This is a genomic window from Enterococcus bulliens (genome assembly GCF_053761865.1).
The window spans coordinates 1-57,671 of the sequence record NZ_JBSMXK010000013.1; the positions used below are offsets into that span (position 1 = coordinate 1).

58 protein-coding genes and 1 riboswitch (1 of these 59 running past the window's edge) are annotated in these 57,671 nt (G+C 38.8%); of the genes, 9 read left to right on the plus strand and 49 right to left on the minus strand.

The genetic code is table 11. From position 1 onward, the window contains the following. Positions 1–161: 161 nt before the first annotated feature. A complete protein-coding gene (locus tag ACWOEC_RS07625; RefSeq protein ID WP_455307148.1) occupies positions 162–665 on the minus strand; it encodes an HDIG domain-containing metalloprotein in 504 nt (167 codons plus the stop codon). Between the two features lie 165 nt (positions 666–830). Further along, the gene (locus ACWOEC_RS07630; protein WP_455307150.1) at positions 831–1,592 is read right to left on the minus strand and encodes a TrmH family RNA methyltransferase; all 762 of its coding nucleotides are present in this window, start codon (positions 1,590–1,592) and stop codon (positions 831–833) included. Positions 1,593–1,668: 76 nt separating this feature from the next. On the opposite strand from ACWOEC_RS07630, the gene ACWOEC_RS07635 reads away from it, so the two are divergent. Together ACWOEC_RS07635 and yidC are read left to right on the plus strand one after the other, a co-directional pair. Continuing rightward, the gene (locus tag ACWOEC_RS07635) at positions 1,669–1,944 is read left to right on the plus strand and encodes an acylphosphatase (protein ID WP_455307152.1); all 276 of its coding nucleotides are present in this window, start codon (positions 1,669–1,671) and stop codon (positions 1,942–1,944) included. A 109-nt stretch (positions 1,945–2,053) separates the two neighbouring features. Continuing rightward, positions 2,054–2,995, plus strand: a complete 942-nt coding sequence (yidC, locus tag ACWOEC_RS07640) for a membrane protein insertase YidC (protein ID WP_455307154.1) — start codon at positions 2,054–2,056, stop codon at positions 2,993–2,995. 35 nt (positions 2,996–3,030) lie between these two features. On the opposite strand, the gene glyS is transcribed toward yidC, so the two are convergent. From glyS to ACWOEC_RS07695, 11 genes are all read right to left on the minus strand, one after another. Further along, positions 3,031–5,100: a glycine--tRNA ligase subunit beta gene (glyS, locus tag ACWOEC_RS07645; RefSeq protein ID WP_455307156.1), complete on the minus strand. Its 2,070-nt coding sequence runs from the start codon at positions 5,098–5,100 to the stop codon at positions 3,031–3,033. Next, on the minus strand, positions 5,100–6,017 hold the full coding sequence (gene glyQ, locus ACWOEC_RS07650; RefSeq protein ID WP_297075324.1) for a glycine--tRNA ligase subunit alpha: 918 nt from the start codon (positions 6,015–6,017) through the stop codon (positions 5,100–5,102). Before glyQ ends, glyS begins: the two co-directional genes overlap by 1 nt. A 291-nt stretch (positions 6,018–6,308) precedes the next feature. Further along, entirely contained in the window at positions 6,309–7,082 is a 774-nt protein-coding gene (gene recO, locus ACWOEC_RS07655; protein ID WP_455307158.1) for a DNA repair protein RecO, read from the minus strand. Positions 7,083–7,139: 57 nt separating this feature from the next. Further along, positions 7,140–8,039, minus strand: coding sequence for a GTPase Era (gene era, locus ACWOEC_RS07660; protein ID WP_455307160.1), 900 nt, complete (start codon positions 8,037–8,039; stop codon positions 7,140–7,142). 13 nt (positions 8,040–8,052) lie between these two features. Beyond that, on the minus strand, positions 8,053–8,457 hold the full coding sequence (locus ACWOEC_RS07665) for a diacylglycerol kinase family protein (protein WP_297075317.1): 405 nt from the start codon (positions 8,455–8,457) through the stop codon (positions 8,053–8,055). After that, on the minus strand, positions 8,435–8,914 hold the full coding sequence (ybeY, locus tag ACWOEC_RS07670) for an rRNA maturation RNase YbeY (RefSeq protein ID WP_455307163.1): 480 nt from the start codon (positions 8,912–8,914) through the stop codon (positions 8,435–8,437). Before ybeY ends, ACWOEC_RS07665 begins: the two co-directional genes overlap by 23 nt. 4 nt (positions 8,915–8,918) lie before the next feature. After that, positions 8,919–11,117, minus strand: coding sequence for an HD family phosphohydrolase (locus tag ACWOEC_RS07675; RefSeq protein WP_455307165.1), 2,199 nt, complete (start codon positions 11,115–11,117; stop codon positions 8,919–8,921). Positions 11,118–11,131: 14 nt separating this feature from the next. Further along, positions 11,132–12,139 (minus strand): PhoH family protein, encoded by a 1,008-nt coding sequence (locus tag ACWOEC_RS07680; protein WP_455307167.1) that lies wholly within the window; start codon positions 12,137–12,139, stop codon positions 11,132–11,134. A 97-nt stretch (positions 12,140–12,236) separates the two neighbouring features. Further along, complete coding sequence (locus ACWOEC_RS07685) at positions 12,237–12,680, minus strand: GatB/YqeY domain-containing protein (protein WP_455307169.1); 444 nt, start codon at positions 12,678–12,680, stop codon at positions 12,237–12,239. Between the two features lie 29 nt (positions 12,681–12,709). Further along, positions 12,710–12,886: a 30S ribosomal protein S21 gene (rpsU, locus tag ACWOEC_RS07690; RefSeq protein ID WP_002356740.1), complete on the minus strand. Its 177-nt coding sequence runs from the start codon at positions 12,884–12,886 to the stop codon at positions 12,710–12,712. Positions 12,887–13,033: 147 nt separating this feature from the next. Continuing rightward, a complete protein-coding gene (locus ACWOEC_RS07695; RefSeq protein ID WP_297074661.1) occupies positions 13,034–13,486 on the minus strand; it encodes a Fur family transcriptional regulator in 453 nt (150 codons plus the stop codon). Positions 13,487–13,578: 92 nt separating this feature from the next. On the opposite strand from ACWOEC_RS07695, the gene ACWOEC_RS07700 reads away from it, so the two are divergent. Further along, positions 13,579–14,439, plus strand: a complete 861-nt coding sequence (locus ACWOEC_RS07700) for a pyruvate, water dikinase regulatory protein (protein WP_455307171.1) — start codon at positions 13,579–13,581, stop codon at positions 14,437–14,439. Between the two features lie 136 nt (positions 14,440–14,575). On the opposite strand, the gene thrB is transcribed toward ACWOEC_RS07700, so the two are convergent. The 5 genes from thrB to trxB all read right to left on the minus strand — a co-directional run bounded on the left by thrB (position 14,576) and on the right by trxB (position 19,918). Further along, entirely contained in the window at positions 14,576–15,460 is an 885-nt protein-coding gene (thrB, locus tag ACWOEC_RS07705) for a homoserine kinase (protein ID WP_455307173.1), read from the minus strand. Beyond that, entirely contained in the window at positions 15,457–16,725 is a 1,269-nt protein-coding gene (locus ACWOEC_RS07710; RefSeq protein ID WP_455307175.1) for a homoserine dehydrogenase, read from the minus strand. Before ACWOEC_RS07710 ends, thrB begins: the two co-directional genes overlap by 4 nt. 101 nt (positions 16,726–16,826) lie before the next feature. Next, a complete protein-coding gene (locus ACWOEC_RS07715; protein WP_297074656.1) occupies positions 16,827–17,129 on the minus strand; it encodes an ArsR/SmtB family transcription factor in 303 nt (100 codons plus the stop codon). A gap of 61 nt (positions 17,130–17,190) precedes the next feature. Next, on the minus strand, positions 17,191–18,915 hold the full coding sequence (locus tag ACWOEC_RS07720) for a phospho-sugar mutase (RefSeq protein ID WP_455307178.1): 1,725 nt from the start codon (positions 18,913–18,915) through the stop codon (positions 17,191–17,193). Positions 18,916–19,006: 91 nt separating this feature from the next. Beyond that, positions 19,007–19,918 (minus strand): thioredoxin-disulfide reductase, encoded by a 912-nt coding sequence (gene trxB / locus ACWOEC_RS07725; protein WP_297074653.1) that lies wholly within the window; start codon positions 19,916–19,918, stop codon positions 19,007–19,009. Positions 19,919–20,114: 196 nt separating this feature from the next. Here trxB and ACWOEC_RS07730 point away from each other — a divergent pair, with 196 nt between their 5' ends. Both ACWOEC_RS07730 and ACWOEC_RS07735 read left to right on the plus strand, forming a co-directional pair. Next, positions 20,115–21,488, plus strand: a complete 1,374-nt coding sequence (locus ACWOEC_RS07730) for an MATE family efflux transporter (protein ID WP_455307180.1) — start codon at positions 20,115–20,117, stop codon at positions 21,486–21,488. Positions 21,489–21,555: 67 nt separating this feature from the next. Further along, positions 21,556–22,029, plus strand: a complete 474-nt coding sequence (locus ACWOEC_RS07735) for a glutathione peroxidase (protein WP_455307182.1) — start codon at positions 21,556–21,558, stop codon at positions 22,027–22,029. A 111-nt stretch (positions 22,030–22,140) separates the two neighbouring features. Here the strand turns inward: ACWOEC_RS07735 and ACWOEC_RS07740 are convergent, their stop codons facing one another. The 5 genes from ACWOEC_RS07740 to tyrS all read right to left on the minus strand — a co-directional run bounded on the left by ACWOEC_RS07740 (position 22,141) and on the right by tyrS (position 28,241). After that, positions 22,141–23,919 carry an ABC transporter ATP-binding protein gene (locus ACWOEC_RS07740; RefSeq protein ID WP_455307184.1) on the minus strand — a complete coding sequence of 593 codons (1,779 nt, stop codon included), beginning with the start codon at positions 23,917–23,919 and terminating at the stop codon, positions 22,141–22,143. Further along, positions 23,919–25,670 carry an ABC transporter ATP-binding protein gene (locus ACWOEC_RS07745; RefSeq protein ID WP_455307186.1) on the minus strand — a complete coding sequence of 584 codons (1,752 nt, stop codon included), beginning with the start codon at positions 25,668–25,670 and terminating at the stop codon, positions 23,919–23,921. The genes ACWOEC_RS07740 and ACWOEC_RS07745 overlap by 1 nt, the downstream gene beginning before the upstream one ends. A gap of 64 nt (positions 25,671–25,734) precedes the next feature. Next, complete coding sequence (locus ACWOEC_RS07750) at positions 25,735–25,941, minus strand: YneF family protein (protein WP_297074647.1); 207 nt, start codon at positions 25,939–25,941, stop codon at positions 25,735–25,737. 83 nt (positions 25,942–26,024) lie between these two features. Continuing rightward, entirely contained in the window at positions 26,025–26,927 is a 903-nt protein-coding gene (locus tag ACWOEC_RS07755) for a deoxyribonuclease IV (protein ID WP_455307188.1), read from the minus strand. A gap of 51 nt (positions 26,928–26,978) precedes the next feature. Next, positions 26,979–28,241, minus strand: a complete 1,263-nt coding sequence (gene tyrS, locus ACWOEC_RS07760) for a tyrosine--tRNA ligase (RefSeq protein ID WP_455307190.1) — start codon at positions 28,239–28,241, stop codon at positions 26,979–26,981. A gap of 158 nt (positions 28,242–28,399) precedes the next feature. Here tyrS and ACWOEC_RS07765 point away from each other — a divergent pair, with 158 nt between their 5' ends. After that, positions 28,400–30,742: a transglycosylase domain-containing protein gene (locus tag ACWOEC_RS07765; protein WP_455307250.1), complete on the plus strand. Its 2,343-nt coding sequence runs from the start codon at positions 28,400–28,402 to the stop codon at positions 30,740–30,742. 163 nt (positions 30,743–30,905) lie between these two features. On the opposite strand, the gene ccpA is transcribed toward ACWOEC_RS07765, so the two are convergent. Further along, a complete protein-coding gene (ccpA, locus tag ACWOEC_RS07770) occupies positions 30,906–31,907 on the minus strand; it encodes a catabolite control protein A (RefSeq protein WP_297074642.1) in 1,002 nt (333 codons plus the stop codon). Between the two features lie 180 nt (positions 31,908–32,087). Between ccpA and ACWOEC_RS07775 the strand changes: the two genes are divergently transcribed. Beyond that, positions 32,088–33,191, plus strand: a complete 1,104-nt coding sequence (locus tag ACWOEC_RS07775; protein ID WP_455307192.1) for a M24 family metallopeptidase — start codon at positions 32,088–32,090, stop codon at positions 33,189–33,191. A 35-nt stretch (positions 33,192–33,226) separates the two neighbouring features. Here the strand turns inward: ACWOEC_RS07775 and ACWOEC_RS07780 are convergent, their stop codons facing one another. From ACWOEC_RS07780 to ACWOEC_RS07840, 13 genes are all read right to left on the minus strand, one after another. Further along, positions 33,227–33,784, minus strand: a complete 558-nt coding sequence (locus tag ACWOEC_RS07780; RefSeq protein WP_455307194.1) for a YtxH domain-containing protein — start codon at positions 33,782–33,784, stop codon at positions 33,227–33,229. 14 nt (positions 33,785–33,798) lie between these two features. Continuing rightward, positions 33,799–34,227 carry a DUF948 domain-containing protein gene (locus tag ACWOEC_RS07785; RefSeq protein WP_297074639.1) on the minus strand — a complete coding sequence of 143 codons (429 nt, stop codon included), beginning with the start codon at positions 34,225–34,227 and terminating at the stop codon, positions 33,799–33,801. 69 nt (positions 34,228–34,296) lie between these two features. Then, a complete protein-coding gene (galU, locus tag ACWOEC_RS07790; protein WP_297074638.1) occupies positions 34,297–35,220 on the minus strand; it encodes a UTP--glucose-1-phosphate uridylyltransferase GalU in 924 nt (307 codons plus the stop codon). 12 nt (positions 35,221–35,232) lie between these two features. Beyond that, positions 35,233–36,258: an NAD(P)H-dependent glycerol-3-phosphate dehydrogenase gene (locus ACWOEC_RS07795; protein ID WP_455307197.1), complete on the minus strand. Its 1,026-nt coding sequence runs from the start codon at positions 36,256–36,258 to the stop codon at positions 35,233–35,235. A gap of 14 nt (positions 36,259–36,272) precedes the next feature. Then, entirely contained in the window at positions 36,273–37,106 is an 834-nt protein-coding gene (gene lgt / locus ACWOEC_RS07800) for a prolipoprotein diacylglyceryl transferase (protein WP_455307199.1), read from the minus strand. Positions 37,107–37,119: 13 nt separating this feature from the next. Beyond that, a complete protein-coding gene (gene hprK / locus ACWOEC_RS07805) occupies positions 37,120–38,055 on the minus strand; it encodes an HPr(Ser) kinase/phosphatase (RefSeq protein WP_455307201.1) in 936 nt (311 codons plus the stop codon). A 132-nt stretch (positions 38,056–38,187) separates the two neighbouring features. Then, a complete protein-coding gene (locus ACWOEC_RS07810) occupies positions 38,188–38,544 on the minus strand; it encodes a phage holin family protein (protein ID WP_297074634.1) in 357 nt (118 codons plus the stop codon). Then, entirely contained in the window at positions 38,544–38,855 is a 312-nt protein-coding gene (locus tag ACWOEC_RS07815; protein ID WP_455307203.1) for a PspC domain-containing protein, read from the minus strand. The genes ACWOEC_RS07810 and ACWOEC_RS07815 overlap by 1 nt, the downstream gene beginning before the upstream one ends. Before the next feature lie 31 nt (positions 38,856–38,886). Then, positions 38,887–40,407 (minus strand): daptomycin-sensing surface protein LiaX, encoded by a 1,521-nt coding sequence (gene liaX, locus ACWOEC_RS07820; RefSeq protein WP_455307205.1) that lies wholly within the window; start codon positions 40,405–40,407, stop codon positions 38,887–38,889. Positions 40,408–40,529: 122 nt separating this feature from the next. Further along, positions 40,530–41,198 carry a (d)CMP kinase gene (gene cmk, locus ACWOEC_RS07825; protein ID WP_455307207.1) on the minus strand — a complete coding sequence of 223 codons (669 nt, stop codon included), beginning with the start codon at positions 41,196–41,198 and terminating at the stop codon, positions 40,530–40,532. A gap of 61 nt (positions 41,199–41,259) precedes the next feature. Continuing rightward, positions 41,260–41,865, minus strand: coding sequence for an SAG1386/EF1546 family surface-associated protein (locus ACWOEC_RS07830; RefSeq protein WP_297074629.1), 606 nt, complete (start codon positions 41,863–41,865; stop codon positions 41,260–41,262). A 43-nt stretch (positions 41,866–41,908) separates the two neighbouring features. Beyond that, entirely contained in the window at positions 41,909–43,312 is a 1,404-nt protein-coding gene (locus ACWOEC_RS07835) for a RecQ family ATP-dependent DNA helicase (RefSeq protein WP_455307210.1), read from the minus strand. After that, on the minus strand, positions 43,275–44,291 hold the full coding sequence (locus ACWOEC_RS07840) for a helix-turn-helix domain-containing protein (RefSeq protein ID WP_455307212.1): 1,017 nt from the start codon (positions 44,289–44,291) through the stop codon (positions 43,275–43,277). The genes ACWOEC_RS07835 and ACWOEC_RS07840 overlap by 38 nt, the downstream gene beginning before the upstream one ends. Positions 44,292–44,320: 29 nt before the next feature. On the opposite strand from ACWOEC_RS07840, the gene ACWOEC_RS07845 reads away from it, so the two are divergent. Next, positions 44,321–44,536, plus strand: coding sequence for a ferredoxin (locus ACWOEC_RS07845; RefSeq protein ID WP_297074625.1), 216 nt, complete (start codon positions 44,321–44,323; stop codon positions 44,534–44,536). A 49-nt stretch (positions 44,537–44,585) separates the two neighbouring features. On the opposite strand, the gene ACWOEC_RS07850 is transcribed toward ACWOEC_RS07845, so the two are convergent. The 12 genes from ACWOEC_RS07850 to ACWOEC_RS07905 all read right to left on the minus strand — a co-directional run bounded on the left by ACWOEC_RS07850 (position 44,586) and on the right by ACWOEC_RS07905 (position 56,893). Next, entirely contained in the window at positions 44,586–45,197 is a 612-nt protein-coding gene (locus tag ACWOEC_RS07850; RefSeq protein ID WP_297074624.1) for an ECF transporter S component, read from the minus strand. 132 nt (positions 45,198–45,329) lie between these two features. Further along, a riboswitch (FMN riboswitch) is annotated at positions 45,330–45,462 on the minus strand. 64 nt (positions 45,463–45,526) lie between these two features. Then, complete coding sequence (locus tag ACWOEC_RS07855) at positions 45,527–46,243, minus strand: pseudouridine synthase (protein WP_455307214.1); 717 nt, start codon at positions 46,241–46,243, stop codon at positions 45,527–45,529. Further along, positions 46,243–46,818: an SMC-Scp complex subunit ScpB gene (gene scpB, locus ACWOEC_RS07860; protein ID WP_297074621.1), complete on the minus strand. Its 576-nt coding sequence runs from the start codon at positions 46,816–46,818 to the stop codon at positions 46,243–46,245. The genes ACWOEC_RS07855 and scpB overlap by 1 nt, the downstream gene beginning before the upstream one ends. Next, complete coding sequence (locus ACWOEC_RS07865; protein ID WP_455307216.1) at positions 46,796–47,560, minus strand: segregation/condensation protein A; 765 nt, start codon at positions 47,558–47,560, stop codon at positions 46,796–46,798. The genes scpB and ACWOEC_RS07865 overlap by 23 nt, the downstream gene beginning before the upstream one ends. A gap of 11 nt (positions 47,561–47,571) precedes the next feature. Beyond that, positions 47,572–48,462: a site-specific tyrosine recombinase XerD gene (gene xerD / locus ACWOEC_RS07870; protein ID WP_455307218.1), complete on the minus strand. Its 891-nt coding sequence runs from the start codon at positions 48,460–48,462 to the stop codon at positions 47,572–47,574. A gap of 92 nt (positions 48,463–48,554) precedes the next feature. Then, positions 48,555–49,025 (minus strand): ferric iron uptake transcriptional regulator, encoded by a 471-nt coding sequence (gene fur, locus ACWOEC_RS07875; RefSeq protein WP_455307220.1) that lies wholly within the window; start codon positions 49,023–49,025, stop codon positions 48,555–48,557. A 67-nt stretch (positions 49,026–49,092) separates the two neighbouring features. Beyond that, a complete protein-coding gene (locus ACWOEC_RS07880; RefSeq protein WP_455307222.1) occupies positions 49,093–49,983 on the minus strand; it encodes a CvfB family protein in 891 nt (296 codons plus the stop codon). Positions 49,984–50,011: 28 nt separating this feature from the next. Then, complete coding sequence (locus ACWOEC_RS07885; protein WP_455307224.1) at positions 50,012–52,213, minus strand: cell division site-positioning protein MapZ family protein; 2,202 nt, start codon at positions 52,211–52,213, stop codon at positions 50,012–50,014. Between the two features lie 127 nt (positions 52,214–52,340). After that, positions 52,341–53,447, minus strand: coding sequence for an RNA polymerase sigma factor RpoD (rpoD, locus tag ACWOEC_RS07890; protein ID WP_455307226.1), 1,107 nt, complete (start codon positions 53,445–53,447; stop codon positions 52,341–52,343). A gap of 14 nt (positions 53,448–53,461) precedes the next feature. Beyond that, the gene (gene dnaG / locus ACWOEC_RS07895) at positions 53,462–55,276 is read right to left on the minus strand and encodes a DNA primase (protein WP_455307228.1); all 1,815 of its coding nucleotides are present in this window, start codon (positions 55,274–55,276) and stop codon (positions 53,462–53,464) included. A 136-nt stretch (positions 55,277–55,412) separates the two neighbouring features. Further along, positions 55,413–56,243: a DUF368 domain-containing protein gene (locus ACWOEC_RS07900; protein WP_455307230.1), complete on the minus strand. Its 831-nt coding sequence runs from the start codon at positions 56,241–56,243 to the stop codon at positions 55,413–55,415. A 14-nt stretch (positions 56,244–56,257) separates the two neighbouring features. Beyond that, positions 56,258–56,893 (minus strand): lysozyme family protein, encoded by a 636-nt coding sequence (locus ACWOEC_RS07905; RefSeq protein ID WP_455307232.1) that lies wholly within the window; start codon positions 56,891–56,893, stop codon positions 56,258–56,260. Between the two features lie 187 nt (positions 56,894–57,080). Here ACWOEC_RS07905 and ACWOEC_RS07910 point away from each other — a divergent pair, with 187 nt between their 5' ends. Continuing rightward, positions 57,081–57,671, plus strand: the 5' portion of a protein-coding gene (locus ACWOEC_RS07910) for an alpha/beta fold hydrolase (protein WP_455307234.1). It continues 123 nt past the right edge of the window; 591 of the gene's 714 nt are visible here — the first part of the coding sequence; its start codon is at positions 57,081–57,083; the stop codon falls past the right edge of the window.

The window sequence follows — 57,671 nt, forward strand, 5'->3', positions numbered from 1 at the left end:
AGAACGAGAATTTTTATGATGAATCAGTTAATCGTCATAAAATAACAAAAAAATCAGAGGAAGCAGATTTCTCTACTTCCTCTGATTTATAAAATTTCTCTTCATCAGTCCTTATTGACAAAGAGCCTAAAAAAACTGTAGCCCATGCGGCTACAGTTTTTTTATTGTTGATCAGTTGACACTGTTTTTCTTAATAATTTTTCTTTGATCATTTTAGTCACCGGTGTCGCGGCTTCTTTGATTGCACAGTACTTATCAACCATCGTGACGATGTAACTTTCCTTGTACTTAGGTGGTGCAATCGTTGCGCCCCACATGTGTTTGATGATAATGTCGCGTTCCACTTCAGATAGCTCTGTGATTTTTTCTGCGTTTTTTACCGCAATTCGAGGATGCATATAGGCATGGCTGCCTCCGTCAAATTTCGTAGTACGCCAATCATAGTAAAACATATCATGCAATAATCCTGCACGGGCTACAGCACGCGCATCGGCTTTTGTTTTCTTTGCAATTTGATAGCTATGGTAGGATACACTAATCGAATGGTCTAAGCGAGTCGAATGCAGATGTTGTACGAACTCGGATAAACGTTGAACTTCGGGGTGTTCCAATAAATCTGCTACACAAGACATATACTCAGCATCTTGTTTCCATTTTTCTGTCATAAACTTGTACGCCACCTTTTCAATCTGTACAGTTGTGTACGAGAAAAAGTATAGCACGCACAATCACCCACTTCTAATAAAACCGAGGTATTTTCTCATTGTTTAATCATTTCTTATAAAATAAAAAAGAGCTGTCTATCAATTTTATCCTAATCAAATGAATGCTTAAGAGAGAAAATGATACATTAATATCCCTGCAGCTACACCTACATTCAACGATTCTGCTTGACCTAATAGCGGGATGTAAAGATTTTTCGTCGTGTTTTCAAGTAACGATGACGCGACTCCTTGTCCCTCATTGCCAAGAATCAACGCCATATCTTGAGTTGGTTTGATCGTGCGATAATCGACTGCGGCTTCATTTAGCTCTGTACCGTAAATCGGAATATTCATTTGGGTAAACGTATCGCAGACATCTGCTAAGTCTTTTCGAATGATCGTTAAATGAAACTGGCTCCCTTGCATGCTGCGAACTACTTTGGGATGATAAACATCGACTGTTCCTTTTCCTAAAATAACTCCAGTAAAACCTGCAGCATCTGCTGTACGGATCATGGTGCCCACGTTTCCAGGATCTTGCACGCGATCTAGACAAAGCCATTTTCCAGCTACTTGATCTAGTGGTGTTATCGGCATCTTTACACAAGCCAAGATTCCTTGTGGAGTGACAGAATCACTTAACATAGCAAAGATTTCATCAGCTAGATAAGTCGCTTCAAGTGCTTGTTGCTCGATCCATGTTTCCCACTCTTGTTTTCCACGGGTATTCACAAAAAGATGTGTGATTACTTGATTGGTCTTAACAGCTTCTTCGACTAAATGAAATCCTTCGATCATATATTGTTGTGTTTGTTCCCGATATTTTTTTTGATGCAGTTTTTTTAATTCTTTGATTATCGGATTGGTTTTTGATGTAATTACGTCCATATTTTCACCTCAATTGGCATTATAGCACGGATTTAGTATAATCAACCTATCAAATATAGCTTTCAGGAGGGATATTATGCGAACAGTAAAAATGAGCGTGAGTGGACGCGTTCAAGGAGTCGGGTTTCGCTATTTAACAAAACTCGCAGCAGATGAACAGCAAATTACAGGCTCTGTCAAAAACGAAGAAAATGGGGATGTTACAATCATAGCCCAAGGAAGTCAACAACAGCTTGCCTTTTTTATCAGTACAGTCAAAGCCTCTCCTTCGCCAATGGGAAACGTGCGCGCATTAGAAATCGAGGAACTAGACAATGCTACCCACTATACTTCGTTTGATGTTCTTTATTAATTCTTAAGTCTTTAGGATGGAACAGATGTTTTTTTCCCGTGTGATTGAAAAGACACAGAAACTTTAGTATAGTTAACTTTGTCTAAATTACATGAAAAGGAAGAAATAAATGAAAAATAAAAAAACATGGTTCTTAGCAAGCGGTCTATTCACGCTGTTGTTCTTTTTATCTGGTTGTGTCAAAACAATCGAACAAAACGGTACACGTGTTCCAGATCCAGATGGGTTTATCTACAAAACATTGGTTGTTCCTCTAGGAGGATTTTTAACGTACTTAGCAGAAAACTTTAACTGGGGATTTGGCCTAGCTATCATCATCGTTACGATCATCGTTCGGATCATTTTATTGCCGATGGGAATCAGTCAGTCGAAAAAAGCGATGGTTCAAGCAGAAAAAATGCAATATCTTAAACCACAAATCGATATTGCGCAAGCCAATATGAAAAAAGCTGCAACAAAAGAAGAACAAATGCAAGCGCAAATGCAAATGCAGCAAGTCTATAAAGAAAACAATGTCAGCATGTTCGGTGGAATCGGCTGCTTACCATTGCTGATTCAAATGCCAATTTTCTCAGCATTATACTTTACAGTTAGCTATACACAAGGAATCAACAGTGCAAGCTTCTTAGGGATCGATCTTGGAAAATCTAGTTTGATCTTAGTGATTCTAGCTGGTCTTTCATATGTCGGCCAAGGCTACCTATCCTTGATCGGTGTGCCAGAAGAACAAAAGAAAACCATGCGTAGTATGTTGATCGTTTCTCCTTTGATGATCGTCTTTATCTCCTTTAGTGCACCGGCTGGTGTGACATTGTACTGGGTTGTTGGGGGTATTTTCAGCTGTGTCCAAACGTTTATTACAAACGTCTTGATGAAACCAAGAATCAAACAGAAAATCGCAGCGGAGATGGAAAAAAATCCACCTAAAATTGTTGTAACACCTACTGTTAAAGACGTAACGCCACAAACACAAACTACTAAAAAAGTCACCACAACTAAACCAAACGCTAAAAATGGCCGTAATGCCGGAAAACAACAAAAACGTAAATAAAAAAAATCGTTCAGAGAATCCTCTGAACGATTTTTTTATTTTGTCATTAATTCATCTAAACTTGCTAACGTCAAGGCTAATGTTGCTAAACGCGTCAACATCGCCAAACGATTATGACGAATCGCTTCATCTTCTACCATCACCATCGTTTGCTCAAAATAAGCTTCGATAGGTTCTTGTAATGCCATTAATGCTACATAATTTTCTTCTAAAGTCCGTGTCGTAAATTGTGCCTCTACTTCTTTGATAGCCGTGTACAACTCTTGTTCCGTCTGATTTTCAAACAGCGCTTCGTCTACCGTTTTTTCTGTGATCTCTTGTTTTTTCGCTAAGTTGATTACACGCGTCAACGCTTCGATCGATGGTTTAAACCCAGCATCTTTAACATGCGCATTTAAAACAGTCGCTGCTTCAAACATTTGGCTAAGATCTGTTTGACTAGAATGGATCACTGCTTCGATAATATCGTGGCGGATCGCTTTAGTTGCTAAAAATTGGCGTACACGACCGTTTAAAAAGTCTAAAAATGGTGTTTGATCTTCCAATTGGATATCCAGTACAGCTAGATCTTCAGCTACTGCATCTTTGATAACGTTGCGTAAGTCTAGTAATGAAAGATTCCATTCTTTTTGTTCAATAATTCGAATGATCCCATAAGTTTGACGACGTAGTGCAAACGGATCATTTGATCCACTTGGGACCATACCAGCAGCAAAGAACGTCAACAAACTATCTAGTTTGTCAGCTATCGCTAAAACCGCACCAATCGTTGATTCAGGTAGTGCTCCTTCACTTGAGATTGGCAAGTAGTGTTCACGGATCGCTTGTGCTACAGCTAGTGTTTCACCTTGTAACAAGGCGTATTTCTCGCCCATGATCCCTTGTAGTTCTGGAAATTCGCCGACCATATTGGTCACAAGATCAAATTTATAAATCTCACTCGCACGTTTTAGATCATTGGCTTGTGTGTCACTTAATCCAACTGTTTGTCCGATGATTTGCGCTACTTTCGTAACACGTTGCATTTTTTGATACAAAGAACCAATCTTTTCATGGAACGCTACTTGTTTTAATTTTTCAACACATTGAGCAATCGTTAGTTTTTGATCTTCTTGATAGAAAAATTCGGCATCTTCTAAACGAGCAGTCAACACTTTTTGATTTCCTTTGGCAACATTTTCGATCCCCTTTTCATTTCCATTACGCACAGAAATAAAATAAGGCAACAAGGCACGATCTTGATTACGTACATCGAAATAGCGTTGATGTTCTTTCATAGACGTGACCAATACTTCCTCTGGCACAGATAGATATTTTTCGTCAAATGAGCCTAAAAAAGCAGTCGGATATTCTACTAAATTTGTGACTTCTTCTAATAATTCTGCATCTAAGTCCACGATGACCTCGTGTTTAGTTGCGATTGCTTCGATTTGGTTTCGAATCATCGCTTCTCTTTTTGCAGCATCCACAATCACCGCTTGCGCATCTAGTGCTTCTTCATACGCACTTGGATCAGCAATCGTCGCCGGTTGGCCTAAAAAGCGATGGCCACGTGAAGTACGTCCAGTTTGGACATCTAGTAACGTAAAATCAATGATCTCTGCTCCATATAAAGCCACGATCCAATGAATCGGACGAATATATTCAAAGGTATAACGATTCCAATGCATTGTTACAGGGAATGTTAGGCTGGTAATGACTTCCTTTAACCCTGGCAATACATCAATGGTGTTTTGACCCTTGATTTCTTTTGTCACATAAACATACTCCACATCTTTGATCGTTTTGAATGTAATTTCTTCAACCGTTACACCTTGACCACGAACAAAACCTTCAGCTGCTTTTGACCATTCTCCTTGATTATTTAACGCGATTTTTTTAGCGGGTCCTTTGACCTCTTCTTTGATATCTTCTTGTGATTCTGGTACATTGATCACTTTCACCGCTAAACGTCGTGGTGTTGAGAAGACTTCAATACTATCAAAGCTCAACCGATTTTGTTGTAAAAAATTGGCTGTTTTTTCTTTTAATTGGGCTACACTTTTGCCAACAACATGTGCGGGCATTTCTTCTAAACCAATTTCTAATAAGATATCTCGAGACATTACTTTTCCTCCTTGATCCATTGTGCAGCTTCTGTGCGACTAAGTAGTGGATACCCTAATTTTTCACGCTCTGCTACAAAAATTTTCGCAACTGCTTTAGCCATATTGCGGATACGAGAAAGATACGCTGCTCGTTCGGTAACCGATACCGCACCTCTAGCATCTAATAAGTTAAAATTATGGCTACACTTTAAGATATAATCATATGCTGGATGGACTAAATTTTCTGCGATACATCGTTTTGCTTCAGCTTCAAATTTGATGAAGTTGTCAAGTAACAATGCTTGGTCACTCAGTTCAAATGAATATTTTGAATGCTCATATTCAGGTTGAGTAAAGATCTCACCATATTTCACACCTGGCATCCACTCTAGATCATACACACTCTCTACTTCTTGAATGTAAGACGCTAAACGTTCTAATCCATAAGTGATCTCAGATGTTACCGGTTGGCATTGTAAGCCTCCGACTTGTTGGAAATAAGTAAATTGTGTAATTTCCATACCGTCAAGCCATACTTCCCATCCTAAACCTGCACACCCCATCGAAGGGTTTTCCCAGTTATCTTCAACAAAACGGATATCGTGTTCTAAAGGATCGATCCCTAATAAAGCCAAACTTTCTAAATAAAGTTCTTGGATGTTTTCTGGTGAAGGTTTCATAACGACTTGAAACTGGTGATGTTGATATAAACGGTTTGGATTTTCACCATAGCGTCCGTCTGCTGGTCGTCTTGAAGGCTCTACATACGCCGCATTCCACGGTTCAGGTCCGATTGCACGTAAAAACGTGTACGGACTCATTGTTCCGGCTCCTTTTTCGGTGTCATATGCTTGCATTAACATACAGCCATTATCTGACCAAAATTTTTGTAACGTCAAAATCATTTCTTGGATCGTTAAAGTTTGTTTCTTCATGTCTACACTCCTTTTATTTGTAAAAGTCCATACAAAAAAGTCCCTATACTCTTAAAGAGTATAGGGACGAGATTCTCGCGGTTCCACCCTACTTCCAGATTAAATCTGGCGCTTTTTTTCACTTGCTCTCAAATGCCTCAATATCGACGTTCTTTATTTGTCTCTCACTATCACAAATTCGCTTAAAAAGAAGTTTATCGACTTGTTTTTGATCATCGCAATGGTCTATTTACGTTTCCTCTATGATAGTAGCTAACTAGGTCATTTGTCAACCTAAAAATAAAACGTACCTTAATTCGCTGATGGTCCATCCATAGGGTACCACGTGGCTAGTTTATCTAGGAAGGTTTTGCTTTTGAGCTTGATTCCGATGTATTCATCGTATAATTCATCTAGCACCTGGCGAATCGCTTGTTTTGTCTCAGTATTGAGCGTAATTGTTTGGATTTGCGTGTATTCGATTTGATGAAACAAGCGCAAAAAATGGATTGCACGAGGATCAGCATGGTAACGATAAGGATCTAGATGCATATGTTCTGTACACAAGATGCCACTATAAGCTGAAGAAAAATCGAATTTTCCTGTCCGTTTATGACAAACCACACAATCTTGAAAATGAAGGCGCACACCAAATCGTTGCATCAGTTGGATCTCAAAAATATTGGTAATGATCTCTGCATCTTTTTTTTCATCAATGAGCGTCAATGCTTGTTCTAAAAAGTGAAATAATTGGGGATCGTATACATGATCTTCAATTGCCGCATCTGCTAGATTCAATAAATACGTTGCATGAGCTGCGAGTACGATATCTTGTTGAATCTGTTGAAAAGGTGTGATATATTTTGCTGCATTTAAAAACGAAAGCCCTTCTGTATGAAAGGCACCAATATATGTCGCTTTTGTATAAGGCATAACGGCAGCTTTTAAGGGATTATTTTTCCGATGGATCCCTCTAACATAAAACATTTGTTTTCCAGCTGATTCCGTAAAAATTTTGACAAGCTGATCTTTTTCCTTATGATTTTTCACAAATAAAATCAGTCCCTTTGACTCTACAATCCCCATATCGTCCTCCTCTTGACACAAAAAGTTACACAACGGTTAGCTGTGTAACTTAGTTGGTTAATATTCGTTTTCTTTGTAGCCGTAATCGGTCAGATAACGTTGTTTGTCACGCCAATCTTTTTGCACTTTTACCCATAATTCTAAGAATACTTTATCTCCTAGTAATTGTTCAATGTCACGACGTGCTTTTGTACCGATTTGTTTCATCATCTTGCCGCCTTTACCAATCACGATTCCTTTTTGACTATCTCGTTCGACGATGATCGTCGCTTGGATTTCGACTTTATCTTGATCGTTACGTTTCATCGAATCCACTACCACGGCTACAGAATGCGGAATTTCGTCGCGTGTTAATAATAATATTTTTTCGCGAATCAACTCAGCAACAATAAAATATTCTGGATGATCTGTGACTTGATCTTCTGGAAAATATTGTGGACCTTCTGGTAATTTTGATTCGATCGTCTGCATTAACGTTTCGAAATTGTTGCCTTCTGTAGCAGAGATTGGAACGACTTCTGCAAATTCCATTTGTTTCGCGTAATCTTCAATTGTCAATAATAACTGATCCGGTTGGACTTTATCCAATTTATTTACGACTAAAAAGACGGGCACATCACTTTTTTTCAAGCGTTCAATGATAAAGTCGTCTCCTTTACCACGCTTTTGATCTGCACTGATCATAAACAACACAACGTCGACTTCACGTAATGCACTGTAGGCTGTTTCAACCATAAAGTCACCTAGACGTGACTTTGGTTTATGGATTCCTGGTGTATCGATAAAAACGATTTGGGTATCGTCTGTCGTATATACTCCTTGGATTTTGTTTCGTGTTGTTTGAGCCTTATCACTCATAATCGCAATTTTTTGACCAACGATTCGATTTAATAATGTTGATTTTCCAACGTTTGGGCGACCCACGATCGCTACAAATCCTGATTTATGTTCTGTCATTTCTTCTCCTTAATTAAAACCATGCTATAATTTTTGGGATAAAAATCAAACATCCAATTAAAAAAGCAAAGCATGCGGTGAGTAAAACAGCCCCAGCTGCAATGTCTTTGACTTTTTTTCCGACGGGATGAAAATGATGATCCGTTACCATATCGACTACATTTTCAAAAGCAGTATTGATCAATTCAGCGAATAAAACCAAAAAACAACTGCCTAGTAGCCAAAACCATTCATACATCGCCAAGCGAAAGAATAGACCCGCTAAAATGGCTGCGACTGTCGTCATAAGATGACTACGAAAATTTCGCTCATCATGAAAAGCTGTCTTCCACCCTGTAACGGCAAAGTCGACCGATTGGATAAATGATTTGTTTTTTTCTGTTTGTTCGTGCGTCTTATCTCTCAAGTCCATATGCATCAAGAATTTCTTTTTGAAGGCCAAACATCTCTTTTTCATCTTCTGGAGTCATATGGTCATATCCATTGATATGTAAAAAACCATGTAAAGCTAAAAACCCTAGTTCACGATCAAAAGAATGACCATACTCACTAGCTTGTTCTTTGGCACGCTCGACTGAAATCATGATGTCTCCAAGTGTTCGTGGTAGATCAAGGGCGTTTTCTTCATCAAAGAAAATCTCCATCTCTCCCTCCCCTTCTTCTTCAAATGCAAAACTAATCACATCAGTCGGCGCATCTTTTCCTCGATACTCCCGATTGATGACTTGAATCTCTGGGTTATTCATAAACGTAACCGACATCTCTGCATCTTCTTCAATTCCTAGATGCATTGCTGCAAAATTTAATAATGCTTGAATTTCGCTGATTTTTTCTGGTGTTACGAGTGTTTGTTCATCAATAAAGGTAATTTCCATCTTGTTACGCTTCTTTCTTTGAGTCTTGTGATGCAGTAGGTTTCATTTTAGGATATTTGATCCGCGAATGGAAAGTCGAACATAATCCATTGACTAAAGATTCTTCAACTAACCGAATTTCTTTTAACGTTAACCCAGAATCTTCTAGTTGTCCATCTAAAATTCGATCTTTAATCAAATTTGAAACAAAGCGTTTGATATCTTCATTACTTGGATGATCCATCGCACGTACAGCCGCTTCACAACTATCTGCGATACTTACGACACCTGCTTCTTTTGACTGCGGTTTTGGACCTGGATAACGAAAATCCGCTTCTTCGATTTGATCATTGCGTTCTTTGGCTTTCACGTAAAAGAATTTCATCAATGTTGTGCCGTGATGTTGTCGACAAATATCGATCACCATTTGCGGCATCCGCTCTTTTTCTAAGACTTCTGCGCCATCTAAAACGTGACCGAAAATAATATCGCGACTATCTTCTGGCAACAAGAAATTATGCGGATTCTCCGCTCCGGCAGGTAAATTTTCAACAAAGAAATTTGCATGTTTCAATTTACCGATGTCATGATAATAACACGCTACACGTGTGAGCAAGGAATTGCCACCAATCGCTGCGACCGCATTGGCACTTAAATTGGCTACCATCATACTATGGTGATACGTGCCGGGTGCTTCTTCTAATAAACGTTTCAATAGCGGATGGTTTGGATTACTCAATTCATTTAATACGATAACACTGTCATCAGTTACGAGCAATTCGATATACTGATGTAGTCCCATCGTCAAGAGTAACGACAACAGCGTCCCGGCTAAAGCACAGGCTAAGGCGATCCATGTTTGTCCTTCGGTAATACTCATTCCTTGATAGATCACAAGCATAATGTTCATCAACAATGGGAAGATGACCAACCACATCGTCGAGATCACCAATTGTTCGGAGATACGTTGTTGACGAATGATCGCCCCTATCACACCTGAGAACAAATACGAAAGCAAAATAAAAATCAAAATATTGGTTCCAATATCGCTATAGGTATTATTGAAAATAAACATCGCAAAGATTACTTGGAATAACGCTGCTAATAGCCCTGAGCGTCGATTCATAAATAGATTCAACACAAGCGGCGCAAATGCAGCTGGAAAGAATAACGGGATATACGGTAGTCCCCCTGATTGAAACAGTTGGAAAAACTTCATCGCGACCATACTAAGCGTCATAATCGTCATATAAAATAGATAACAATCAGTAGCTTTAGTTTTTTCTTCCATTTGTTTGACAAAAAAGATCAGCATGCCGATTTGCAGTAAAATCGCACAAACTACAGCAACCAATGAAAAATAGCTTTTATTTTTATTGGTCAATCCAAGCAATTTCAATTTTTCGATCGCCGTTTGATCGATTTGTGAACCTTCACGAACGATGATCTCCCCTTGGTAAATCATCACCGGCTGAATGGCATCTTTTGCTTCATTTTGCAATTCAGTCGTTCGTTTCTCATTTAAGAAAGTATTGGCCACGATCCCCTTACTTAATAAATAACGGATGACACTTGCTTGACTAACACTTAATTCTAGTTGATCCAACTGATTTTCAGCCGTTTGTCTAGCGGTTTCGACCTCATTGGATTTGATTTGTTTAGACATTTGTTCATTCATCAATTCAAGTGTTTGATCACGAACAGTTGCTATTTCAGCAGATGAAAGTGTAAATATATTTTGTAAAAAATTCGTGTTCATGCTTTGATAAAAATCTAAATCGTCTGAATCGATTGATTTGAATTCTTTCTTCAATGCCGTAATCAGTTCATCTACAGTCGGTTTCACAACTTCTGTTCCATTTTTTGCGGCTTGTACTTTTTGTTGATACGATTTATCTGCCGCATCTTTCACACGTAAGATCAAGGTGAATAAATTATTGACTAAATCGTATTGTTTTTTCGCCATATCCGATTGATAGGTGTATTCTGGTGTGACCGCTTCGGCTGCTAATTTGCGTTTTTGCTCCGTTGCGTTCGTATTTTCGATCGTTTTGTTCGCTCGGATATTTTCTTCCGCTACTTGGCCTTCTTGATAGCTCACACTTTTTTGCTGCACACTAGGATACAATAATAATGTACTGATAATAAAAAAGAATACTAAGACGGTCGGAATAAAAAACCGTCCCATTTTTTGATGTAATTTTGCTAAAGGTTGAATTATCATACGTTCTCCCTTCTTTATTCAAGTGCCGTTTCATACTCATACGCTTTGATGATCTCAGCGACGACGGGATGTCTCACTACATCTGCTGCATCAAAATGAACAAATTGAATTTGTTTGATGTTTTGCAACGTTTGCTGCGCATGAACGAGACCGCTTGTGACACCTTTTGGTAAATCGATTTGGCTAGCATCTCCATTGACGATCATTTTTGAATGAAAGCCTAGTCGTGTCAAGAACATCTTCATTTGTGCGATCGTCGTATTTTGCGCTTCATCTAAAATCACAAATGCATTTTCTAATGTTCGTCCACGCATATAGGCCAATGGTGCAATTTCAATGACTCCGCGTTCCATTAGACGCGTCGTGTGTTCGACACCAAAGATTTGATACAACGCATCGTAGACTGGACGTAGGTAAGGATCAACTTTTTCTTTTAGATCACCTGGTAAAAATCCAAGTTTCTCCCCTGCTTCTACTGCTGGTCGCGTCAAGATGATTTTTTCTACTTGCCCTTTTTTTAGTGCCGCGATCGCTAATACAACGGCTAGAAACGTCTTCCCAGTTCCAGCTGGACCGATCCCAAATACTACATCATGCTTTTCAATAGCTTCGACATACCGAATTTGACCAAGATTTTTCGCACGGATCACTTTTCCTGTACGATCTTTTAAAATCTCTTGTTCATATAACGTCAAAAAAGAACCCAATTTATGTTGATGCATCAATTTCAATGCGCTAATCACATCGGGAGTGGTAACGTTGATCCCACGATTGATCAAAAGCAATAACGCTTGGATCAATTCAACAACTTGATCGACTTGTGCTTGTTCGCCAAGTACTTGAATGACCTCGCCTCGTGTTAAAATCGTGGTTTGAGTATGTTCTTCGATAACTTTCATATGTTTATCATGTGTACCGACTAGCATCGCTAAGTCATCTGTTGATGCTAATTCGATTTCTCTAGAATATTGGTTTTCAAACAAAAAAATGATCGCTCCTTCGTGATTGAACTTTAGTACCATAATACCATAACTCGTTTTAAAACGTTACTGCTTTTCATTTTGTCTGTAAAATTGAAAAAAGTCGCAGACAAAACTGTCTGCGACGTGTCCTTACCTCTTATTTCAATAGCTCTTTCACAATTGCGTTTACTTGATTTCCATCTGCTTTACCTTTAACTTGAGGCATCACAACGCCCATTACTTTACCAAATTCTTTGGCAGAAGTCGCATTCGTTTTCACGATTGCGTCAGAAACGATTTGACGGATTTCTTCTTCAGTCAACTGCTGCGGAAGATATTTTTCTACGATGATAATTTCACCTTTTATTTTTTCAACAAGATCTTCACGACCCGCTTTTTCAAATTCAGTCAAAGAATCACGACGTTGTTTCATCTCACGAGATAAAATCGTCAATTCTTCTTCATCATTCAATTCGTGGCCAACCTTGATTTGCTCGTTTTGAAGCGATGCTTTCAACATACGAATCACGCTCAAGCGTTCTTTATCTTTAGCCTTCATCGCCGTTTTCATGTCATCGTTCAACGTACTAAGTAGCGTCACACTACCAGCTCCAATTCTTTGCGGCTAGATTAGAATTTTTTACGTTTTCTAGCTGCTTCAGATTTCTTCTTACGTTTCACACTTGGTTTTTCATAGAATTCACGTTTGCGAGATTCTTGTAAAGTACCTGCTTTTGACACGGAACGTTTGAAGCGACGAAGAGCATCGTCAAGAGATTCATTTTTGCGAACCACTGTTTTTGACATATAAATTCCCTCCCTCCGAGCTTAAAAAGTAACCGTTTTTGCTAATTGGAAACCCAACCAACAACACTGTCCTTAAAAAATTATATATGAGGGGTATCAAACTGTCAAGATGTTCTCTTAAAATGTTCTGAGAATTTCGTGATTTGACTAATTTTGGCATTCCTCACATCGTCCATAAATCTCAAAACGATGGCCTTCAACCTTACATCCTTGTAATTGGTCTTCAAAGATCGTCATCGGACAATATTGAAGCTCTTTCGTTTTGCCACACACCGAACAAATAAAATGATGGTGATGCTCACCGATTCCATGTAATTTACAGTGAAAGCGAAATTTCATCTCGCCATTTAGATCCGTTTGTTCGACGATTCCGATTTCTGAAAAATCATGTAAATTACGATAAATCGTATCATAACTAACATTAGGATACGTTTGACTTAGTGCTTCGTAGACTTCTCTAGCCGGCAGATAGCGGTTGGTCTTGGCTAAATAAGTCAAGAGCATCTCTCGTTTTTTGGTATATTTAAACCCGTATGTTTTTAGTAATTCTAACGCTTGCTCAATTCCTGATTCATGCGTGTGCTGCGTGTGATTTGTCATAGCTGTTTACCCCTAAATCCAAATGATTACGATTCATTTTAATCACTTTATGGTATACTATTTCTATAAAAAAAACAAGTGAGGCGAATTTTATGACAGACAATCCTATTATTAATTTCTTTGTGGTATCTGATTCTGCTGGTGAAACGGCTACAAAACTTGCCCAAGCAACTATGGCACAATATCCTTCGGTTGATTTTTCCCTACATCGCAGAACCTTTATCCGTTCAAAGGAAGCACTTTTAAAAACATTAAAAGATGCAAAACAAAAAAACGGTGTGGTTTTACATACCTTGATTAAAACAGAATTGATCGAATTGACAAATGAATTTTGTGAACAAAGTGGTGTCTTTCATATGGACGTTCTTTCTCCTGCTGTCGATGAAGTCGCAAGACGTACCGGTATCGAACCTTCGCGTGAACCAGGTGCGATGCATCACTTAAATGAAAATTATTTTAAACGAATCAAAGCGATGGAGTTTGCTGTCAAATACGATGATGGGAAAGATCCAAGAGGCTTTTTAGAAGCAGACGTTGTATTATTAGGCGTTTCTAGGACATCTAAAACGCCACTTAGTTTATTTTTAGCGAATAAAAATCTAAAAGTAGCCAATCTTCCAATCGTACCGCAAGCGCATATCCCTAAACAAATTTGGGACGTCGATCCTAAAAAGATCGTTGGTTTGACGAATGATCCAGACGTTTTAAATTCGATTCGCAAAGAGCGCATGTTGACCTATGGGTTAAATCCCGATACGGCCTATTCAAATATTGATAAGATCCGTGAAGAACTAGATTTTGCACAAGATCTTTATGAGAAAATCGGCTGTGTCGTGATCAATGTGGCATCTTTATCTATCGAAGAGACAGCCTCTATGATTTTAAATGCCTTAAAATTAGAAGACCACAGTTATTACATTACCGATTCTGACGAAAGTACCAAACCAATTTAAAACAAGAAACTGTGCCAAAAGTAGATAGCCAAAAAATAAGTCGAATCGTTACCTATTTAGGTAATGATTCGACTTATTGTTGACAATGCTATTTCTGATGCACTATTTATCTATCTTTTAGGGAGTGTGACGCTTGTCACACTCTCGTTTTTTCGACTTGGATCCCTTTAGTATCGATCGCTAATGCTTCGATTACTGCAGTATCTTTTGCATAAAGAGCCAGTTGGTTCATCAATTGTGCTTCTTGATCTTTTGGTGTTAAAAACAATACTGTTGGACCTGCACCGCTTAAAAACGCTCCATAGGCTCCATTTTTTGTTGCTAAATTTTTTAATTGCGCTAACTCTGGAACGATTTTTGCACGAAAGGATTCGTGGAAACGATCTTTTGCCATCATGCTAGCAGCTAGTTTTATATCGTTAGTGAGCAATGCCCCCAACATGACATTTGCAATTGCACTCGCTTTTACTGCCTCTTGATAAGTAAATGTCTCTGGCAATACTGCACGGCTCGTTTTCGTCAATAACTCTTGTTTGGGAATGTAGGCAACAATTCCACATTCGGGAAAAGGCGCAGTGACGTTGTCCACTTGACCACTTGTCGCATCATAAGAAGCAATCGCTAATTGACCGAAAATCGCAGGGGCCACATTATCTGGATGACCTTCAATTTTAGTTGCAAGTGTAAGTTTTTCTTGATTCGAAAGATTTAGTCGTCCTAATTGGTTGGCTAATTCAATTCCTGCGACAATCACAGAAGAGCTACTTCCCAATCCTCTGGCTAAAGGAATTGTCGATGTCATCTGAATTCGGTGCGGAACTAAGTCTTTTGTGACCGATAAAGCAGTTTGAATCAGTAAATTTTCTTGATCACTTGCAATATCTTGACCTAGATCGTGTTCGATTTCCCATGCATCTGTAGTTTCTTTTACCGTAATTTCTAGATAACGATTGACGGCGATCCCACAAGAATCAAATCCCGGTCCAAGATTCGCACTCGTTGCTGGAATTTTTATTTTCATTGTCCATCCTCTTTTTCTTTAGCATCAAATACCTCTAGACATTTACTAAATGAAGTAAGTTCTGCGATTTGTGTACATAATTGCGTTTTTTCAGCCTCTAAAATCGGCTTCGTACGTACCATAATATACGTTTTCGTTTCAACGGTTTGATGTACGATCGTATCAATCCACGTCAATTGTTGATTCGTAAAGTTCTTGATTTGCGTCGGTTGTTCAAAGCAAATCCCGTATATCTTTGACGCTTTTTTACCAAGTGTGGCTAGCTTTAGCGATGAAGAAGTAGATGTTTGTGTTGTGAGATAGTGATAAAGATCTGCTAATACGCTAGAAGCTGTTGGAGCAGCTCCAGCTCCAGGACCACTTAAAAAAGTCTGACCGATCTGTTTACTTTCAATCACTAAAGCATTGGTTTCTTGATCAATTTGAGCAAGTAATTGTTGCGTATCAATCAATGTTGGTGCCACTTGTAGTTCGACTTGACCAGCTATTGCTTTGATCGTCGCCAATAATTTCACTTTGTAGCCAAACTGTTTGACAAGCGCTAAATAGTCACTTGAAAGATCTTCGATACCTTCTAATGCGACTTGCTCGAGTGAAGGAGCGATTTTATAGACGACCTGTGCCAACACGATCGCTTTATAAGCTGCATCAGTTCCCGAAACATCGTTAAACGGATCCGACTCTGCGTATCCCAATTCTTGAGCTAAAGCTAGTGCGTCCTCGTAACTTAGTGCTTCATCTAGCATCTTACTTAAAATAAAATTAGTAGTTCCGTTCAAAATACCCGTCATTTTCGTAATCTCATCAAACGCAAATTGCTGTTGTAACGTTTGGATAATTGGAATACCACCACCAACACTTGCTTCATAGAGTAAAGCGACATTATAAGTTTGTGCAAGGTCATTTAATGATGCGCCATGAGAAGCAACCAGATCTTTATTTGCAGTGATCACGCTCTTTTGCTTCATCAAACACGCTTCGATATATTCTTTTGCAGGATGGATACGACCAAGTAATTCAATTACGAGCTCAATTTCTGGATCGTTTGTGATCGTTTCAATCGACTCTGTTAACTCGATGCCATAACGCTGTGCAATTGAACGTTTATCAGGTTGTGTTACTGAGCGAACCAATGCTGTTTTGATTTGAATCTTTCTACCTGTTTGATCTACCATCTTTTTTTGATGATGCGCGAGCAATTCAACGACCTTTCCCCCTACAGATCCTAGTCCTAAAATCGCAATATTTAGTGGCTTGTCTTCCATATAAACTCCTTTTCTGAAAGAAATCTCTTTCATTGTTTTCTAATAATTTCCATTAGCATAACAAAAAGCGACCACAAAAACTAGGATTTTCTGAAAATCCATCAAAAGAAGCTTGATTGATGATGAACATGTTCAAAGGTCTTCGTCAACACTTCGACTACGTGATGATCATCTAAACTATATAAAATCGCCTTTCCTTCGCGTCTAGTTTTTACAATATGTTTATCTCGCAGTAAGCGCAATTGATGAGACACGGCAGACTGTTCCATATCCATTTCTTGAGCAATCGTGGTCACATTTTTCTCACCCGTTTGTAAAAACAATAAAATTTTCAAGCGATTACGATCACTCAATACTTTAAATAATTGGACTACTTGTTCGAGTTCATTTGCTGAAGTTTCCATAATTCACCTACTTTATTCGATAGAAAAAACTAGGACCAAGAACATCCTAGTTTTCATTCATTTATGCTAAAGCATTGATCGCTGCTTCTAAATCATTGATTTTTTGGTCCGCTGCTTCTTTAGTATCTGCTTTAACACCAATGTAAAATTTGATTTTTGGTTCCGTTCCTGAAGGACGTACTGCGATCCAACTATCGTCTACCAATTGGTATTTTAATACATTAGATGCTGGTGTTGTCATTTCACTTGTTTCATTTGTATTTAGATTTGTGATCGTACCTGCTTGAAAATCTTCAGCAACGGCTACATCGATACCCGCAAATGTAGTCGGTGCTTGCTCACGAAAACGCGTCATTAAAGCAGCGATTTTTGCTGCACCTTCTTGACCACTCATCGTTACAGAAATCGTTTTTTCAGCATAATAGCCATAGGTTTCGAAAATTTCTTGTAATGCATCGTATAATGTTTTTCCTGCTTTTTTATAATATGCGGCAATCTCAGCCAATAAAACAAGCGCTTGAATTGCATCTTTGTCACGAACAAAAGATTTTACAAGATAGCCATAGCTTTCTTCAAACCCAAACATGAAAGTATGTGAATGGTCTTCTTCAAATTGTTCGATTTTTTCTGCAATGAATTTAAACCCAGTCAACACGTTCATCATCGTAACGCCATAGCTTTTAGCAATCGCTGTTGGCAATTCACTTGATACGATTGATTTTAAGACAGCCGCGTTTTCTGGTAGCGTATTGGCTTGTTTATGCGCCTCTAAAATATAGTGGATCATGATTGCTCCGATTTGATTTCCAGTCAACACTTGGTAGTCACCATTTGGCAAACGGACAGCTGCGCCTAAACGGTCTGCATCTGGATCTGTCGCGATCAAAAGATCAGCTTCTTCTTTTTTCCCTAGCGTCATCGCATACTCAAATGCTCCTGCTTCTTCAGGATTTGGTGATTTCACTGTTGAAAAGTCTGGATCAGGAATCCCTTGATTTGGTTCGATCACAAATGTTTCAAATCCTGCTTGTTTCAACGCACGCTCACCTAGCATACGACCTGTCCCGTGTAATGGCGTATAGACTAATTTTAATTCTTTACCCATTTCTTCAACTAGTACATGATTGATCGTCACTTCTTTAATACGTTCTAAATACGCATGATCGACTTCTTCACCAATAATTGAGATCAAACCACTTGTATGAATCTCAGCTTCAGATAATACGGGAATCTCTAGTGGATTTTCAATCTCACGTACGAATCCAGTCAATGCATCTGCATCTGCTGGTGGCATTTGACCACCGTCTTCACCGTAGACCTTATAGCCATTGTATGCTGCTGGATTATGTGAAGCGGTAATCATGATTCCAGTAAAAGCATGTAAATGACGTACAGCAAATGATAATTCTGGCGTTGGACGCAATCCTTCAAATACAAATGAAGGAATATCGTGTTTAGCTAATGTACGTGCAGCTTCCATCGCAAATGTTTCTGAAAAATGACGTGAGTCATATGCAATCGCCACACCACGTTTTTTAGTTTCAGGATCTTGTGTATCCATAAATCGTGCCAATCCTTCAGTTGCTTGACGTACGGTATAGATGTTCATTCGGTTAATCCCAGGACCTAATAAACCGCGCATTCCTGCTGTTCCAAACTCTAATTGCGTATAAAAAGCATCTTCTAGTGCGGCAGGATCTTGCTCCAATTTTTCTAATTCTGATTTTAAAGAAGAATCTAATGTTTCTTCTTTTTTCCATTGCTCAAAAACTTCTTTCCAAGACATAAAGAACACCCTTTCATCATTCATTCATTTTAAGTATATCATTAATTACATAGGACGCCTAGAAAAAAAAAGATGCGCCTAAGCGCATCTTTTACAATGATTCGATATAATTATATACGTTTTGGCCTGCGATACTTCCTTCACCGACTGCTGTCGTGATTTGACGCAATTCTTTTTCACGCGCATCCCCGACTGCAAAGACGCCTGGAACTTTCGTTTGCATGTTGTTATCTGTTACGATCCAACCTTCTTCATTTAAAATCCCAGTATTTTGGAATGGCTCTGTCAAAGGATCTAGTCCGACATAGATAAACACACCATCTGCTGCTTCTTCTTTGACTTCATCAGTCTTTACGTTACGTGTTTTCACGCTTTGCACGACCATATCGTTTCCTGTGATCTCTTCTACGACAGTATCCCAAATAAATGAGATTTTTTCATTTGCAAATGCGCGTTCTTGAATGATTTGTTGGGCACGTAGTTCATCACGTCGGTGAATAATCACGACTTCTTTAGCAAAACGTGTCAAATAGATCGCTTCTTCAACAGCAGAGTCTCCACCACCAACAACCACTAATTTTTTGTTGCGGAAAAACGCGCCATCACAGACAGCACAATACGATACCCCACGGCCTGCATACTCGTCTTCACCCAGAACACCTAATTTACGATGATCACAGCCTGTCGCAATAATCACAGTTTTTGCCTGATAAGTTTCATCATCTGTGATTACTTCTTTGTAATCGCCTTGATCTTTGATTCCTTTAACGATGCCATACGCATTTTTAGTTCCAAAACGCTCGGTATTTTCATACATTTTATTTGCCAAATCTGGTCCTTGAATAGAATCAAATCCTGGATAGTTTTCGACTTCGGCTGTATTGTTCATTTGACCACCAGGGGCTCCACGCTCGATCATTACGACATTTAAATTTGCTCTAGAAGCGTAAAGCGCTGCGGTCATCCCTGCAGGTCCTGCTCCGATTATTACTACATCATACATAATTTTCCCCTCCGTTTTCTCACTGTCTAAACTTTACTTTTTTCTAGACACTCTGTCGACTATTTTGCTTTGAATTTTTAAAAAAAGCAAGTGTTTTTTTATTGGAGTTTCTTCATAGAACTTGACTTTCTAATTTGGTGGAGTAAACTTTTCAAGAAGTTGTTGCTAAGTCGTGTTCAAAAGAAAGGAACCTATTGTGACCAAATTATTTCGCCTTACCCCATCTGATTCTGAATTATTGTTTTTAAGTTGGCCGATTTTTATTGAATTTTTCTTACGTGTGGTCATTGGAAATGTCAATGTTTGGATGATCTCACATTACTCTGAACCCGCTGTTGCCTCGATTGGTGCTGCCAATCAATTGTTGAATTTATCGATTTTTATTTATGGTTTTGTTACAGTGGGTACCCAAATCATTATTGCACAGCTTCTTGGTGCTAGACGTAACCATGAAATTAAAGCAGTCATCAATACGAGTTTATTTAGTGCCTTTTTGATCGGTCTGATGATCAGTGTAACGTTTATCAGTCTTTCTAGTCCGTTACTGCACATCATGAACCTCACACCTGATTTGATTGCCATTGGAAAAAGTTATTTGCAGATTTTTGGAGGTAGTTTAGTGATTTCAGCGTTGTCAGCTGTGATTATCGCGATTTTACGTACACATGGCTATACAAAACCAGCTCTTTTAATCCCTATGACAGCCAGTATCTTGGCCGTTATTGGCAATTACTTTGCTCTTTATGGTCCCTTTGGTCTACCAAGTTTTGGCGTAGCAGGATTAGCGTGGTCTAGTGTTTTTGGTAATGGTATCGGGTTGATCATTGCTGTTGTATTATTGAAGAAACATATTTATTATTCGTTGACGGAATTGTCCCTTAAACGCTTCTCCTTTAAGCGTATGAAACAAATCTTAACTTATGGTCTTCCTTCTTCAGGCGAATCATTATCGTATCAAGGGGCTCAAGTCGTCGTAACTATGATCGTGGCTTCTTTAGGGGCAAGTGTACTGATCGCCAAATCATATATTACGGCCATTTCACAATTCGTCTATTTGATTGCTGCAGCTTTAAGTCAAGGAAATCAGATTATGATCGGTCGTCATGTAGGGGCAAAAGAATTTGATCGTGCATATACTAGAGGCATGCGTTCCATGATTCTTGGTGTGAGTGCAAGTGTATTGATTTGTATTCTGACTTACATTTTTATCGAGCCTATCATGGGGATCTTTACCACAGATGAAACCGTCATTGCGATTGCCAAGCAAGTCTTTTTAGTTGAAATCTTATTAGAAGCTGTTCGTTCGGTCAATATGATCTTAGTTGGTTCCTTAAATGCAAGCGGTGATGTCAAATATCCACTAGTGTGTAGTTTAATCGTCTTATGGATCATCAGCCTGCCGTTTTCTTATCTGTTAGCTATCCCTATCGGTTGGGGCCTTGTTGGCGTATGGATTGCCTATGCGATCGATGAATTACTACGTAGCCTATTGATGATCTATCGTTGGCGCTCTGGAGTATGGCGTTCTAAAGCGGTACTAGATCAAAAAGAAGAAGTCGAACTGGCTTAATTCGTGGGTATTTGTTCACTTTTTGTGTATACTAAAGTTGTACTGATTTCATATTGGAGGGTATAATATGACAACAATTTATGATATTGAAGTAGTAGATGAATCGGGTAATGCTTATACGCTTGAACGCTATAAAGGGCAAGCGATGATGATCGTCAATACAGCAACAAAATGCGGCTTAAGAGGACAGTTTTCTGATCTTGAAGCACTTTATAAAAAATACCAAGACCAAGGATTTGTCGTTCTCGGCTTTCCTTCCAATCAATTCCATCAAGAAGTCAGTGATAGACAAAAGGCTGCTGAAAGCTGTCGTCTTTCTTATGGAGTAAGTTTTCCAATGCATGAAATCATCGCCGTAAATGGAAAAGAAGCCCACCCTTTATTTACGTATTTAAAAGAGGCTCAAGGTGGCTTGCTGTCTGATGCCATCAAATGGAATTTTACAAAATTTTTAGTCGATAAAGAAGGACATGTCATTAAACGCTATGGTCCAAAAACATCCCCATTAGATGCAACTACTGATATCGAAGCAATTTTATAAAAAAAATGGGGTGTGACAAATGTCTGTCACACCCCATTATGCACTGAATAAATAGTACTCCAGAAGTGATTCCTTCAAAAATAAGCTGTAAACTTCTGTCAGCACCTCTTTTTAGACTTCTGCACTTTGTAAAGCATACATGTCAGCATAAAGTCCCATTTGTTCGATCAATTGTTCATGTGTCCCACGTTCTACAATGTTTCCATGATCCAATACAAGAATTAAATCCGCATCTTTGATGGTCGACAACCGATGGGCGATTGCGATCGTTGTACGACCACGGCGCATATTTTGCAAACCTTCCTGAATAAACCCTTCTGTCTCGGTATCGATATTAGCGGTTGCCTCATCTAAAATCAAAATTTTCGGTTGCGTTACGATCGTACGTGCAAATGAAATCAATTGGCGTTGCCCGCTAGAATATCCCGCACCGCGTTCAATCACTTTAGCATGATATCCGCCTGGTAATTTTTGGATAAACGCATCCGCTTGAACAAATCGAGCTGCTTCTTCGACTTCAAATTGCGTGATATTTGGATTCATCAAACGAATATTGTCACTAATATTTCCATAAAATAGAAAAGCGTCTTGAAGTACTAATCCTAATTTTTCACGCAGCTCAGCTAACGAAAATTCTCGAATATCACGGTCATCGATCAAGACTTGTCCTTCACCAAATTCATAAAAACGCATCAATACATTAATGATCGAACTTTTTCCGCTACCAGTATGCCCGACTAAGGCTACCGTTTGTCCTGGATAAGCAATAAACGAAATATCTTTTAGTACTGGATGTTGCCCGTCATAAGAAAACGTCACGTGGCGAAATTCGATTTTCCCTTGTGTCACGATAGCATCGGCTTGTGCATAAGGTTGTGGTGTTGCTTCTTCATGATCCAATATCGCCAAAATCCGACTACTCGCTACGATTCCATCTGTAAAGACACTTAAGGAGTCCATCATTTGCGTCATCGGATTAAAAAAGCTCGATACGTACGTAGTAAAGGCATAGATCAGGCCAACTTCAATCGGTGAGTGCATCGCGTCGATCCCAAATAAACTTAAAGAAACTGCTACTGCTAGAGCATATAACAGATTAATAATTGGCGCCAAAAGCAAAGAATTTGTGCGAATCATCGCAAAGCGTGTAGCCAAATAATCGTTATTTGTCGCTTCAAATTCACGATTCAAACGTTCTTCTTGTCGAAATTGTTGGATAATACTCATCCCAGAGATCGATTCATTCAACTTGGTATTTAACTGACTCAAGCGTTCACGCATTTGGCGATAGATCTTCGAGCTGTATTTTTGGTAATACCAAATGACAAATAATAAGATCGGCAAAAATAATAAATTGATACACGCAATTTTAGCATTGATCTGGAACATCGCGATGAATGAGGACACGACGGCAAATACGCCCGTAATGACCGTTAAAAAGACGTACCAAAATTCATTAAGCGATTCTGTATCGTTTGATACTCGCGATACAATCGATCCCGCCGGTGTTTGATCAAAGTACCGCATACCAAGTGTGTGTAACTTTTTAAATAGCGTGAGACGCACATGTTGTAATGTTTTTAACGAGGCCATCGAATACAAATAACTTTGAAAAAACCAAATGACGGCTTTTAAAAGTGTTCCGATCAGATATAACACACCAAAAAAGAGAATGATTTGCGTGGTGGCTGATTTGGCCGTCAAATAATTGTCAATCAAATATTGCAAGACCTTTGGCATCAAAATATTGACGATCGCTAAGGCTAAAGAAAAGCCAATCGCAATCACATATGTCTTACGGTACGCTTTGGTAAATTTGAGCATTCGTTTAATGATTGTTAGCTGTTCTTTCAAAGGCAGGGATTTGGACCATTCTGATTGTTTTTCCATTAGGCTTCTCCTCCTTCAATTTTTGCTTCAAGTTGTTGTTTTTCCCACATTTTACGATACCAACCATCATAAGCTAATAACTCATGATGTGTCCCACGTTCGGTAATCTTTCCTTCATCAAACACTACGATCTCATCGGCGTGCATCACACTACTTAAACGATGCGCAGCAATGATTGTCGTTTGTCGATGGTGTTCCGTACGTAATTGAGTCAAGATTTTTTCTTCCGTTTTTGCATCAACTGCCGATAAGGCATCATCTAAAATCAACAACTCCGGTCTTACAACTAAAGCTCTGGCAATCGACAACCGTTGCTTTTGACCACCAGATAACGATACTCCTCTCTCTCCGACCATTGTGTCATATCCTTGTGGCAATTGTAAGATATCTTCGTGGATTGCAGCCATCTTCGCAGCTTGATACACTTGTTCTTTAGCTAAAGTCGGATTAGCAAAGCGAATATTGTCTAAAATCGTCATAGAAAATAAAAAATGATCTTGTGGTACATACCCAATCGATTGCAACAATGCATCTAAAGTATATTGACTCAACCCGTGTTGGCCAAATAAAATCTTACCGTTAAAATGATCGTATTCGCGTAACAATAATTTTAGCAGCGTTGTTTTTCCCGCTCCAGTTTTCCCAACTAGTCCTAATGTTTGTCCTTCTTTTATGGTAATTTGAATATCTTGTAATGCGATTGCGTTTTGTTTTGGATAATGAAATTCATTAATTGCAATCATTACATCCCCTTGAGCCTTGGTTTTAATGCCATGCTTTTCTTCGATGATGTGCGTTTGATGTGCCAATAGTGCTTCGATTCGATCATAACTCGCATTTCCTCGTTCGATGACATTAAACAAGCGCCCAATCGCAAACATCGGCCATACTAACATCCCGATATAACTTACAAAAGACACCAATTGTCCGATCGTAATCGTTTCGTTCATGACATAGCGTCCACCAATGATAATCGTCAGCACATAAGAAAGGCCAATAATCAAGGTAATTGCAGGATCAAATAACGCATCTAAGCGATTGACCCGCTGATTTTTCACAATCGCCTGTTCGATCTTCGTTTCAAAATCGGCGATATCTTCTTTTTCTTGACCAAATGTTTTGATGACCTTCATTCCAGTAATACTTTCTTGTGCTTTATCATTGATCGTGGAAAACGCCGCTTGTGATTCACGAAATGCCGCATGGATTTTTGATCCTAAAACTCGAGACGTTACGGCTAATAATGGTAATGGAATCATCGCTAAAATCGTCAAACGCCAGTCTACAAATAACACCATCGCGACAATCGTCGAAATCCCTGTGATCAACGAATCGGCAAATGTTAAAATTCCTGCTCCAGCAACGTTTTGGACCGCACTAACATCATTTGTGGCATGTGCCATCAAATCACCGGTACGATGTTGTTGATAGAATTCGTGATCCATTTTCGTAAAGTGTCGAAACAATCGTTCGCGTAAGCTTCGTTCTAAACGCGCGGCACTTCCCCAAATATTCGTCCGCCAAATAAAACGAAACACATATTGTAAACTAGCGGCGACTACTAAAATACTGATCCACATTACTAGACGTGAACTCGTTAACAAACGACCATCGATTTCATCAATGATTACACCAATAATTTTTGGTGGAATTAATTGGACGATGGCGACTACAATCAATGCGATAATTCCAATAATATAATGTTTCTTTTCAGCTTTAAAAAACCAACCTAATTTTTTAAATATCGACACCTTACTTCACTCCTTTTAGCGTCAGAAAAACGCGAACTGGAATATCAGCCCGCGTTAAAATCAATTATTTTTGATTTTTCATTTGTTGCATCATTTGACGAATTTTTTTCTCAGATGGTTTTTGCCCCATCGACATCATCATTGAACGCAACATATCCTCGTTGATTGGAGGATTTTTTTTCAAGTAATCTTGCATATATTTACGCGCTAAGAAAAAGCCACCTACAGCTCCTAAAGCTAATGCAACAATTGCCACTACTACATACCACATTTAGCAAACACTCCTTTCTTGAATGCACTCTCAATTTTCTATTTTACTAGAAAATAAAATAAAAACAATCCAAAAATAAAAAGTTATCCCTCTAAAATTTCAGTTTGGATTTTTTCGATCATCTGCGGATCAAAGGTTTGTGTTTGAAACATCTCGATCTCGCGTTTATATGGTGCACGCTTTGTCTTTTTATCCTCACCGACATAAGGTGTTTCTAAAATTTTAGGTAACGTTAGCAATTGGGGATGGTGTACAACGTGATTCAATGCATCAAAACCGATTGTACCAAAGCCGATGTTGGCATGACGGTCTTTATGTGACCCTTGAGGATTTTTCGAATCATTAACGTGTAATACTTTCAAGCGATCTAACCCAATAATATGATCAAATTCGTTTAAGACACCATCAAAATCTTCTTTTATATTGTAGCCTGCATCATTAGTATGACACGTGTCTAGTGTAACCGACAGTTTCTCATTCAAGGTAACGCCCTCAATGATCTGTGCTAATTCTTCAAATGTTCGCCCAATCTCTGTTCCTTTTCCAGCCATCGTTTCTAAGGCGATCTGAGGAATCTGATTTTTATCTAAGACTTCATTCAATCCTTTGATGATCTGCTTAATACCAGCATCCGCCCCTTCGCCTACATGTGCACCAGGGTGCAAGGTAATTTGAGTAGCGCCTAATGCTTGGGCACGTCGAATTTCTTCACGTAAAAATTCAATCGCAAATCCAAAATTTTGCGGTTTGATTGTATTGCCTAAATTAATGATATATGGGGCATGCACGACGATATCTCCTAAGCCGTGTGATTCCATAAATGCTTGTCCAGCTTCAATATTTAATTCCTCAATCGGTTTACGACGAGTATTTTGCGGTGCCCCAGTATAAATCATAAACGTTGTTGCATCGTAACTTGCCGCTTCTTTTGCTGAAGCGAGTAACATCTCTTTTCCACTCATGGAAACATGCGATCCAATTTTCATTAAGTTCTCCTTTAATCAAAAAAGGCGTGTGTTTGACCACACACCTTTTTTTTAAAATGTTAGTAAAAAGTATTTTTTCTTTCCTCGTCGAATCACAACAAAACGATCTGATAGTTTATCGCTAGCTTGTAAAACGTAATCCACGCTTTGAACGCGTTCACCATTGACATAGATCGCACCATTTTGTAAATCTTCACGTGCTTGACGTTTGGATGAAGCGATATTTGCTGCAATCAATAGCTCAAGTAATTGATCCGAATCTTCTGATGTCACATGATACGTTGGGACATCTTTAAACCCTTGTTCGATTTCTTCACCAGTCAGTTGTTTGATCTCACCATTAAACAAGGCATTCGAGATACGAACTGCTTGTTCATAGCGTTCTTGACCGTGGACAAGTGTCGTTACTTCTTTAGCCAACGCTTTTTGTGCCACTCGACTTTCCGGTGCTGCTAAAAATGCTTTTTCGATTTCAGCGATTTCTGCTAAAGGTAAGAAAGTAAAGTATTTTAAGAACTTGATCACATCACGATCATCCGTGTTGATCCAAAATTGGTAGAATTCGTACGGTGTTGTTTTTTCTGCATCTAACCAAACCGCGTTACCTTCTGTCTTCCCAAATTTTGTTCCATCAGCTTTAGTGATCAACGGCATTGTAAATCCAAATCCTTGAACTTCTTTTTCACGGCGTAGTAATTCGATCCCTGAAGTAATATTTCCCCATTGATCACTACCACCTAATTGCAATAGACAACCGTGTGTTTCGTATAATTTTAGAAAATCATATGCTTGTAGTAATTGATAAGCAAATTCTGTATATGAGATCCCGCTTTCGATACGACGTTTGACACTTTCTTTACTCATCATATAATTGATGGTAAAGTTTTTCCCAACATCGCGTAAAAAATCGATCATCGAAATCTCGCCTAACCAATCATAATTATTGGCAATAATTGCCGGAGCTGTTTCGCTTTCAAAGTCAATAAAACGTGACAATTGACTTTTAATTTGATTGGACCATTGCTGCACGATATCTAATGTATTCAATTGGCGTTCTTGATCTTTAAATGAAGGATCACCAATCATTCCTGTCCCACCACCAACTAGAGCGATTGGAACGTGTCCATTTTGTTGGAAACGGCGTAACATTAGTACAGGTAACAAATGTCCAATATGCAAGCTATCGGCAGTTGGATCAAACCCAACATATAATTTTACAGATTCCTCATTCAGTTGTTTTTCTAATGCGGCTTCATCAGTTGTTTGAAATACCAAGCCACGATCTTTTAGTTCTTGAAAAAAGTCAGAACTCATTTTTTTTCCCCCTTACGGCGTAGTCATTCTCCATATTAACTGATATTTTTAAGAAAGAAAAGTATCAAGTGCAAATTCTTCGATTTTCCATCTAATCGTCCATCTATCCTTCTAATCTATTTTTTGATATAATCATACAGAATAATATGAAAATTGAGGTGACCCTTTTGGCACAAAAACGAGCAACAAAAAAATCAAGACAAACACCTCGTTCTTCTGGTGGCTTATTTTATTTTAATGTCGCAATGCGCGTGATTCAGTCCCTTGTTTTATTCGTCATTTGTATTGGGATTTTTGCTGGCTCACTCGGTTTAGGAATTGGCGTAGGATATTTTGCCTATTTAGTAGAAGACACGAAACTACCAAACAAACAAACGCTCCAACAAGAACTTGGTAACATCTCGCAAACATCAACCTTGACGTATGCCAATAATGCGATGATCGCTACCGTAAATTCTGATTTACAGCGAACGACCGTCAAATCAGATCAAATTTCTGATTTAGTCAAAAAAGCAATCGTCGCAACGGAAGATGAAAATTTCTATGAACACAATGGGTTTGTCCCTAAAGCCGTACTTCGGGCTTTGATTTCTGAAGTAACCGGTATTGGCAGTAGTGGTGGATCTACTTTGACCCAACAATTAGTCAAGCAGCAAATGTTAACTAACGAAACGACCTTTAAACGCAAAGCCAACGAAATCATTCTTGCGCGTCAAGTAGACGATGTTTTTTCAAAAGATGAAATCGTAACGATGTATTTAAATGTATCTCCTTTTGGACGCAATAACAAAGGTCAAAATATCGCAGGTGTCCAAGAAGCCGCTGAAGGGATCTTTGGAGTTCAACCTAGTGAGCTAAATATAGCACAAGCGGCCTTTCTTGCTGGATTGCCACAAAGTCCAATCAGCTATAGCCCTTACAATGCCGACGGTTCTTTGAAAGAAGATGACTCGCTTGGATTAAAACGTAAAGATTTTGTCTTATTTAGCATGTATCGAACAAAAGCGATCACCAAAGAAGAATACGAAGAGGCAAAAAATTATGATCTTGCAAAAGACTTCCTTCCTCAAGATCAAACCAATCAAGATGAACAAAGCTATCTTTATTATGCTGTTCTTGATCAAGCAAAAGAAGTTTTAGCCAAACAATTAGCTACACAAGCTAAAGTAAGTACCCAAGATTATCAAAAAGAAGCAATCAAAAATTCTTATGAAGAATTGGCAGAACAAAAAATTGCATCTGGTGGATACACTGTTAAGTCGACAATCGACCAAGGAGTCTACCAAGCAATGCAAGATGCTGTAGCGGCTAATGGTTATTTGCTCGATGACGACACAGGAGTGGAAACGCAAGTTGGAAATATTCTGATGGACAACAAGACGGGTAAAATCCTAGGTTTTGTCGCTGGTCGTGATTTTTCAACGAACCAGTTTGATCATGCGTTTGTAGCCCAGCGACAAGCAGGTTCAGCAATCAAACCCGCTTTAGTGTACGGCCCTGCTGTGGATCAAGGATTGATTGGTACAGAATCGCGTGTATCCAATTATGAAACTAACTGGGGTGGCGAAGGTGATGATAGTGGTGATGCGGTCGTCAATGCGACGCAAATCAATATGAATACCTTCCAAACAGTACGTGATGCCATTTCTTGGTCTAATAATATTCCAGCCTATCAAATCTATCAAGCGACTTTAAACAATGCCAAAGATGATCGTTTTGTTTATGATGAGTATCTTTCTAAGATGGGCTATCCTAATGTTGACCAATGGAGCTATAAGTCAGCACCTCTTGGCGTAATGGATCTAACCGTCTTAGAACAAACTGCCGGTTTTCAGACCTTGGCTAATGGTGGAACTTATCAAAAAGGGCATTTAATTGACACCATCACTGACTCTACTGGTCAAGTCGTCTATCAATATGATGAAAAACCAGTTCAAGTGTATTCTAAAGCAACAGCTTCGATTATGAATGATTTGATGCGTAGTGTATTAGATAGCAAAATTACCACACCATATAAAAATGTATTAGGCTCAGTCAATGGTACATTAGCTTCCGCTGATTGGGTTGGAAAAACAGGAACAACAAACGACTATGTAGATTCTTGGCTCGTTGTCTCTACTCCTTCGATCACGCTAAGTGGTTGGACAGGACATGATGACAATACACCATCTGATTCAGGGGCAAGCAAACGCCAAGCCAACTATATGGCCTACTTAGCTAATGCAATCTATCAGGCCAATCCTGAATTGATCAATACCAATGAGAAATTTACTCTAGACAATAGTGTCAAAAAAGAAAAAGTTGCGACTTTCACTGGTGAAAAATTGGTTAATACTGTGACCATTAACAACTATAAAGTAACCGTTCCAAAAGAAACAACTACCTCTTATTGGGCTAAAGATGGTCTAAAAGATAGTACGTTTAAATTTGGAATCGGCGGAACCGATAGCAACTATCTCGATTACTGGCGCACTGTGGCTCCACGTATTCCAAATAACTAAAATGAGGCTGTGACAGCTTGGCAGCTCTAAAAAATAAGCCGCATCATTCCGATAATAGATTCATCTATTTCGGTCATGATGCGGCTTTTTTTTCGAAGACGTTACTTCTGAAACACCGTGTATTCGATTTTTAAAGGATGTGCCAAACGGCACATCCTTTTGTTTATTTAGAAGATCCTTTTTCAACGATGTGGTAAGGTAACGTGATCGTTTTTTCTTCCACTTCTTCTTTGTTCATTAATTTGGTCAATAAACGCATCGATACTGCACCTAAATCATATAGCGGTTGGCTAATACTGGTTAAGCGCGGACGAGCCACTTCTGTTAAGAGTGAGTTATTGCTTGTAATGATCTCAAACTCTTCTGGTACGTTAATTCCACGATCTAATAATCCATCTAAGATTCCGATCGCTAATTCGTCATCTGTTACATAAGCCGCTGTAGCACCACTATTTAATAAGCGATCCACTAAAGCTAATCCATCTTTAAAGCTATAAGGTGTCTCAAAGATCAATCCTTCATTGTAGGCTAAATCAGCCTCTTTCAATGCTTCTTTATAACCTGATAAGCGATTATGACCATTGATTGGATCAATCAATGCACCACTGATAAATGCAATTTTTTCGTTGCCATTTTTAGCAAGTAATGTCACCGCTTCTTTTGTCGCTGCAGTATAATCAATATTCACACTACCCACTTGTTCATCTGGATCAATCGATCCGGCTAAAACAACTGGTGTTTTCGAACGTGAAAATTCGCCTCTGATTTCATCAGTAATGTGATGTCCCATAAAAATAATCCCATCTACTTGTTTAGCTAACAGATTATTCAATACGGAAACTTCTTTTGCACTTTCACCATCTGAGTTGGTTAAGATAATATTGTATTTATACATAGTTGCAACATCATCGATTCCACGAGCTAGTGAAGAGAAAAACATGTTGCTAACGTTTGGAATGATGACACCTACTGTGGTCGTCTTTTTACTTGCCAGTCCTCTAGCTACAGCATTAGGACGATAGTCTAGACGATCAATGACCTCTAAAACTTTTTTTCGTGTCACTGGTTTTACATTTGGGTTCCCATTGACTACACGAGAAACTGTCGCCATCGAAACATTTGCTTCGCGGGCCACATCATAAATAGTAATCGTTTGTTTTTCCATGATAGTGCTCCGTTCTTATATTTTTTCAGAAAATCTTATTTACATTTCCTGTTAAGAATAGCAAAAAAACAAACATTATGCAACCGTTTTATTGTCACTTTCATGAAATTTACTTTCTAGTCACCGGTTGAAATCAATGTTAAAATGGATTGAATCGATGTAGAAAGAAGGAACAAGTAGATGAACGATATAAAATTAACCGAATTGACGAATTGGCTAAAGCGAAATGATATTTCATTAGCCTATATCAGCGACCCTGCTTCTGTCGCATATTTCACAGGCTTTGAAAGCGAACCACATGAACGGATTTTAGCGCTCTTTGTCCCTGCTGAAGGTACACCATTTTTATTCACACCGGCTTTAGATGTCAAAGAAGCCGAACATAGTGGCTTTGCCTATGATGTCGTAGGCTATTTAGACAATGAGTCCCCGTTTGAAAAAATCAAAATGGAAATCACTGCGCGTTATGGTCTTCCAAAAGAGATGGCCTTAGAAAAAGGAGCGTTGACTTTAGATCGCTTTGAAGCCATCCAATCTGCATTTTTAGAGACACGCTTTTCATTTGATCTTACGCCAGAAATTGCACGTATGCAACTAATCAAAACAACTGCAGAAATCGACAAGTTACTTACCGCTGGTTCTTGGGCTGATGTTGCATTTGAAATTGGTTTCAAAGCGATCAAAGAAGGGATCAGCGAACAAGAAATTGTAGCCGAAATTGAATACCACCTAAAAAAACAAGGAATCTCGCACATGTCTTTTGATACATTAGTATTGGCTGGTGAAAATGCAGCAAATCCTCATGGCGCACCTGGCGTACGTCAAATTGAAGCAAATCAACTTGTATTGTTCGATTTAGGTGTGATTGCCAATGGCTATTGCTCGGACGCAACGCGTACAGTAGCCTATAAAGAGCCTACTGCTTTGCAACAAAAGATCCATAAAATCGTACTCGAAGCACAACTAACTGCTCAAGCAGCTGTTAAACCAGGTATTTTGGCAAGTGAACTAGACAAAATCGCGCGTGACGTGATTGCAGGATATGGTTATGGTGAGTATTTTAATCACCGTCTAGGACATGGTATTGGCGCTTCTGTACACGAATATCCTTCACTCGTTGAAGGCAATGATCTTATTATCGAAGAAGGCATGTGTTTTTCATTAGAACCTGGGATCTATATCCCAAATCAAGTCGGTGTTCGTATTGAAGATTGTGTCTATGTGACAAAAGATGGCTGTCAGCCATTTACAACTACGCCAAAAGAATTAATGATCTTAAATTAAAAAAACACGCGCTCATATGGGCGCGTGTTTTTTAATTAACTATTTGCTTCTTCTTTGATTTCATCTTGTAATTTTTCAGTAATCGCTTTTGCATCATCTTTTGCATCTTTTGCGACATCTTTTGCTTCTTCTTTACCTTCTTGGACAGTTTCTTTTGCATCTTTTGCTGCATCATCGACTTCAATAAAGATGTCTTGCGCATGCTCTTTGCTTTGTTCGGTAACTTCATTGGCCGTTTTTTTGAAACGATCAGATAATTCATCTGTTTGTTTTTTGACTTCATCTGTCAACTCTGAAGTCGTATCCATCATTTCATCATTTGCATCCGTTACTTTTCCTTTTAAAGTGCTTGCTAAACCGTCAGCTTGTTGTGCCAATTGACTTGCTTTATCTTTTGCGATTTCGGCTAAATCAAGTCCTTTATCCTTAGCTACGTCAGAGTAATCAGCAGCAGCATCCATCAAGTCATCAACTTGTTTTGCCAATTTTCCACGAATTTCTTTACCTGATTCTGGCGCCAATAATAACGCTGCTGCCGCTGCTGCTGTTCCACCAATAATTGCACCTAATAAAAATCCACTTGTTTTACCCATGAAAATTCCTCCTTTTATTTAGCTGTTTCTTTATTTTTTGAAAAATATTTTGATGCTGCTTGCCCTACTTTACCAGCAACTGTTGCTTTCGCCGTCGTACGTCCTAGCGAACTCACACGTGTAAGCAAGTTACGGCTAGAATAATTTAAATCTGAAACGGAAGTTCCTAAATCTGCTACCGCTGTAAATAAAGGATCGATTGTTGCTACTTTTTGATTTACATCGATTAGTAGCTCGTTGCTTTTCACGAGCAACCCTTCTACTTCGCGTGACAATACATCCACGTCTTTTGTCACGATGGTAATCGTTTCATTAGCTAAATCAACGGTTTTTTGAACTTTATCGACGGTTTGTGTAACTTTACCAAGCAATCGAATAATAAAGAACACTAAGACAACAAACGCTAACGCTGCAATTAAAGCGGCGATTTGTCCGATTGACATACCAACACTCCCTTCCTTAAACTATTTAAAACAAGCATAGCATTTCCCTGATTTTTCGACAAATATAAACTATGCTTCTTCCGAATTTTCTGGTGTTTCACTGATTTTTGGCTGTTTTGCACTTAATTCTTGTCCCAATTCAATGATAAATTGAGTCAGATTCTCTTTTACTTCTGGATGCGTTAGACCGTATTCGATACTTGTTTTCATAAATCCAAATTTGTCACCCACATCCGAACGTTTCCCTAAGAATTCGCGTGCAAATACGCGCTGTGTCCGATTTAATTCATCGATCGCATCCGTTAATTGGATTTCATTTCCAGCTCCAGGTTTTTGAGTTTCAAGAACTTGGAAAATCTCTGGTGTTAAAAGGTAACGTCCGATAATCGCTAAATCACTTGGAGCATCATCTGGAGTACTTGGTTTTTCGACAAAGTTTTTAACATTATATAAACCTGGTTCTACTTGTTCACCTGGATTGATAATGCCATATTTGACCGTTTCTTCATGAGGAACGTTCATCACAGCAATCGTTGAGGCATGTGTGACTTCGTAATCATTGATCAGTTGTTGCGTTAGCGGCACCTCGTCTTCCATCAAATCATCGCCTAACATTACGACAAATGGCTCATTGCCTACAAAAGCTTTGGCTTGCAATACAGCATGGCCTAATCCTAGTGGATGAGATTGACGGATGAAGTGTAAATTTACTTCGGTTGTTTCTTCCACTAATTTTAAGAGTTCTGACTTGCCTTTTTCTTTTAGATTCATTTCTAATTCAAGATTGGCATCAAAATGGTCTTCAATTGGACGCTTGCCTTTTCCTGTAACGATCAAGATATCTTCTATTCCTGATTTTAACGCTTCTTCTACGATAAATTGAATCGTTGGTTTATCGACAATTGGTAGCATTTCTTTAGCCATTGCTTTTGTTGCAGGTAAAAAACGTGTGCCTAAACCCGCTGCTGGAATAATTGCTTTTCTTACTTTCATGTGATTGCTCCTTTACTCTTCAATAGAAAACTCATTTTCGATTTTGCCATCGCGCAACATGATCTCTCTTAGCGCTACTTGGATATCTTTTCCTTCGTACAATACATTATAAATCGTTTCAGTAATTGGCATTTCAACGCCTAGCTCACTTGCCAACTCTTTTGCAGCTTTGGTTGTCGAAACACCTTCAACTACCATCCCCATGTTGTCTAAGACTTCATCTAGCGAGTGTCCTTGACCAAGTAAGTGCCCTGCGCGCCAGTTTCTTGAGTGAACACTCGTGCACGTTACAATCAAATCACCTACACCACTTAGGCCGATAAAGGTTAATGGATCTGCTCCCATCGCTACGCCTAAACGACTGATTTCAGCTAAGCCACGTGTCATGATCGCCGCTTTGGCATCATCGCCAAAACCTAATCCTACTAGTGCACCTGCGCCGATTGCGATAATATTTTTCAATGCTGCACCAGTTTCAACACCAATCACATCTGTATTCGTATAAATACGAAAATAGTCGTTCATAAATAGCGCTTGAACGTACGTTGCAGCAGCTTCATTCACTGAAGCTGCTGTAATTGTCGTAATGTCACGGCGTGAAACTTCTTCAGCGTGACTAGGACCAGACAATACAATGATCTCTTGACGTTTATTCGTTGGAATCTCTTGTTCTAAGATCTGTGAGATTCTTGTATGTGTCACTTGCTCCAACCCTTTAGAAGCATGGATGATTTGTGGTTGATGGGTTAATAAAGCAGCAACGTTTTTTGCGACTGAACGAATCGCTTTCGTCGGTACGACAAACAAAATCGCATCCGTCTGCTCAATCGCTCGTGCCAGATCGTATTCTGCTTTAATGCTTGTTGGCAACACTACTTCTGGCAAATAACGTTTGTTTGTATGTTGTTGATTGATTTCATTGATCTGCGCTTCATTATTGCCCCAAAGCGTGACCTGATGGCCATTTTCGGCTAGTACTTGAGCAAGCGCGGTTCCCCAAGATCCTGCACCTAAAACTGCAATCCGTTGTTGTTTCATAATTTTCCTCACTTTTAGACGATCCATTGGTTTTTCCAATGACTACGATCGTATGATTTTAATGATTGATTGTGTCGGCGGCGCCAAATAAATACCCCAATGGCACTGATCAGTAAAATAAACGATAACAACTGAGACACGCGAATATCCCCGAATAAATACAAACTATCCGTTCGCATCCCTTCGATAAACATCCGACCAAAGCTATACCAGATGACATAACTCAAAGCGACTTCACCTTGTTTCAACAGTCCTGTTTTTTTACGTAATCCTACTAATACGATAAACCCAATAAAGGTCCACAGGGATTCATATAAAAATGTTGGTTGGCGATAAGCGCCATCGATATTCATATTCTCGATAATGAATTGTGGTAAATGAAGCGACTCTAAAAATGAACGTGTCGTCTCACCACCAAAGGCTTCATGGTTCATAAAATTTCCCCATCGTCCAATCGATTGTGCGATCATCACACTTGGTGCGGCGATATCTAAAAATGTCCACATCGAAATAAAATGACGTGAGCAAAAATAATACAACCAAATTGCCCCAACAATCAATCCTCCATAGATAGCCAAACCACCAGAACGAATATTAAATACTTGAATTGGATCTGCTAAATAAGGTTGCAGATCAAATAAAATATAATAGAATCGTGCTCCAATAAAGGATAACGGTAAGCCGACGAGCATAAAATCAGTTACATCATCTGCTTTCATCCCGACACGCTCTGCTTCTCTGGAACTTAACACCATTGCAATCACGACACCAGAAATAATAATCACGGCATACCAGTAGATCGGCAAGTCAAATAACTCAAATGCCACACGATTGACATATCCTACCATTGATAACGCTCCTTTATTCCGCTGAATTTTCTTCGATCAAACGACTCAAGCGTTGTTCAAATGATTTTGTTGCATCAAATCCCATTGAACGTGCACGATGGTTCATCGCAGCCACTTCAATGATGATCGCAACATTTCGTCCTGTTTTAACTGGGATTTTGATCTGCGGGATTTGAACCGAGCTGATATCCATCGATTCATCCGCACTTCCTAAGCGATCATATTGTTTATCTTTCGCCCAATTTTCAAGATATACGACTAGTTGTACTTGCATGGAACCACGTACGGCACTGGCACCAAATAAGTTCATCACATCAATGATCCCAATCCCCCGAATCTCAATTAAATGCTCTAAAATTTTTGGAGGTTCCCCGACTAGCGTCAAATCATCTTTCTTAAAGACGTCTACTCGATCATCGGCAATCAATCGATGCCCTCGCTTGATCAGCTCTAATGCTGTCTCACTTTTTCCGATTCCGCTATCTCCTTGGATCAATACGCCTAAACCATACACGTCGACTAATACTCCATGGATGCTTGTACGGGTTGCAAGCTGTTCTTCTAGATAACTTGAGATTTCACCAAGTAGTCTTGAAGTGGATACCTTTGAACGCAAAACCGGGATCTGATGTTCTTCACATGCTTGGATCATTTCATCTGGGACCACTAAACCTCTTGAAATAATAAATCCCGGTGTTTCATCTGAACACAAGCGACGTAAAATCATTAAACGCTCCTCTGGCATCATACGTTGAGCAAACGTAATTTCTTTATTGCCAAATAATTGCAAGCGATCGTTGGAATAATACGAAAAATAGCCCGTCAATTCTAATCCAGGTCGTGAAATATCCCCGGTAAAAATTTCTTTTTCGAGTGCCACTTCATTTCCAGTTACGATTTCTAAATTTAGTGCTTGAGTTAATTTACGAATCTTCACTGATTCTGTCATAGTTAGACCTCTCTTTCTATGCTGAGTACTGTTATATTTTATCATTGTATGTGTGAAATTCCTATCATCTATCTAGGATATTTCATTTTTCGTAAAAAAAAACAGGCATATCGTGAACCGATATACCTGTTTTTACTCGATTTTTTGTAAACGATGTTCCGTTACAATCATATTAATCAACGACATGATCACAGCTACCAATAACGCTGCCCCAAAAGATGAAAAACCAAATTTGGATACACCTACTAAGCTAGACGTTATTTGCAAAATCGCAGCATTGACAACAAAACTAAACAACCCGAGCGTCAAAAACGTTAAAGGAAGCGTGAGAAAAACTAAGATCGGACGTAAAAACGCATTTAGGACCGACAAAATCACACTAGCAAGAAACGCTGTAAACAAACTTTGAACATGAACCATCTGAGGCAACAACACCGAAAGTGAAATGAACGTTAAAATATTCATAATCAGTCGTTGCACATAATTCACTAGAAATCGCTCCAATCCTCATCATTTGTTTGATCTGGCTCGACTTTTTCCGCTTCTTTACGGGTAGAGCGATTGTTATTTTGGTAATATGGATTATCATGACCATAGCGTGTTTGACGCGTATTGCCATTTGGCATAATAATGGCTAACGCGATATACAATAAGATCCCTGGAAAACCCGTCGACATTAATGAAAGAACGACATAGATGAGCCTTACAATGGTTGGATCAAATCCAAAATATTCTGCAATCCCCCCTAATACCCCAGAGACTACGCGATTGTCTGAAGATTTTGTTAATCTTTTTTTCATAATGATCACCTTTCTATTCTTTCACTTTCGATTATGCTTGTGTATCTTTTAAGTATACACTACCTGTGGTTGTGGACACATCGATTTGTGCCATATTTTCTGTAATTCGTTCGAATTCTAACAATTGATTCATTTTTTCACGTTTTTCACGAATGATCTCATAATTGGTCAAGCGACTTTGGACAGCCCCGATATTCGTCTTCGCCACACCAGCCAGTCCTAAAGTAGGTGAGAGCGCCACTTTGACATCCCCATTGACAGAAGAAGCTTGTAATTTGCGTAACGTTTCTTCTTCAAACGTCAATTTAACGTCACCATTAACTAAAGATACCAGTGCTGTTTCCGGAGTTGTAGTCAAAATGATCGCGCCGTTAATGTTTTCAATCACGGTATCGCGAATCGTTCCTGCTTCGATTCCAATCGATCCATTGACACCTTCTAATTCCAGCATAGTCGCATCGATATGATGAAGAACGATATCCCCATTTGTCGTCTTCATATAGACGTCTTTTGCTTCCAACTCTTCTACCTCGATCGTGCCATTTAACATCTTGATCGACACATGATCGTATACACGTATAGGTAAATAGACAGTAAGATCAGCCCGTACGCGCTTATTTGGCACATGTAAGCGAATCGTTTCATGATCAACTTCAAGTTGGCTTCTTTCAGCAAACAATGCTTCTGGATTTTCAGAATGGAATTTTCCATATAATTTAATTTTAGCATCTACTTTAACAAACGCTTCATCCCAACGTTTGATACGGAATGTACCATTTGCGATTTTGACATCTAAGATCGTAGCGTCCGTAGGTTCAAAACTAAATTCTTTATCAAATTTAGTCGATGCCACACCAGGGACTTTCATATGAAAATCTTTCCATTCAACGTTTCCACTAATTGAATCAGAAACATTTTGCAATGTTCTAAAGAGTGCTTTGCTCAATTTTGTCCCGTGTTCGACAACTTTTTCGCTCGCAGTCGTTAATTTTTCAGATGCTTGTTCTTTCCAATCTTCAGGGATATCAAATTTTTGACTCATTTTTTCCTTAGAATACGTCCATTGATCACGACGAATCGCTTTCATCTCTTCTTCAAACGCACTACGTTCTTGATGTAACGTTTCGAGTTTTAGATCGAGTTGTTTGACTTCTTTTTCCAAGCGTTCACGTACTTGAATTTCTTCTAAAGAAGCATCTTCTAATTCTTCATGTGTATAGTATTCAGTTAATGTATCTTTGATTGTCTGACGTTCTTTTGTGGCTAAATTGATTTGTTCTTGTACTCGATCCAAATCGGCTGAGATACGAGTCGTTTTACTCGCTAACTCATCTAAAATTGCTTCTAGATCTTGTTCTTGTTTTTTTTCATCTATAAAATCGGCTTCATCTGACGGTTGTGACTCTGCTTTATTGGCTTTGACTTGTTCTGCTGCCTTTTCGATTTGCGAAGCATCTTTATCTTGTGCAATGCCCTCTAATAAATCCAAGGCTTCTTCCGTTGAAAGGACACCTTTTTTCACCAAGTCTAAAATTCGTTTTCTTTCATTCATGGAAATGCCTCCTAAACTTTTTTATAAGCATTCTTGCTTACAAGACTATTATGCCAAATTTTTTGATAAAACACATAGGTCTAAAGTACCAAAAAAAGATCCTTCTAAAAATAGAAGAATCGTTATTGTGCTTGTGTAATATAGTGGGCAATAATCTCGACGACTTCATCGATTGATTTACCTGTAGTATCGACTAACACCGCATCTTTAGCCTGTCTTAACGGTGAAATTTCTCTTGTCGAATCAAGATGATCTCGTTGTTTGATTTCTTTTGTCAATGTATCTAAGTCCGTCAAGATCCCTTTTGTTTGATTTTCTTGGTATCTTCTTTGCGCCCGTTCGGTTACACTAGCGACTAAAAAGATTTTAACTTGTGCATCAGGCAATACAGCGGTCCCGATATCACGGCCATCCATAATCACTTGACCATTTTGCGCGATAGCTTGCTGTTGTTTAACCAGCTCCTCACGAACGAGTTGATGCATCGCCACTTCTGAAACGTTATTCGTGATTTCAGGTTGTCGGATAGCTTCTGTCACATTTTCGGTACCAACAAAGACTTGTTGTTCCTTATCGACTTGTTTAAATGTAATCGGATAGCGGTGCAATAAATCGACTAACCCTGCTGCATCTGAAAATGCAATTTTATGCGTTACAGCCAGATAAGTCACTGCCCGATACATCGCTCCGGTATCCGTATAGATAAAACCAAATTGTTTCGCCAATCGTTTCGCAACAGTACTTTTTCCAGACGAAGCTGGACCGTCGATTGCGACTTTTATTCTTTTCATGTTATTACCAATCCTTATCGTTTAGACTCAATCCCCATAAAAAAAACCGCTCAGGCGGTTTTTATTTGATTCGTACTTGTTGTCCTGGTGCAAAAAAGAAGTTATCCATTGTCATACCATTTAATTGCAATAATTTCTCTACACTAATCCCTGCACGTGCAGCAATTTGGTTTGGACCTTCACCAGACAATACTTCAATCGTTTCTCCTGAAACAGTAGAACTAGAAGGTGTCGTTTCTTCGACTACCTCACTACTTGCACTAGAAGAAGGCACGGTTTCTTCTGGTTGAGATTCTTCTACCGTTTCGCTAGAAGAAACCGTTTCTGATGTTTCAGAAACGGTTGTACTTGTAGTCGTTTTCGTCGTACTACTTGAAGCTTTCGCCACTTCTGAACTACTACTGCTCACTAAACTTGCAGCTTCCGTTTTTTGTTGATGAACCCAAATTCCAACAACAGTAGGAATCGCTACACATAAAAATAAAAGAAAAAGTACAATAGATAAAAAGAGTGTATTGCCCCGTTTTTGTTTATATTGTGTGGATCGTGATGCATTTTCTTGGGTCTCTTCTTCGTAAATTGGTTGTTCCCATGGTTCTTTTTGTTCATCTGAACGGTTACTTCGTTTGTTCACAATTCGTCCCTCCTGATAATCTCTTCGAAACATTATACCATAGCTATTTTCAAATATGCAGAAAATTTTTGAAAAGTTAATCTTCTTTAAAAATTTCAGCTAAGCGAGACATCCACGGTAATTGTGCCGTTTTTTCAAAAAGAGCGCGTGGCGTCGTAGGCCATGTTGCACCATCTAGGGCACAACAAGGATGAACGTTTGAACCGCCTTCACCAAAATAAGCTAGAAGAACGTGTCGATAACACTCATCTTCTTTGATATAAGCTTGCATGTTTAGTAGCTTTTGTTGTTTGACTTCTTGGTATTTGATTAACATGGGTACAAATTCAGGATTTTTTTTCGCTTCGCGTAACCATTTTGTTTGCAACGTTTCTTGCTTGGGTAATAGTCGTTCTGGCTCTTTTTGCTTCAATAACCACTGCAACTTATCAATTTCTTCATGCAATTTTTCTTGAAAGAAATGATGGATTTTTTCATCAAAAGATTGGTACAAAAGCATTGCGTAACTTTCTTGACCATCTCGACCAGCCCGACCGATTTCTTGGATATAATTTTCAATCGAATCGGGTAGATCATAGTGGATCACAAAGCGGATATCTGATTTATCGATCCCCATTCCAAATGCATTTGTCGCAATTAATATTTGAAGCTGATTCGTTTGAAATTGTTGTTGTAAACTACTGCGTTCATTGGCAGTCAACCCACCATGATAGTATCCGACAGCATAATATTCATTCAAGTATTGATAGACTTCTTCTACTTTTTTACGAGTGGCACAATAAATGATTGTCGCACCTTCTCCTAAAGCGAGTACCTCTTTTAAGGTAGTCAATTTATCTTCTGTTTGGCGTACAAACAGTTGAATATTCGGGCGATCTACTGAGTACACGATCGTTTGATATTTTTCAGGAAAGAGCAACTCGATGATTTCATTGCGAACTTCAGGTGTCGCACTCGCTGTCAAGGCTAGTGTAAGTGGATGACCTAGCGTCGCTTTGATCGATTGCAATTGACGATATTCAGGGCGAAAATCCATTCCCCATTGTGAGATACAATGCGCTTCATCTACTACAAATAATGCGATCGGCAATTGCTTTAGAGCTTGTAATAATCGCGCTTGGTGCAACATTTCAGGACTTAAAAATAAAAATTTGTATTCTGTTAAGTGCGTTAAAATATAATAGCGCTCTTCTTTCGTCAATTGACTGTTTAAGTAGGTCACATTCGCTATTTTTTGCTGGCGTAATTTTTGAACTTGATCCTCCATTAAGGAAATCAGTGGTGTAACAATAATGACGATTCCTTCTAATAATAACCCCGTTAATTGATAACATACACTTTTTCCTGTTCCTGTAGGCAATTGTGTCAGTGTGTCGTTTCCACTTAACAAAGATGCAATCGTTTCTTTTTGTCCTTTACGAAAGGTCGAAAACCCAAAATGGTCATATAGTCGTTGTTCTAATTTTTGCAAGTGTCTCACGCTTTCTTTTAATTTGATAGAGGCGATAGGTTAAAAAATCAACCTCAGGAATTCCTAAGCGCTCTTGTACCTCTTTATACGATACTAAATATATATGTTCTTCAGTGAAAAACGATTGTTCAAATAATGAGAAATCAAAATGCTCAAAAGGAAACTGTTCATCTAAAATTGCCCACTCGATCAAGTGATCTCGTATCGTACTCGCTTTTAATCCACGTTTTTTTGCAATCGATTCGATCGTTGGTGTTGTGAAAAACATTTTTCTTGTCGTCAGCACACTCTGATTCAAGGTTTCAAAAAAAGGTTGCTTTACAATTTGATAAAGGGTGTAATTTGGATGTGTTAGAATCATTTGATAGAGAAAATGCCACGCGCTTGCACGATATAATTGTCCTTTTACCGTGTTGACCTCAGGAAATAATTGATAAAAGGTTTCGCCAACGAGTGTTCCACCAGATAACGTGCCGACCAGTAAATTACTTTGTTCTGTGGGCAATCGTGAAAATAACAGATGCAACTCGTCAAAAACGTGTCTTTTCTGATTCTTTTCTTTTAAAAGTGCTCGCTCAATGATGTGAAGGTAATATGGTGTCATCTCCAAATCTCGCATTGGGGTTGTTTGAGTCAACTGTTGGATAAAATATTGAATCAAACGCCAAGCGGTCTCATCTTTTCGCCCAAAACGAAAATAGTTGATATGTTGGTAGTCATCTGTCTCAAGAAAAGACAGTGTGCCTTGTTCCTCTAAATAAAGCACCCCTTCTTGTATTCTTAACTGCTTTTGTTTGATTAACAAGTCAATTTCTTGTTCGTATTGTTTTTCTGTTAAGTGTGGCAAACAACCTAAATAAGGCAGTAGCTCCATAAAAAATGCATAACTTAATACTGAGGACGTTTTCTTTCCAATCAGTACTTGATATAATGTCGTCAGTTTTAACTTGTTCTTTTTTTGTAATAACGCTAAAATAAATTCAGCCAAGTGATCACCTCAAGAAAGTAGGAATAAAAATGTCTCATACGACATGTACACTGATCCCAGAACGTTGTATTGCATGCGGCTTGTGCGCTGTCTATGCACCACAAGTCTTTGATTATGATGAAGAAGGGATCGTATTGTTCAAAGAAGAACCACATGCAAAAAAGCAGTTCATTCCCACAGACGAATCTACATCTGTCTTAAAAGCTTATCAAAAATGCCCGGTTCGTGCAATTGTAATCGAATAATGTGGATACGAAAAAATAGGCGGTTTGCTTTTCGCAAACCGCCTATTTTTTATTTTGAATATTGACGATAATGAATCGTACCGATTTGTTTTTTAGATAACCATGGCAATAATTTAGCATATAAGGCTAAGAAAACGATACTCACGAGCGAGGCTTTGATCAAATTAAAGGGTACCACACCAATCGCTACGTATTTTGCCAGTGACATCCCTAAAAAGCTAGTCGCACTTGCATTAAAGAAATATAGATAAATCGGTGTAATGACAAAATAATTCGCTAAGCTCATAAATGTCGTCATCGCTAAGATCCCTGTAATCACACCAAACGCTTTGTGAAAGACTAATTGTTTACGATGTTGGAAGAAATAATACATCGGCAATACAAATGCTGACGTTGCCATAAAGCTAGCTACATCGCCAACGATATTCGTTGGATTGGCTGCCCCTGTCATCAAAAGATGAAGTGCTGAACGGATCAACGCTGTTAAAATTCCTGCTAATGGTCCATATAAAAACATGCTCAGCAATACCGGAATATCACTAAAGTCAACTTTCATAAATCCAAATGCCGGAATCACCGGAAATCCGAAAAACTGTAAAACCAATCCCATTGCTGCAAATAGTGAAATAGCCACCATTTTTTGTACCTTCGTGTTCTTCATTCAAATATCCTCCTAATAGTTTAGGAAACATCTTCACAGAAGCTTATTTATCTTTTCTAAAAGAAAAAGTACCCTATTTTCGTATACGAAAATAGGGTACTTGTTTTGATTAATTTAGACAAAACAAATACGCCCTATCTTCTTTATCCAGACTGTACTGTCGGTAACGGAATTACACCGTATCGGCTACAACACACGGTTGTGTATCGCAGTTCGTGGACTATTACCACCGGTCGGGAATTTCACCCTGCCCCTGAAGACGAACCTTAAATTTTATTTGATAAGACTATTATACACGCCTTTGCTTCTCTTCTCAAGTAATTCGTTTGTTATTTACTACTTTCTAAAAGTGCATTGATCTCTTTTTTCGATAACTCACGAAATTCGCCTGGACGTAAATTCCCAAGCGTCAAGGGTCCATACTGCTCCCGTTTTAATTTTTGGACAGGCAATTTAACTGCTTCTAGCATGTGCTTGACTTGATGGTTTTTTCCTTCATGAATCGTCAATTGTACGATACTCGTCTTTGCTTGATGATCGGTAGATAAAATATCAAAGCGAGCAGGTGCATATTTTTCACCCTTGTAGCGAATCCCTCGTGTCAAAGACTTTAGATCTTGTGGCAATGCTACACCTTTGACTTTTGCTACATATTTTTTTTCTACTTCATGCTTGGGATGTGTTAAACGTTGCGCAAAATCACCATCATTTGTCAACAACAATAAACCAGATGTATCATAATCCAAACGCCCTACTGGATAGATACGTTCAGAAACATCACTGAAATAATCGGTAACGACTTTACGTTTTTTATCATCACTTACTGCCGAGATAACCCCTCGAGGTTTGTAAAACATAAAGTACACGTCTTGCTCACTACTAATCGGCACACCGTCTACAGCAATCTCATCTTTTTTACTGACTTTTGTTCCTAATTCCCGAATGACTTGTCCGTTGATCGCCACACGCCCTTCTAAAATCAATTGTTCTGCTTTTCTGCGTGAAGCAATCCCTGCTTGCGCAATTACTTTTTGTACTCGTTCCATTATTCGTTCTCCTCTATATCGATAATCGGCTCAAAAAGATCTTGAATCGGTTCTTCTAAATCGGCCGTCATGACATCTAAATCTGGTAATTCGCTTAAATCTTTTAACCCAAAATAATTCATGAAATAAGTCGATGTCCCGTACATAATCGCACGTCCCGGTCCATCCACGCGACCTTTTTCTTCTACTAATTGTAGTGCTACTAATTTTTGCAGTGATCCAGAGGCCTTAACCCCGCGGATCGCTTCAATCTCGACTCTCGTGATAGGTTGTTTATAAGCGATAATCGCCAATGTCTCTAATGCTGCTTGGGATAGACGTCCTGCAAGCGGAGAGCGCGCGTATTCTTTTAATAAAGGAGCCAGTAGTGGTTTGGTCGCTAAACTAAATTGTTGTCCTGTTTCCAAAATACAAAAGGCACACTCTGGATCTTGTTCGTAACGCTGATTTAATTGCTGGATTTGTTCATACACTACTGCTTTTGATCGTTGTAAGATCGTACTTAGCTCATTTAAGCCAATGCCTTCTTGACCTACGATAAAGAGTAATGCTTCAATCTCTTGATATGACTTCATGTAAGTTTTCTCCTGGATAAATCTTGATTTCTTCATACTGAGAAGGTTGGTCTACTTTAATTTTTTGATACTTCATCAATTCAAGCATCGCCATAAATGTAGTGACAAGCTCTTCTTTTGTCCCGGTGACTAATAATGTCTCCAGCGTACAGCCAGATACAAAATTAGTCTGTAATTGCTTGGTGATCCATTCGATTTTTTCATCTACGGTCGTTTCATCTTTTGCGATCGAAGCTTCGATTTTCTGACGCTTTTTCTTCTTTTCTAATAACTGATGAAAAGCTAAGAACAAGTCGATCGTATTAAATTGATTTGCAGCAAGTTCACTGGGAATCTCTTGATACGCTTCTAGTTCGAGTGGTTCGCTATGAAAAAAGGCACTGCGCTCAAGTGCAAACGAGGACAGTCGTTGCGCAGCCTGTTTGTATTTTTTATACTCGATCAACTGCGCAATCAATTGTTCTCGAGGATCTTCTTCTTCAAAATCGATCCATTCTTCTTCAAGTTCTTCTGTTGGCAATAACATTCGGCTCTTCATCGCCATCAACGTCGCTGCCATCACCAAATATTCACCTGCAACTTCTAATTCAAGATGTTTCATCGCGTGAATATACGTCAAGTATTGATCGGTGATTTCAGAAATCGGGATCTCATAGATGTCTAATTCCAATTCACTTAATAAATGAAGCAATAAATCGAGTGGTCCTTCGAAAATTGCTAATTTGACTTTCATTTCTTCCATTTTATGTACTCCTATGCACGAGGAAAGTATTGTTTATACACTTCGGTCATTCGTTTTTTAGTGATATGTGTATAGATCTGTGTGGTCGAAATATCTGCATGTCCTAGTAATTCTTGAACCGTTCTAAGATCTGCACCATTTTCAAGTAGATGTGTAGCAAAACTATGACGTAATGTATGTGGAGTGACCGTTTTAAAAATCCCTGCATCGCGTACGATTTGTTTTAGATTTTTCCATACTCCTTGGCGACTTAATTGTTTGCCATGATGATTGACGAATAAGACCGTCTCGTCTGGATTTTTTTTGACAAGTAGTGGTCGTGACTCGTCTAAATAACGTTCGATCCATTCGATTGCCAAATCACCTAAAGGGACGATCCGTTCTTTATCACCTTTGCCTAATGTTTGAAGTAGCGCCATATTTAAATGGATATCACTTAGACGCAAGTTGATCACTTCACTGACACGTAATCCAGTTGCATACATCACTTCTAATAACGCACGATCGCGAATACCTAAAGTTGTCTGAGTATCAGGAGCTTGGATCAATCGCTCAACCTCTTCAAGGCTCAATGTATCTGGCAGTGCTTGCTTTTTTTTTGGCGTTTCGATATGTTGCATTGGATCATGATCTGTTACACGCTCTTGACGTAAAAATTGATGGAACCGGCGCAAACTTGAAATCATCCGTGTCACGGTCGCGGTCGATTTACCTGCTTGTTGCAATGTTTCTAAAAAATCGATCACGAGATAACGATCGACTTGTTGCCAATCGCTGATGTTTCGCTTTGTCAAAAACGTCATATATTGGGTGAGATCACGAGCATAATTTTGTCTAGTATTACTTGACAAGCCTCGCTCGATTGTCAAATAATGCAAGTATTCTTCGATCTGCTCATTCATAGTCTCACATCCTTCCCATCTTCATTGGTCTATCATAACAAATTTTTTAGCTAAACGATACTGATTTTCACCAAAATAAAACAAGCAAAAGATTACTCTTTTGCTTGTTTGATCTTTTCTTGACACTCATGGCAAATCCCGTGAAATGTCAATCGATGATCTTTTACGATGAAACGATAGCGATCTTCGACAACTTCTTCCACACTGCCCAAAAGGTCTTCTTCAATTTCTTCAATATTGCCACACTCTAAACACAGCAGATGGTGATGGAAATGTTCCGCACCTTCTTTTCTTAGATCATAACGCGCAACGCCATCATTAAAGCTTACTTTATTGACGACATGTAATTCAGTTAAAATTTCTAATGTGCGATAGACCGTAGCCAAGCCGATCTCTGGGCTTTTTTTCTTCACAAAAAAGTAAATTTCTTCAGCAGAAAGATGCTCTTTTTCATTTTCCAATAATACCAAGACCGTCGCTTCTCGTTGAGGAGTCAATTTAAATCCGGAATCATGAAGTTGCTGCTTCGTTTTTTTCAAGGCAGAAACAGTGTTCACGAGCATGCACCTACTTTATCATTATTCTCATTTGCACAATTAGCAAAGGATTCTATACTAGAATCATTATAATTTACTTTTCAGCTTTCGACAAGTCTTCTTGAGGAGTTGGTGCAAGTAATCGTGTTTGTCCATCTGCTTGTTTGATCAAACGCGCTTTTAATAGATGCCCAATTGCACGTTTGAACTGCCCTTTACTAATCCCAAACATTTGCTTGATGGCTTCTGGATCAGATTTATCTGTATACGGCATCGTACGTGTCGGTGTCCGCTCCAGATACGCTAGGATCATAGCAGCGTCATCACTGATAGCTTCATGTGCACGTGGTTTCAACGACAGATTCAACACACCATCAGGACGGATCCCAATGACGCGACCATTGACGACTTCACCCAAACGAGGTTCATTAAAACGCTCAGATGGATGGATAAATCCAATATAAAAATCGTCGGTCAACAGATACGTTCCCATTAATTTCAAACGAAAAACAGTTCCTGAAATATCTTTGTTTTTCAAATCAGGCGTTCCATTTTTAGATAATGCTCTAAAAATCTTTTCTTCTGCTATTGAAGCCCAAATACGATTTTTAGCATCGACTGTTAATTGGACCATCAAACGATCCCCTTTTTTAGGCCACAGTTCACGCATCGTAGGCAATTCATCAAGGGATACGGCGATATCTTTATCCGGTAGGCCGATGTCTACAAATACGCCTAGATCTCGACGAACATCTTTAACCGTCGCAAAGGCAAAGTGTCCTTTGCGACTTTTAGGAATTTGAGTGGTAAAACAATTGTCTTGACTTTGATTTTGATATCCAAATCCTTCTACTGCTTCACCTAATTTGTGTTCTCCTTCTGATTTTAACAAACGAAACGTCACACCATTTTTTTGTACATAATACGCCTGATCATTTTCATCAATGATCAAGCCAGTAAAGATACTTGCTAATAATTCATTCATAGTTGTTCTCCTTTTGAACTAAGAGATCTTAGTTCGTTCCATTTCCATTTCCTTTAAAGAAGCCAGTTTTATCATTGATCGTCGCGATATACATCGGTATCCCTGATTCTCCAACTCCACTTAATAAACGAGATTCATTTGTGGTCGCATATAGATTATAATACCCTTGCCCATTTTCAATCCGCGCACGTTGCAAATAAAACCCACCTGAGACGATATACCCTCTTGCAATACATCGATTGATCACTGAGTCATATACGCCATCTGCCCACTGCCACGCTTCGCTTGTACTATTATCGATATCACTTTGACGTGATGCAATAATGGGACGATTTTCTTTATTTACAGGTGTGGATGCCGAAAGCACCTGACTAGCTTGACTATATTGTGTATTGGCTGCAATTTTAGCTAACATCGCATCTTCACTTGCTTGTTGTTCAGCCGCGGCTGCTTGCGCTACTTTTTCTTTTTCCGCTTGCGCTTTAGCGGCTTTTGCCGCTGCTTCGCGTTTATCTAAAGCAGTTTTCACTGGTTTTAATTCATTTGTAAGCTTGGTTTTTAATGCCGTATCCTTTAATGCATTGACTTGTTTTAAGGTATCTGCATATGTCGTATTGGTGACACTTGTAGCCAGTTCTTCACCTTTAAGTCCAGAAGTGAGTTTTGCTACTGCTTCTTTCACTGTTTGCGCTTGTTCCACCTGTTTTTGACCGATCGCTACGGCTTGATTATACGCTTTTTCAAAAGTCGTATCACCGTTAAGTGGCACCGCTAAAAACGTTTGGGTATCGACAACATAAGCTTTTTCATTTACTTGACCGTCGACTAAAACTGGTGAATCGAATTGCTCGTTTAATGTCGTTTCTTGTTCATATTGTGTCAATAGTGTAGTCAAGAATTGATTGGTTGCTTTTTCGTCTTTGATTCCTTTATAGTCTGTCAATTGTTTTTGATAATCCAGTAATTGTTGTTGCGTTGTTGTACTTTTAATGATTGGCTCTGTCTTCAAAGTAGACAATGCTTTTATCTCTTGGCTAATCGTGGCAACAGTTTGTTCTTTTTTGACTAACGCTGCTTGGGCTTGACGTTCAAACTCTTGTTGATGTGCATAATACACACCACCACTCACACTGATGATGGCGATCACCGCTACCGTGTACCATACAATACGCTTTTGTTTCTTCGACCATTTTTTACGCGAACGTTTTACACGCTTCGTTTTTAGAGGCTGTTCTTCTTTTGGTTCTTCTTTTGGTGATTGATTTTGCTCATGATTGGTCGCCAAGGTATCAGTAGCTGGGATAAAACTTTCAGAAGCAGCTTCAGGAATGACCTTCGTAGTCGTTTCTTGGTTTAAAAGATCTACAGCTTTTTGAACTTTTTGCTCCGCTTCACTTGTAGGTGTTGACGATGTGACTTCATCGATCAACGCTTCACTCGTTTCTAAAATCATATCTTGATCTATAACTTCGTTAGCTACAATTGGCAGGCTTTTTGCTTCTAGATCTACATGTTCTGCTATCTCTTTTGCTTCCTTGGTATTCGCTGTTTTTATTTCTTCTGTTTCTTCTGTTTCTTCTGTTTCTTCTGTTTCTTCTGTTTCCGCTATCTCTTCTGTTTCCGTCGGCTCTTTTGTTTCTATGAGTTCTTTGGTTTCTGAGATGTTTGCTATAGTATCCTTTTCTTCATCTTCAGATGGCTCGCTTTCTGGTTGAACAAACGCATCATCGTTTGGTAACGGATCTGTTTGTTCCTCGGTGTGATCCGTTTCTTGACTTGCTTGTTCTGTTTCTTTTTGGCGGATCAATGCTTTAATTTCTTCTTGTGCTTCTAAATGACGTCCTTCTTTGTACGCTTTTAGATAAGCCGCTAAAATCGGATCATCTTCAAACTCTGTTACAGATGTCTCTGCTAAATCGCGTTCTGGACGATCGACCGTTTTTGAAACTTCAGTTGGCTCTTCCACACTCGTTTCATCATAAAGATGATGAAATTGATCCATGACTTCCCCTAAAGAAATTTCTTTTAATTGCGCCCACTCTATATTGTCGTTTTCGACCGCTTCACTTGTTTCAGGATGATCGACTTGATCTTCACTGATTTTTTTGGCGATATTCTCTTTGATTTCTGCTTTACAATTGGGACAAATTAAATCCCCGTTAAGTGGTTCAAAACCACAATTTGGACAAGTTTTCATGTAGTACCACTCGACTCCTTTTCTTTCATTCACAGTACTTCTATCATACACTATAATAAAACGTAAAAAAAGCAAAGTTACAAGACTGTAAACGAAACTCTATAAACGAAAAACAGTGACTTTCAAAAGCTTACGCTTCTAAAAGCCACTGCCAGTATCTTTATTCTAAAAAGTCTTTTAATTGTTTTGAACGAGAAGGATGGCGTAGTTTTCTCAACGCTTTTGCTTCGATTTGGCGGATACGTTCACGCGTTACACCAAATACTTTCCCAACTTCTTCAAGCGTACGAGTACGGCCATCATCGATTCCAAAACGTAAACGTAATACATTTTCTTCACGATCCGTCAATGTATCTAGCACATCTTCTAATTGTTCTTTTAGTAATTCATATGCTGCATGTTCAGCAGGACTTGTAGCATCTTGGTCTTCAATAAAGTCACCTAGATGTGAATCATCTTCCTCACCGATCGGCGTTTCCAATGATACTGGTTCTTGAGCGATTTTTAAGATTTCACGTACTTTTTCAGTTGTTAAATCCATTTCCGCTCCAATTTCTTCAGGTGTCGGTTCGCGCCCTAAATCTTGGAGTAATTGACGTTGGATACGAATCAATTTATTGATAGTTTCAACCATGTGCACTGGAATTCGGATGGTACGTGCTTGGTCAGCAATCGCACGTGTGATCGCTTGACGAATCCACCAAGTTGCATATGTTGAAAATTTAAATCCTTTACGGTAATCGAATTTTTCAACAGCTTTCATCAAGCCCATATTTCCTTCTTGAATCAAATCCAAGAATTGCATACCACGACCAACGTAACGTTTTGCAATACTTACAACGAGACGTAAGTTCGCTTCAGCAAGACGTTGTTTTGCTTCTTGATCGCCTTCTTCGATTTTTAACGCTAACTCGACTTCTTCAGCTGCTGTTAACAATGGTACACGGCCGATTTCTTTTAAGTACATCCGAACAGGATCATTGATCTTAACGCCATTTGGTGCAGAGAGATCTTCCTTTGGTTCTTGTTTTACTTGTTTTTGAGTTGCCTTTAATGCATGAACAGAAGGTTCACCATTTTCATCTACTACACTGATTCCTGCATCTTCCACTTTTTGAATTAATTTATCCATGCCATCTGCATCTAATTCAAACGGTGTTGCCAATTGATTGGTCAATTCGCTATAAACTACTTGTCCTTTGACTTTATTTGTTCGAATAAAGTCGTTTACTGCTTTTTCATATGTTTTTTTTGCTTCTTCTGCCATGAAAGAGGCCCCCTTCAGTGCGATACTTGTATCTGTTTTAATTGTTTCGTCAATGCAATAATTTCCATTGCTAATGCTATCTCTTGTTCGTTATTGCCTAGTTGTGTCGCACGTTTTTGTGCGAGTGTCTTTTCTTGGATCTCGTGTGTAATACGCGCTAGTTCGAGCTGTTTCATCAACTCTTGAAATTCCAGGTCAGAACCTTCTTGCGACACGTTTTGTGCTACGATATTCAACACAAGCGTGCGCAATTCTTCTTCTTGTAAAAAATCTAAGAAGCGAGCGACTTCAAACTCTTCTTGCGTTGCACAATACGTATCTAGTAATACATACAAAGTCTGGTATTGCTCATTTAAAAATACTCCAGTAGTTTGTTTAAATTTTGTACGATAACTGCTTTCGTGCATCATTCGGTACAACAATAACTCTTGTACTCGTTGGGCCAACGTTTTTTTTTGCTGTCGTAATGGCACATTTACTGGTTTTGTTTGAAATTGAATTGGCTGCACTTCTTTTTGGTACATCTGTACTTGTTTTTCTAACGTCGTACGCTGTAAATCAAATTTTTCAGCCAATTGTGTCAAATATTGATCTTGCTCGATCAAGGAATTGACTTTAGCAAGTTCTTTTAAGACGACTTCTAAATAAGCAACACGTTCTTTTTCGTTTTTTAAATTGTACTGTTTGGCCAAAAAATCAGCAGTAAATGAGAACGGTGTTTGTTGCTCATGTTCGACTAATTGCAAAAACGCTTTGGCGCCATGTTGTTGTATGAACTCATCTGGATCGATCCCATTGCCTAGTTGCACCACACTTAAATGCAAACGGCTATGTTCTTGTAATAGATCAAGTCCTCTTGCAGTCGCTTCTTGACCCGCGCGGTCGCCATCGTAACAAAAAACTAAATTCGTAGCCAACTGCTCTAGTCGTTGAATCTGTTGGCTGGTCAAACTAGTTCCCATCGAGGCTACACCAGAAGTCAGTCCAGCACGAAAAGCGGCAATGACATCCATAAAGCCTTCAAATAAATACACCGTTCCTTGTTTACGAATCTCTGTTTTAGCTTTATCCAAATTAAACAACACATTTCGCTTGTTGAAAATTGGAGTTTCTGGTGAGTTGAGATACTTGGCTTGCTGGCTTTTTTCATCTGACAACTCAAACCAACGTCCAGAAAACGCGATCGTTTTTTTATTGCCGTTACGAATCGGAAACATGATTCGTTGATAAAACCGATCTAAAAGTGAGCCATCATCACGTTCGATGAATAAACCAGATTCTATATACGTCGTTTTATCATAAGCTTCTTTTTCAAAGATTCGTTCTAAAAATTCTCGTTGTGGTGGAGCAAACCCGATTTGAAATTCTTCGATCAATTCATCTGTCATACCGCGATTGTACAAATAAGTCAAAGCTTCTTGGCCAACTGCTGTATTGACTAAAATATGATGATAAAATTGTGCCGCCTTTTCATGTAACGCATATAAGAGCGAATGTTGTGTATTCGTTGACGTCTGTACTTGGTCTCGATAGTGAGCGTCCAGTTCGATTTGTTCTAAATCTGCGATTTTTACGACGGATTCTGCAAACGATAGACCTTCGATTTCTTGCACAAAACGAAACACATTTCCACCTTTACCACAGCCAAAACAATGGAAGATCTGTTTGTCTTCTGCCACTGTGAATGATGGTGTTTTTTCTGAATGAAACGGACATAATCCAGAGTAGTTACGTCCAGATTTTTTTAGTTGGACATATTGTCCTACAACTTCCACGATATTCGTCCGTTCTCGAATATCATCAATGACCTCAGAAGGAATTTTACTCATCGCTTTCACCTCCTAAAAGGGTGCATGAAACATCGGTAAAAAATCGCACTAATGGTCATTAGCGCGATTTTCCCAATTTGACAGTATTCTACTCTTACTATTGTATCATAAACTCATAAGATTTCAAGTGTTTTGATTACTTATATTGCTCTTCTAAACGACTCATAAATGCTCCTAATGCGATTCCTAAACCAAGCAAAATGACACAACTTACATAGCCTAATGCACTGACTCCAGCGTAGTCGATTGGAATGATCATTACCGTAGATGCTAATACGATCCCTAAAATCACATGAAAGAACAACGCGTACCAGCGAGACAAAATAAAATCCACAAGTTTAGAGAAAACCAATACAGTGACAATCCCACCGATTGCAATCGGCAGTACTACTGCTATATCTAGCATTTTGATCCCATCAGACATCGCTTTATACATGCCCATATAGACTAAAAAGTTCGACGGGCTAAGTCCAGGAACGATCATACCTAAACCGATCAATCCTCCAGCAATCGTCCACGTACCCAAATTTTGATCGACTTCGGTAAATAAAGCAGCTCCTTGCCATAAAAATAAAAAGCCGATCACAAAGCTGATGGCAAAGGCTAACCAATCTCGCGAAGTTCGTCCATGTTTTTTCGCTTCTTTAAACAAAGAAGGTAATGTTCCGATAATACAACCAACAAAAAACCATAAAATGATCGTTTCGTATGCGCCTAATAAAAAACTAACCAAAAACGACAATAAAAACACACCAGTAATACCGCCTAGCCCAACCGGAATAAAAAAGAGAACATTCTCTTTAAAGTTACGGGTTAAATGTGCCAAAAACGAAATAATCCGTTCATAGATCCCAAAAATCGCAGCTAAAGCACCACCACTGACTCCTGGTAAAATAAATCCTGATCCAATAAACATCCCTTTAATAAATCGTAAACTCCAATCATTACGCCTTTTTTTCTGCTCCATCCTCAATCTCCTTTTTAAGTATCAAATAATGAATTACTCAATTTAATTTTCCATTGATTCGTCTTCACTAGATCTGCGTAAAACATATTCCCACCATTATGATACAAATAACCCCCATTATATAAAAATGATCGCCAAGCATAGTAACGATATTGTTCTCGTTCTTGGTTGCCTAGTTGCGGTGATAAAATATCTTTAGAATAGCTTTCAGCTAATTCTACTGTATTTTCCCCTCCATTTTTTGCTACATAATCAATATAATCTAACCCATAATTGTATGCTTGAACAGCAGTCCAAATATCGGTTTTGAGTTCTTTTGAACGTTGAATCGCTTGTGCCAAAAACGCGACGCCTTGTGTTATACTCTGAGTAGGTGTTGAAATTTGACCTGTCTCGCCCGTATAACTTTCTGAACTTTGCATTGGATCTTCGCCTTTACCTTTCGATTCAGTAAAAATAATACTCAATGCCAAATCTTTATATTCTGAGATCCCATTTTCTACAAGGGCTTGTTCAACTTGAGTATCAAACTGATGAACTTGTTTTAAAATTTGATAATTGCGATACACCATAAAACAAGTCGCAAGTACAACCGTGACACAAAAAATTCGTAAGCTCAAAAAGAAAAGTGTATCAAGTTTTTTTAACATTTGTATCAACCTCTTCTTTCGCTCTTTATAGCCTACCTTTTAGGGCGTTATCTGTCTATCGTTGTTAAAAAAAAATCGGTGTTTTTAATAAAAATTAAAGCTTTAATCTTACAATAGTGTTCGCAAATAAAGGTGTACGGCACTCGATTTGCTTGTTATATTGTAAGGATGGAAAGTAGGTGATGCTTTGAAACGATCGAAAACACTCCTTCTTGAAGATGGTTCAACGCTAGCTTATCGTATTTACGGTCATGGTTTTCCATTGATTTTGTTGCATGGAAATGGAAACACCGGCGCGTACTTTGAACGTCAAGTTCCTACTTTTGCAAAGTATTTCCAAGTGATCGTGCTTGATAGCCGTGGTCATGGTGCATCAACAAATGTGGCCAAACATATCTCCTATCGTTTAATGGCTCACGATGTCAAACGTTTGTTCGAAGTAGAACACTTGCAAAGCGCCCACTTATTAGGATTTAGTGATGGTGCAAATATTGCCATGGCGTTTGCCTCTGAGTATCCAGATTGTGTGGCAAAACTCGTACTCAATGCTGGCAATATCGAAGTTCACGGTATGCGTTTAGTCATTGAGTGGTTGACTTATATCGAATACTTTAGTGTTTGGCTACTTGGACGTTTCATCCCTTATTTTAAGGCCAAGACGCCCATTATTCGGCTCATGATTCAAGATACAGAGATCACGAAAACAGATCTAGCCCATATCACGGCAAAAACACTCGTGATTGTGGGCAAAAAAGATGTCATCAAAGTAGAGCATTCG

Coding starts and splice junctions, on each gene's coding strand:
- ACWOEC_RS07625 (WP_455307148.1), bottom strand. CDS start 665: ATGACAGAAAAATGGAAACAAGATGCTGAGTATATGTCTTGTGTAGCA.
- ACWOEC_RS07630 (WP_455307150.1), bottom strand. CDS start 1,592: ATGGACGTAATTACATCAAAAACCAATCCGATAATCAAAGAATTAAAA.
- ACWOEC_RS07635 (WP_455307152.1), top strand. CDS start 1,669: ATGCGAACAGTAAAAATGAGCGTGAGTGGACGCGTTCAAGGAGTCGGG.
- yidC (WP_455307154.1), top strand. CDS start 2,054: ATGAAAAATAAAAAAACATGGTTCTTAGCAAGCGGTCTATTCACGCTG.
- glyS (WP_455307156.1), bottom strand. CDS start 5,100: ATGTCTCGAGATATCTTATTAGAAATTGGTTTAGAAGAAATGCCCGCA.
- glyQ (WP_297075324.1), bottom strand. CDS start 6,017: ATGAAGAAACAAACTTTAACGATCCAAGAAATGATTTTGACGTTACAA.
- recO (WP_455307158.1), bottom strand. CDS start 7,082: ATGGGGATTGTAGAGTCAAAGGGACTGATTTTATTTGTGAAAAATCAT.
- era (WP_455307160.1), bottom strand. CDS start 8,039: ATGACAGAACATAAATCAGGATTTGTAGCGATCGTGGGTCGCCCAAAC.
- ACWOEC_RS07665 (WP_297075317.1), bottom strand. CDS start 8,457: ATGCATATGGACTTGAGAGATAAGACGCACGAACAAACAGAAAAAAAC.
- ybeY (WP_455307163.1), bottom strand. CDS start 8,914: ATGGAAATTACCTTTATTGATGAACAAACACTCGTAACACCAGAAAAA.
- ACWOEC_RS07675 (WP_455307165.1), bottom strand. CDS start 11,117: ATGATAATTCAACCTTTAGCAAAATTACATCAAAAAATGGGACGGTTT.
- ACWOEC_RS07680 (WP_455307167.1), bottom strand. CDS start 12,139: ATGGTACTAAAGTTCAATCACGAAGGAGCGATCATTTTTTTGTTTGAA.
- rpsU (WP_002356740.1), bottom strand. CDS start 12,886: ATGTCAAAAACAGTGGTTCGCAAAAATGAATCTCTTGACGATGCTCTT.
- ACWOEC_RS07695 (WP_297074661.1), bottom strand. CDS start 13,486: ATGACAAATCACACGCAGCACACGCATGAATCAGGAATTGAGCAAGCG.
- ACWOEC_RS07700 (WP_455307171.1), top strand. CDS start 13,579: ATGACAGACAATCCTATTATTAATTTCTTTGTGGTATCTGATTCTGCT.
- thrB (WP_455307173.1), bottom strand. CDS start 15,460: ATGAAAATAAAAATTCCAGCAACGAGTGCGAATCTTGGACCGGGATTT.
- ACWOEC_RS07710 (WP_455307175.1), bottom strand. CDS start 16,725: ATGGAAGACAAGCCACTAAATATTGCGATTTTAGGACTAGGATCTGTA.
- ACWOEC_RS07715 (WP_297074656.1), bottom strand. CDS start 17,129: ATGGAAACTTCAGCAAATGAACTCGAACAAGTAGTCCAATTATTTAAA.
- ACWOEC_RS07720 (WP_455307178.1), bottom strand. CDS start 18,915: ATGTCTTGGAAAGAAGTTTTTGAGCAATGGAAAAAAGAAGAAACATTA.
- trxB (WP_297074653.1), bottom strand. CDS start 19,918: ATGTATGATGTAGTAATAATCGGAGCAGGACCTGCAGGGATGACCGCA.
- ACWOEC_RS07735 (WP_455307182.1), top strand. CDS start 21,556: ATGACAACAATTTATGATATTGAAGTAGTAGATGAATCGGGTAATGCT.
- ACWOEC_RS07740 (WP_455307184.1), bottom strand. CDS start 23,919: ATGGAAAAACAATCAGAATGGTCCAAATCCCTGCCTTTGAAAGAACAG.
- ACWOEC_RS07750 (WP_297074647.1), bottom strand. CDS start 25,941: ATGTGGTATGTAGTAGTGGCAATTGTTGCATTAGCTTTAGGAGCTGTA.
- ACWOEC_RS07755 (WP_455307188.1), bottom strand. CDS start 26,927: ATGAAAATTGGATCGCATGTTTCCATGAGTGGAAAAGAGATGTTACTC.
- tyrS (WP_455307190.1), bottom strand. CDS start 28,241: ATGAGTTCTGACTTTTTTCAAGAACTAAAAGATCGTGGCTTGGTATTT.
- ccpA (WP_297074642.1), bottom strand. CDS start 31,907: ATGGAAAAACAAACGATTACTATTTATGATGTGGCCCGCGAAGCAAAT.
- ACWOEC_RS07775 (WP_455307192.1), top strand. CDS start 32,088: ATGAACGATATAAAATTAACCGAATTGACGAATTGGCTAAAGCGAAAT.
- ACWOEC_RS07780 (WP_455307194.1), bottom strand. CDS start 33,784: ATGGGTAAAACAAGTGGATTTTTATTAGGTGCAATTATTGGTGGAACA.
- ACWOEC_RS07785 (WP_297074639.1), bottom strand. CDS start 34,227: ATGTCAATCGGACAAATCGCCGCTTTAATTGCAGCGTTAGCGTTTGTT.
- galU (WP_297074638.1), bottom strand. CDS start 35,220: ATGAAAGTAAGAAAAGCAATTATTCCAGCAGCGGGTTTAGGCACACGT.
- ACWOEC_RS07795 (WP_455307197.1), bottom strand. CDS start 36,258: ATGAAACAACAACGGATTGCAGTTTTAGGTGCAGGATCTTGGGGAACC.
- lgt (WP_455307199.1), bottom strand. CDS start 37,106: ATGGTAGGATATGTCAATCGTGTGGCATTTGAGTTATTTGACTTGCCG.
- hprK (WP_455307201.1), bottom strand. CDS start 38,055: ATGACAGAATCAGTGAAGATTCGTAAATTAACTCAAGCACTAAATTTA.
- ACWOEC_RS07815 (WP_455307203.1), bottom strand. CDS start 38,855: ATGAAAAAAAGATTAACAAAATCTTCAGACAATCGCGTAGTCTCTGGG.
- liaX (WP_455307205.1), bottom strand. CDS start 40,407: ATGAATGAAAGAAAACGAATTTTAGACTTGGTGAAAAAAGGTGTCCTT.
- cmk (WP_455307207.1), bottom strand. CDS start 41,198: ATGAAAAGAATAAAAGTCGCAATCGACGGTCCAGCTTCGTCTGGAAAA.
- ACWOEC_RS07830 (WP_297074629.1), bottom strand. CDS start 41,865: ATGTTTCGAAGAGATTATCAGGAGGGACGAATTGTGAACAAACGAAGT.
- ACWOEC_RS07845 (WP_297074625.1), top strand. CDS start 44,321: ATGTCTCATACGACATGTACACTGATCCCAGAACGTTGTATTGCATGC.
- ACWOEC_RS07850 (WP_297074624.1), bottom strand. CDS start 45,197: ATGAAGAACACGAAGGTACAAAAAATGGTGGCTATTTCACTATTTGCA.
- ACWOEC_RS07855 (WP_455307214.1), bottom strand. CDS start 46,243: ATGGAACGAGTACAAAAAGTAATTGCGCAAGCAGGGATTGCTTCACGC.
- scpB (WP_297074621.1), bottom strand. CDS start 46,818: ATGAAGTCATATCAAGAGATTGAAGCATTACTCTTTATCGTAGGTCAA.
- ACWOEC_RS07865 (WP_455307216.1), bottom strand. CDS start 47,560: ATGGAAGAAATGAAAGTCAAATTAGCAATTTTCGAAGGACCACTCGAT.
- xerD (WP_455307218.1), bottom strand. CDS start 48,462: ATGAATGAGCAGATCGAAGAATACTTGCATTATTTGACAATCGAGCGA.
- fur (WP_455307220.1), bottom strand. CDS start 49,025: ATGCTCGTGAACACTGTTTCTGCCTTGAAAAAAACGAAGCAGCAACTT.
- ACWOEC_RS07880 (WP_455307222.1), bottom strand. CDS start 49,983: ATGAATGAATTATTAGCAAGTATCTTTACTGGCTTGATCATTGATGAA.
- rpoD (WP_455307226.1), bottom strand. CDS start 53,447: ATGGCAGAAGAAGCAAAAAAAACATATGAAAAAGCAGTAAACGACTTT.
- dnaG (WP_455307228.1), bottom strand. CDS start 55,276: ATGAGTAAAATTCCTTCTGAGGTCATTGATGATATTCGAGAACGGACG.
- ACWOEC_RS07900 (WP_455307230.1), bottom strand. CDS start 56,243: ATGGAGCAGAAAAAAAGGCGTAATGATTGGAGTTTACGATTTATTAAA.
- ACWOEC_RS07905 (WP_455307232.1), bottom strand. CDS start 56,893: ATGTTAAAAAAACTTGATACACTTTTCTTTTTGAGCTTACGAATTTTT.